This is a genomic window from Sphingomonas sp. A2-49, assembly GCF_025548555.1.
Lineage (GTDB): Bacteria > Pseudomonadota > Alphaproteobacteria > Sphingomonadales > Sphingomonadaceae > Sphingomonas.
On the sequence record NZ_JAJLPA010000026.1, the window covers coordinates 1 to 51,148 of the forward strand.

The window sequence follows — 51,148 nt, forward strand, 5'->3', positions numbered from 1 at the left end:
GCAGCGCCGATCGTGTCGCCGACGCGGCCGGTCAGCGCCGCGGCGGCGCTGGTGCCCGAGGCGGTGAGGCCCAGCCCCGCAAGGACGAGCGCGGAGACGAGCGCGCCTCCGGCAGCGAGGCGGCGGCGCGAGCGCGGCGAGGTGGACAGCATCCGGATTCTCCCTTTCAGATCGTCGATGGTGTGCAGGTGACAGGCGGCCGATACGGCGCCACCATGCGCCGCCTTGACGATGGCGCAGGCATAGGCGTGGCGGTCGATCGTCGAACGGCCGGCGAGGACGCGGGCGTCGTTGGCCAGTTCCTGGTCGGCGCGGAAGCCGCGGAAGGCGCGCCACGCGACCGGATTGAACCAGTGCAGCGCGAGCACCGCGAGCGCGACCCAATTGGCGATCAGGTCGCCGCGCTGGTGGTGGCCGATCTCGTGCTCGAGCGCGAGTTCGCGTTCGTCGGCGTCGTAGCGGTCGGCGAAATCGAGGGGAAAGGCGACGTAGCGACGCAGCACGCCGAACGCGAGCGGCCCGGTCGCGACGTGGCTGGCGATGACGCGCACCCCCCGCACCTCCTCGACCGCGGCGGCCGAGCCCAGCAGGCGACGACAGAAGCGGGTATGGCTCGCGAGATGCCAGCCGAGGAAGCCGAGCGCGCCGAGCGCCCACAGGCCGCCGACGATCGCCGCGATCGCCGGCCCCGCCCCCGTCGGCGCGGCGCTGGCGGCGTGCGCCGCGGTGCCGCCGTCGACGACCAGGATCGTGATCGTCTCGCTGGCGCGCGAGATCGGCGTCACCGCCGCCTGTCGCCACGCATCGGGAAGCGGCGGCAGCACCAGCCGCAGCACCGGCAGCGCCCACAAGGCATAGCCGAGCTGCGGACCGAAGGTGTTGCGCACCGGCGCGCGGACCAGCAGCACGAGCAGCATCAGGACGGTGGAGGCGATCAGCGCATCGATCAGCCAGCCGGCGAAGGTCGCGTGCGACAGCCCGCCGATCATTGTTTGAGGTCCCTGAGCAGCGCCTCGATCTCGGCGATGTCCTGCGCGGTGAGTTCGTCGCGCTCGGCGAGGTGCGCGACCAGCGGGGTCAGCCGGCCGCCGAACAACCGGTCGATCAGCCGCTTCGATTCGCCCGAGACGTAATCGCCGCGCGCGACCAGCGGCCGGTAGAGATAGCGACGGCCGTCCTCCTGATGCGCGATCGCGGCCTTGGCGAGCAGCCGGCCGAGCAGCGTCTTGACGGTGTTGGCGCTCCAGCCGCGGGCGGGATCGACGCGCTCGGCAACGTCCTGTGCGGTGAGCGGGGCTTCGTCCCACAACACCTCCATCACCGCATGTTCGGCATCGCTGATTCGTTCGGCCATGCGTATGTTCCCTCTTCAACTACACCCGTAATCGCTCCGATTACGGGTGTAGTCAAGAGGGCGCGCCGATGTCCGGGCGCGCCGACGCAACGCGCGGCGAAATCGTCGGAAAACTTTACGATGCCGGGGGGCGTCCGCCCGCCCCTTAACCACCGCGAACCGCAGACATCCGCGATCCTGCCGGCCTGGCACGGCGCCTGCTACCGTCAGGGCAGCCGAGCGTTTCGACGCTTCAGCAGGGTGGGCCCGCCGCTATTCCAGTCTCGCGCAGGCCCACCCGCACCCGGTTACGAACGGATGCAGGCCGCCCCGCGTGCAGCGTTCAACCGGCCGCCGTCTCGCCGCCGAGCAGCGTCGCCAGCTCGCCGCTTTCGTACATTTCCATCATGATGTCCGACCCGCCGACGAATTCGCCGTCGACGTAGAGCTGCGGGATCGTCGGCCAGTCCGAATAGGCCTTGATGCCCTGGCGGATGCCCTGGTCCTGCAACACGTCGACGCTTTCGTACTGGACGTTCAGATGGTCGAGGATCGCGATCGCGCGGCTCGAAAAGCCGCATTGCGGGAACAGCGGGCTGCCCTTCATGAACAATACGACGCGGTTCGTCTTCACGACGCTGTCGATGCGGGCGTTGGTGTCGTCGGTCATGGTCATCGTCCTCAAGCGGCTGCTGTCTTCAACTGCAGCGCGTGCAATTCGCCGCCCATGCGATGCCCGAGCGCCGCATAGACAGCCTGGTGTTGCTTGCGGAGCGGCAGCCCCGCGAAACTGGCCGACACGACGCGTGCGGCATAATGGTCGCCGTCGCCGGCGAGGTCGGTGATCTCCACCTCCGCATCGGGGATGGCGGCGCGGATCAGCGCGGCGATGTCGTCGGCGGCCATCGGCATGCGATCACTCCGCCTGCATCAGCTGGCGCCGCGCCTCGATCGCCTTTTCGGCGAGCGTGCGACGGACCAGGGCGTCATCGGTGTCGACGCCGGCGGCGGCCATGTCGCCGCACAGCTTGCGCACGACATCCTCGTCGCCCGCTTCCTCGAAATCGGCCTGGACGACCGACTTGGCATAGGCGTCGGTTTCCTCCGGGGTCAGGCCCATCCGCTCCGCCGCCCATTGGCCGACCAGCCGGTTGCGCCGCGCCGTGATCCGGAACACCATTTCCTCGGCCCGCGCGAATGCCGCCTCGTGCGCGTGTTCGCGTCCGTCGAACGTCGTCATAGCCGGCTCACCCCATCGCTGCTCGCGATCCACATAGGAGGCGGCCGCCCGGGGTGCAACGTGCAGGCGGCGGTCGCCGGCCCGCCGGTCAGGCGATCTCGACCACCAGCTTGCCGATCGCCGCCCGCGCGGCCATCCGCGCGATGGCGTCGCCGCCCCGCTCCAGCGCGAAGGTCTCGGTCACGCGCGGCGCGATCCGGCCGTCCCGCCACAGGTCGAACAGCGTCGCGACATGCGCCGCATTCGCCTGCGGATTGCGGGCCGCGAACGCCCCCCAGAACACGCCGCAGACGTCGCAGCTCTTGAGCAGCGTCAGGTTGAGCGGCAGTTTGGGGATACCCGCGGGGAAGCCGACGACGAGATACCGCCCCTCCCATGCGATCGACCGCAGCGCGGGTTCGGCATAGTCGCCGCCGACCGGGTCGTAGATCACGTCGAAGCCGCCGCGGCCGCCCGCCGCCTTGAATCGCTCGGCGAGCGCCTTCGACTGGTCCCGGTCGAACGGCGCACGGCCGTAGACCAGCGTCTCGTCGGCGCCCGCGGCGCTGGCCGCCGCGGCCTTCTCCTCGGACGACACTGCGGCGACGACACGTGCGCCGAACGCCTTGCCGAGTTCGATCGCGGCGAGGCCGACGCCGCCCGCCGCACCCAGCACCAGCAGCGCATGGCCCGCCTTCAGGTGGCCGCGATCGAGCAACGCGTGGATCGTGGTGCCATAGGTCAGGATCAGCGCCGCGCCCTCGGCGAAACTGCGCTCTTCGGGCAGGCGGTACAGGCGCTGTGGTTCGGTGACGATCCGGGTCGCGAGCCCGCCATGGCCGATGACGCCCATCACGCGGTCGCCGACCTGCCAGTCGGTCACGCCTTCGCCCACCGCGTCGATGACGCCGGCGATCTCGCCGCCCGGCGCGAACGGGCGCGGCGGCTTGAACTGGTAGCGATCCTCGATGATGAGCACGTCGGGGTAGTTGATCGCGCATGCCTTCACCGCGATGCCCACCTGTCCGGCGGCGGGCGCGGGATCGGGCAGGTCCGTCAGCTCTAGAGTTTCAGGTCCGCCCGACGCCATCGACAGCAATGCCCGCATATCCGCTCCTGTTCGCGATCCAGGGGCGGTGTTCGTCCACCGCGCCTTCGAATTTCGAAATCGCGGTATCCTTTGCCATCGTCAGGCCGATCTCGTCCAGCCCTTCCATCAGGCATTGGCGCCGGAACGGGTCGAGATCGAAGGCGAAGCGGTCCTGATAGGGCGTCGTCACCGTCATCGATTCGAGGTCGACGGTGATCGGCTGGTCCTGCGCGACCTCGACCAGCCGGTCGACCGCCTCCTGCGGCAGGACGACGGGCACGATGCCGTTCTTGAAGGCGTTGCCCGAGAAGATGTCGGAGAAGCTCGGCGCGATCACCGCGGTGACCCCCATGTCGGCGAGCGCCCAGGCGGCGTGTTCGCGGCTCGACCCGCAGCCGAAATTGTCGCCGGCGATCAGGATCGGCGCGCCCGCGTAGCGCGGGTCGTCGAAGACGTTGCCCGGCTGGGCGCGCACCGTCTCGAACGCGCCACGCGCGAGCCCGGTTCGCGTGATCGTCTTCAGCCAGTGCGCCGGGATGATGATGTCGGTGTCGATGTTCTTCGCACCCCAGGGATAGGCGGTGCCGCTGACCGTGGTGACCGGCTGCATCAGCGCTGGGTCTTCGGCGGATGGGCGAGCACGCGGGCGCCCGCGACATAGGCTGCGACGCCGCTCATCATCGCGCCTGCGACGAGCAGGACCAGGACCTTCTTCATGCGGATTCTCCCATCAGGTCGCGCACGTCGGCCAACCGCCCGGTCACCGCCGCCGCCGCCGCCATCGCCGGCGACAGCAGGTGTGTGCGCGCGCCAGGCCCTTGTCGACCCACGAAATTCCGGTTCGACGTGGACGCGCACCGTTCCCCCGCAGGCACCTTGTCGGGGTTCATCGCGAGGCACATCGAACAGCCGGGCTCGCGCCATTCGAACCCCGCCGCCACGAACACACGGTCGAGCCCCTCCGCCTCCGCCTGGCGCTTGACGAGGCCGGAACCCGGCACGACCATCGCGCGGACGCCCTGCGCGACGGTGCGCCCGTTCGCGACCGCGGCCGCGGCGCGCAGATCCTCGATCCGGCTGTTGGTGCAGCTGCCGATGAAGACGTGCTGGACCGCGACGTCCTGCATCGCGGTGCCCGGCGTCAGGCCCATGTAATCGAGGCTGCGGCGCGCCGCCGCGCGCTTGGCGGGATCGGCGAAGCTGTCGGGTTCGGGAACGACGCCGGTGATCGGCACGACGTCCTCGGGGCTGGTCCCCCATGTCAGCGCCGGCGCGATGTCGGTGGCGTCGAGGCGGACCGTCCGGTCGAACCGCGCGCCGGGATCGGTCGCGAGGCTGCGCCACCACGCCGCCGCGATATCCCACGCCGCGCCCTGCGGCACCATCGGGCGGCCCTTCAGATAGGCGAAGGTAGTGTCGTCGGGCGCGACGAGGCCGGCGCGGGCCCCGCCCTCGATCGACATGTTGGCGACCGTCATCCGTCCCTCGATCGACATCGCGCGGATCACCTCGCCGGTATACTCGATGACATGGCCGGTCCCGCCCGCCGCGCCGATCCGGCCCATGATCGCGAGGATCACGTCCTTCGGGCTGACGCCGAACCCCAAGGTGCCGTCCACGCGCACTTCCATCGTCTTCGACTGGCTGAGCAGCAGCGTCTGCGTCGCGAGGACATGCTCGACCTCGCTGGTGCCGATCCCGAAGGCGAGCGCGCCGAGCGCACCGTGCGTCGAGGTGTGGCTGTCGCCGCAGACGAGCGTCGTGCCGGGCAGCGTGAAGCCCAGCTCCGGCCCGACGACATGGACGATCCCCTGCTCCGCTGCGGTCGCGTCGATATAGTCGATGCCGAATTCGGCGGTATTGCGACGCAACGCGTCGAGCTGCTGCGCGCTTTCCGGATCGGCGATCGGCAGCATGCGCCCGGCGGCGTCGACCCGCGGCGTCGTCGGCAGATTGTGGTCCGGCACCGCCAGCGTCAGCTCGGGCCGACGGACGCGGCGGCCGGCGACGCGCAAACCTTCGAACGCCTGCGGGCTGGTCACTTCATGGACGAGATGCCGGTCGATATAGACGAGGCAGGTGCCGTCGCCGCGCCGTTCGACGACGTGCGCGTCCCAGATCTTTTCGTACAGCGTTTGCGGTCGGGTAGCCATGATGGCTGCGCGTTAACCGAAAGATGCGTGCGGGTCGAGGCTGGCTGGCGGATAATTGCTTTGGTGCCGGTTTCCGGGGATCGCGCCGGCCCGCTTTTTGAATGGCCGTACCGGCCGATGGCCAAGGCGAAGCGGCGTTCGAGAGAAAATGCTTTGTTCGCGCGGAGGCGCGGAGGACGCAGAGATGTCGGGTCCGCGGCGCCCTTTGTCTGCATTCGGAGGCCGTCGATGAGGTAGGGCGGCACAACGCCGCATGCGCCTCCGCGCCCTCCGCGGCTCCGCGCGAGCCTTGTTCTGTCTTCGACGCGTCGCGGTGGTGCGAAGGCCTGACCGTCCACTGCCGGACCTGCTTTCAGGGACCGGACCGATCCCCGCTTCCTGCTGTTATCCCGGACGCGATCGGGGATCATCCGTGCGACCAGCGGCCCGCTGGAGGTTGGTGCCGCACCCTTGGGGCGTCGTGGCCCCCGGAACACGTCCGGGGTGACGGCATAGATGCGACCACCGAGCCGATGCCCTTCGAGGTTTGGCACGCGGCTTTCCTGCCGAAGGCTTTGCTGGCGCAGAGGTGGCGTCGGCGCGGCGCCCTTTCTCTCCCGTCGGTAAGAGATAACGCAACGACGCCGCTCACGCCTCCGCGTCCTCCGCGCCTCCGCGCGAACCTCATTCCTTCCTTCGATGCGTCGCGGTGCGAAACCTAGCGATCCAGCCCCGCCCGACACGCGGGGGCGGGAACGGTTTCCGCTTGCTACCGTCGTTTCAGGACGTGGCCCGGGATCCGCCGTCAAACGAGGGCCGGTGTAGCCCCCCGCCGTAGCCGTACGAAACGACCGAGCCTGCCCCGGCCTAGCTTTCGTACGCCGCCGTCGTCTTCGCGGCGACCTCGTCGGCGGTCACGCCGGGGGCAAGTTCGATCAGGCGGAAGGGCGCGTCATGGTCGGGCCGGCGGAAGACGGCGAGGTCGGTGACGATCATGTCGACCACGTTCCTGCCGGTCAGCGGCAACGTGCAGGCGGGGATGAACTTCGGACTGCCGTCCTTGGCGTTATGGTCCATCACCACGATGATCTGCTTGACCCCGGCGACGAGGTCCATCGCACCGCCCATGCCCTTTATCATCTTGCCCGGGATCATCCAGTTGGCGATGTCCCCGCCCTCGCTCACCTCCATCGCGCCGAGCACGGTCAGGTCGATGTGCCCGCCGCGGATCATCGCGAAGCTTTGTTCGCTGCCGAAATAGGCGCTTTGCGGCAGCTCGCTGATCGTCTGCTTGCCCGCATTGATGAGGTCGGCGTCCTCCTCGCCCGCATAGGGGAAGGGGCCGATGCCGAGCATGCCGTTTTCCGACTGGAGCGTCACGGTCATGCCGGCGGGGATGTTGTTGGCGACCAGCGTCGGAATGCCAATGCCGAGGTTGACGTAATAGCCGTCGCGCAATTCCTGCGCGGCGCGGGCCGCCATCTGGTTGCGGTCCCAACCCTTCGCTGCGGTAGCCATCAGTTCAGTCCTCCGGGATGGTTGGCGATCCGGGCGGCGGCAGCCGGATCGATATCGGGGCGCGCGCCATCGAGGCCGCGCCAGATCAGCGCGGCCGCTTCGGCCTCGCCGATGCCCAGTGCGGCGGCATGCGCCCTGGCCGCATGCGCGATCGTGTCGGCGATCAGCACGCCGAACATTTCGGCATCGGCAAGGACGCCCGCGTCGATCACGACGGTCGATCCGGCGCGATCCGTGATCCAGATCTGCGCGACCTCGGCGGACCGATCGTCGAGATGCGGGATCGCGGACAGGGGAATGGCACGCGGCTTGGTCGCCTTCACCGGGCGCCCCCGTCGACCCAGCGCCGGTCGGCGGGAAACACGTCGTCGAAGCCGCCCTTCACGCCGCTGCCGTAGACCGGGTTGGGCAGGACGAACCAGCCGTTGCCCCACAGTGCGGCGATCGCACCGCCGTCGGCGGCACGGCGGCGCTCCGCGGTCGAGGGGATCGCGGCGAACAGGTCGCTAAAGTCGCCGAGCTGGTCGCCCGCCATCGCGACGACGCAATAGCGCGTCGCGATCGCGGTGCGACGATCGTCCTTGCCGCTCGGTCCGTTGCGCAGGAAGAGGTCGACGCCGGGCGTGAAGTCGCCAAGCCCCGCCGCCTTCAACGCGGCGATCGTGCCGGCGAATTCCGCCGCCGAGCGGTTGCTGTTGACGATGACCGCGATATTGGCGGCGCGCAGCGCGGCGAAGGCCTCGACCGCGCCGGGAACGGGAGCGACCGCCTTCGCGCCGGTCCGTTCCCATCGTGCCCATTGCGCCGCATCGAACGGCGCGGCCGGATCGCGCGCCGCCAGTGCCTCGACGCCGAGGTTCAGGATCACCGTTTCGTCCGCGTCGAACACCGCGGCGCGCTGCTTGCCCTCGCACGGCTGCCATTGCGGCGCGGCGAGCGTCGCGCCGGGCGCGAGGACGACGCCGTCCCCCGCCGCCCGGCGATAGGTCGCATAGGCGACGAGCGCGCGGAACGCTTGGCGACTGAGCGCCGCCGCCTCCGCCGAGCCGTAGAGGAACTGGAACTGCGGCGGCACCGCCTGCCCCGCCGCCGTCGCCGTCGCCGTCGCGCGCACCGCCCCGTCGGGGGCCGGCAGCGCGGTGAGGCCGGTGACGCGGACCAGCCGGCCGTCCGCGGTATAGGTCTGTCCCGGCGCCGGCAGCGTCGCCACCCGCGGCGCGCGCGTCGGCCCGCATCCCGCGAGCAGCGCCACGGCCGCCAGCATCGGGACCGCGCGCCGCATCACGCCGCCACGCGCTCGCGCACGGTGCGGAACTCGATCTTCTTGTCATAGGGCGCGCCGACGATCATCCGCTTCACGTAGATGCCCGGCAGGTGGATGTGGTCGGGATCGAGGCTGCCGACCGGCACCACCTCTTCGACCTCGGCGACGCAGACCCGGCCCGCGGTCGCCATCGGCTGGTTGAAGTTGCGCGCCGTCTTGCGGAAGATCAGGTTGCCGCTCTCGTCCGCCTTCCAGCCCTTGATGATCGACAGGTCGGCCCGGATGCCGCGTTCGAGGATATAGTCCTGCCCGTCGAAGGTCTTGACCTCCTTGCCCTCGGCCACCAGCGTGCCGACGCCGGTCTTCGTGTAGAAGCCGGGGATGCCCGCGCCGCCCGCCCGGCACCGTTCGGCGAGCGTGCCCTGCGGACAGAATTCCACCTCCAGCTCGCCCGAAAGATACTGCCGCTCGAATTCCTTGTTCTCGCCGACATAGCTGGAGATCATCTTGCGCACCTGCCGGGTGCGCAGCAGCTTGCCGAGGCCCTCGCCGTCGATGCCCGCATTGTTGCTGGCGATGGTCAGGTCCCGCGTCCCCGCCGTCTGGATCGCATCGATCAGCCGTTCGGGAATGCCGCACAGGCCGAATCCGCCGGCGCAGATCGTCATGCCGTCGTGCAGCAGGCCGTCGAGCGCCGCCGCCGCATCGGGATAGAGCTTGTTCATCGCCCGTCACTCTCCTGTCGTTGCCGCGGCGATAGCGAGCGGATCGCCGCGGCGTCAAGCAACCTGAACCGTCATTCAACTTCACCGCCGGCGCGGGACGCGTCCGGCGACCGATCGCCTATCGCAGCGCCGCCTGCGCCGCCGCGAGGCGCGCGATCGGCACGCGGTACGGGCTCGCCGACACGTAATCGAGCCCCACCCGTTCGCAGAAGGCGATGCTCGCCGGATCGCCGCCGTGCTCGCCGCAGATGCCGAGCTTGATGTCGGGCCGCGTCGCCCGGCCGCGATCGGCCGCCATCTGCACCAGTTCGCCGACGCCTTCGATATCGAGGCTGACGAACGGGTCCTTGGCGTAGATCCCCTGTTCGACATAGGCGCCGAGGAACCGCGCCGCGTCGTCGCGGCTGACGCCCAGCGTCGTCTGGGTCAGGTCGTTGGTGCCGAACGAGAAGAACTCGCCCGTCTCGGCGATCTCGCCGGCCTTCAGGGCGGCGCGCGGCAGCTCGATCATCGTGCCGACCAGATAGTCGATCGTCTGGCCGCGTTCGGCGAACACCGCCTGCGCGGCCCTGTCGACGACCGCCTTCATCAGGTCGAGCTCGCGCTTGGTGGCGACCAGCGGGATCATCACCTCGGGGATCGGTGCGGCGCCCGATTTCCCGGCGACGTCCAGCGCCGCTTCGAAGATCGCGCGCGCCTGCGTCTCGTAGATCTCGGGATAGGTCACGCCGAGGCGACAGCCGCGGTGGCCGAGCATGGGATTGAATTCATGCAGCTCGGCGGCGCGGCGCTTGAGCACGTCGATGTCCACGTCGGCGGCCGCCGCGACCTCGGCGAATTCGTTCTCCTCGTGCGGCAGGAATTCGTGCAGCGGCGGGTCGAGCAGCCGCACCGTTACGGGCAGGCCGGCCATCACCTCGAAGATCGCGGTGAAGTCGCTGCGCTGCGCGGGCAGCAGCTTGGCGAGCGCGGCGCGGCGTCCGGCCTCGTCATGCGCCAGGATCATCTGGCGCACCGCGGTGATGCGGTCGGCGTCGAAGAACATATGTTCGGTGCGGCACAGGCCGACCCCCTCCGCGCCGAAATCGCGCGCGGTCTGGCAGTCGAGCGGGGTTTCCGCATTGGCGCGCACCTTCAGCCGCCGGACGCCGTCCGCCCATTCCATCAGCGTGCCGAAATCGCCCGCCAGTTCGGGCTGGACGGTCGCGACCGCGCCGAACATCACCTCGCCGCTAGCACCGTCGATGGTGATCGTGTCGCCTTCGCGGATCTCGCGACCGGCGACCTTCATCACCTTGTCCTTCGCCGAGATCGACAGCGATCCCGCGCCGGAAACGCAGGGGCGGCCCATGCCGCGCGCCACCACCGCAGCGTGGCTGGTCATGCCGCCGCGCGCGGTCAGGATGCCCTGCGCCGCATGCATGCCGTGGATATCCTCCGGGCTGGTCTCGGTGCGGACGAGGATGACCTTGTCGCCCGCCGCGTTGCGCTTTTCCGCGGTGTCGGCGTCGAACACGACCGTGCCCGATGCCGCGCCGGGGCTGGCCGGCAGGCCCTTGGCGATCACGTCGCGCGGCGCGTCGGGGTCGAGCGTCGGGTGGAGCAGCTGGTCGAGCGCCATCGGGTCGACGCGCAGGATCGCCTCGTCGCGGGTGATGAGCCCTTCGTTCGCCATGTCGACCGCGATCTTCAGCGCGGCCTTGGCGGTGCGCTTGCCCGAGCGGGTCTGGAGCATCCACAATTTGGTCTGTTCGACCGTGAATTCGATGTCCTGCATGTCGCGGTAATGCGTTTCGAGCCGGTCGAAGACTGCCGCCAGCTCGGCATAGACCTCGGGCATCGCCTCTTCCATCGAGGCGGGCCTGGCGCCCGCTTCCTCGCGCGCGGTCCTGGTCAGATATTGCGGGGTGCGGATGCCGGCGACGACGTCCTCCCCTTGTGCGTTGATGAGGAATTCGCCGTAATAGGCGCGGTCGCCCTTGGCGGGATCGCGGGTGAAGGCGACGCCGGTCGCCGACGTATCGCCCATGTTGCCGAACACCATCGCCTGCACGTTGACCGCGGTGCCCCAGTCGGCGGGAATGTCGTTCAGGCGGCGATAGACCTTGGCGCGCTCCGACTGCCACGATCCGAACACCGCGCCGACCGCGCCCCAGAGCTGGTCGTGCACGTCCTGCGGGAAGGGCTTGCCCCATTCCGCCTCGACCAGGCCCTTGTATTCGGCGACCAGCGCCTTGAGGTCCGCCGCGGTCAGTTCGGTATCGAGGGTGAAGCCGTTGTCTTCCTTCGCGATCTCCAGCGCTTCCTCGAACGCGCCATGGTCGAGTTCGAGGACCACGTCGGCGTACATCTGGATGAAGCGGCGATAGCTGTCCCAGGCGAAGCGTTCGTCGCCCGATTTCGCGCTGAGCCCCTCGACCGTGGCGTCGTTGAGGCCGAGGTTGAGGACGGTGTCCATCATCCCCGGCATCGACACGCGCGCGCCCGAGCGGACCGAGACCAGCAGCGGGTTCGCGGCATCGCCGAACGTCTTGCCGGTGATACCCTCGATATGCGCGATCCCCTGCGCCACCTCGTCGCGCAGGCTCTGCGGGAATTGCTCGCCCTCGTCGTAATAGGTCGTGCACATCGCGGTACTGATCGTGAAGCCCGGCGGCACCGGCAGACCGATCGACGCCATCTCGGCCAGGTTCGCGCCCTTGCCGCCGAGCAGGTTCTTGTCGCCCTTTCCGCCGTCCGAAACGCCGCCACCGAAACGGTACACGTATTGGGTCATCGCTGGTCCTTGAGCTTACGTTGAATGCCGGTCCCGGGGAGGATGAGGCGCATAACGAAGGGTCGGAAGGTCACATTGGTCGCATGCAGGAGGGTGTGTCGCTACCCCTCGATCTTCGAGAAATCGGCGACGCCATGCACCGCGGCGCGGACGCGGGCCAGCAACGCGAGGCGCGCGGCCCGCTTGTCGGGGTCGGCATCGTTGACGGTCACGCCGTCGAAGAACGCATCGATCGGCGCGCGCAGCGAGGCGAGCGCCGCCATCGCGCGCTCGAAATCCTCGGCCGCCACGGCGGCGGCGGCGGCGGGTTCGGCCGCATCGAGCGCGGCGATCAGATCGGCCTCCGCCGTGTCGGGCGTGTAGGACAGCGATGTCGCATTCCGCTCCGCGGCGGCGGTCCATGCTTCCTTCTTCAGGATGTTCGCGGCGCGCTTGTAGCCGGCGAGCAGGTTCCTGCCGTCGTCGGTGGTGACGAACGCCTGCAACGCGCGGACGCGGGCGAGCAGGCGGACGAGATCGTCCTCGCCGCCCAGCGCGAACACCGCGTCGATCAAATCGTGGCGGACGCCCGCCTCGCGCTGCTGCACCTTCAGCCGGTCGGCGAAGAAGGCGAGCAGTTGCACGGGCGTGTCGACGATCCGCTCGCGCCCCTGCTGGAGGAAGTGGAAGACCTTTTCGGTTTCGGGCTTGAGCACGATTTCGAAATCGCCGAGCGCTTCCGCGACCAGCGCCATGCGCCGGTCGAACTCGTCGCGCGGCAGCGCCCGGTCGGGTGCGATCTGCGTGACCTTTTCAAGGTAAAGCGCGAAATTGGGGTCCGCCTCCGCCGTCCGGCCGAGCACGCCCTGCACGACGTTGGTGACGGCGACGCCGAAGGGCGCCAGCATGCCGAACCGCAGCTGCGACCGCTCGATCAGCAGGATCACGCCGAGCGCGGCGCGACGCAGCGCGAACGGGTCCTTGGATCCGGTCGGCAGTTCGCCGATCGCGAAGAAGGCGGCGAGCGTGTCGAGCTTGTCGGCGAGGCTGACCGCCACCGTCACCGGCGCCGTCGGCACCGCATCGCCCTGTCCGACCGGCTTGTAGTGATCGCGGATCGCATCGGCGAGCGCGCGCGGTTCGTCCTGTGCGGCGGCGTAATAGCCGCCCATCAGGCCCTGCAATTCGGGGAATTCGCCGACCATGCCGGTGACGAGGTCCGCCTTGGCGAGCCGCGCCGCGCGTTCGGCCATGTCGGCGAGCGACGGTCCCTCTCCCTCAGTCGCGGAGGGAGATGTCACGATCCCCTGCTCGACCAGCCAGCGGGCGAGCCTCGCGACGCGGTCGACCTTGTCCGCGACGGTGCCGAGCTGCTCGTGGAAGACGATCTGTTCGAGCTTCGGCCGCAGGTCCTCGAGCCGGGTCTTCAGGTCCGTCTCGTAGAAGAAGCGCGCGTCGGCGAGGCGCGCGGCGAGCACCTTGCGGTTGCCCTCGACGATCTTGGCGCCGCCGTCGGTCGCCTCGATATTGGCGGTGCAGACGAAGGCATTGGCGAGCGCGCCAGCGGCGTCGCGGCAGACGAAATACTTCTGGTTCACGCGCGCGGTGAGCTGGATCACCTCCGGCGGGACGGTGAGGAAGCCGGCGTCGAACCGGCCGAGCAGCGGCACCGGCCATTCGGTGAGGCCGGCGTTCTCCGCGACGAGCCCCTCGTCCTCGACGAGGGTGAGGCCGGCTTCGGCGGCGAGCGCGGCGGCGCGGTCGCGGATGATCGCGCGGCGTTCGTCCTGATCGACCATGACGTGGCACGCGCGCAGCTTCTCGACGTAATCCGCCGCCGAGCCGATCGTGATCGGACCGGCATGGTGGAAGCGGTGGCCGAGGGTGGCGACGCCCGAGCGGATGCCGGCGACCTCGATCTCGACCGGATCGTCGCCGAACAGCGCGACGATGCCGTGCAGCGGCCGGACCCAGCGCAGCGATTCGGTCGAGGCGGAGGCGCCGCCCCAGCGCATCGACTTGGGCCAGGGGAAGCCGCGCACGATCGCTGGAACCGCCTCCGCCAGCACGGCGGTGGTGGCGCGGCCGGGGCGTTCGGTGACCGCGTACAGCACGCCGTCACGCTCGGTCAGCTGCTCGCGGACGAGGCCGGTCTTGCGGAGGAAGCCCTCGAGCGCCTGCGGCGGCGCGGCGACCTTGGGGCCCTTCACCTCCTCGCGTACCGCCTGCGTCTCGGCGGGCAGCCCGCGCGCGATCAGCGTCAGGCGGCGCGGCGTCGCATAGGTCACCAGCGCCGTGGCGGTCAGCCCGGCCTTTGCCAGTTCACCCGCGAACAGGCGGGCGAGATCGTCGCGCGCCTTGTCCTGCATGCGTGCAGGGATTTCCTCGGAGCGCAGTTCGAGCAGGAAGTCGGTCATCGTGTTGCGCCGGCGAGGAAGAACAATGTGTTTTCACGCGGAGGCGCGGAGACGCGGAGCAGAAGAGAAGTCGTGCAGGACCGCGCAGGGGGCGAGCCGGACGCGCGACGCCGAAGGCGCTTCGTATATTCGGCTGTAAGGACGGGAGGGCGCTCGCCCGCACCCCATGTCTTCTCCGCGTCTCCGCGCCTCCGCGCGAAAACACCTTCTGCGAATCCGCACAGCGCCATCACGCCGCGTTCCAGTTCGGGAAACGGGCTTTCCAGCCCTCGGCGTTCTTGTCCATCCAGGCGCCGCATGCGCCCTTGGCGAGGTCGCGGACGCGGCCGATATAGGCCTGGCGTTCCGCGACCGAGATCACGCCGCGCGCCTGGAGCAGGTTGAAGGTGTGGCTGGCCTTGATCGCCTGTTCGTAGGCGGGGATCGGCAGGCCCGCGGCGAGGCTGTTCTCGCATTCCGCGGCGGCCTTGCGGAAGGCGTCGAACAGCGTCGCGGTGTCGGCGACCTCGAAATTCCACTTCGACATCTGGCGCTCGTTCTCGAGGAACACGTCGCCATAGGTGACGCCGCCGTCGTTGAACTTCAGGTCGTAGACGTTGTCGACGTCCTGGATATACATCGCCAGCCGTTCGAGTCCGTAGGTCAGCTCGCCCGCGACGGGCTTCATGTCGAAGCCGCCCATCTGCTGGAAATAGGTGAATTGCGTCACCTCCATGCCGTCGCACCAGACTTCCCAGCCCAGCCCCCAGGCGCCCAGCGTCGGCGATTCCCAGTCGTCCTCGACGAAGCGGATGTCGTGGCGCGTCATGTCGACGCCGATCGCGGCGAGGCTGCCGAGGTACAGGTCCTGCAGGTCGGCCGGCGAGGGCTTCAGGATCACCTGATACTGGTAATAATGCTGGAGCCGGTTGGGATTTTCGCCGTACCGGCCGTCGGTCGGCCGGCGGCACGGCTGGACGAAGGCGGCGTTCCACGTCTCCGGCCCGAGCGCGCGGAGCGTCGTCGCCGGATGGAAGGTGCCCGCGCCCATCTCCATGTCGTACGGCTGGAGGATCACGCAGCCCCGGTCGCTCCAGTAATCGTGGAGCGTCAGGATCATCTTCTGGAAGGAGAGCGGTGTGGCGGCCATTGCGCCAGCGGCTTTGGCGGATGAGACGGCGTCTAGCAAGTGGTGCGGCGCGGCATTAGGTACGGCGGGAGCGCAACAGCCGGACACGTCCCGACATGATACGAACCCTCGGTGCCGCCCTGTCGGCGGTCGCCCTCTGCCTCGCCCTTCCCGCCTGCGCGCAGCAGCCGGCGAAGCCCGCCGCGACGGCCTCGCTCGACGCCGATCCGGCGCTGTGGGTGGTGAGGGACAAGGACACGACGATCTACCTGTTCGGCACGATCCATGTGCTCAAGCCCGGCCTTACCTGGTTCGACGAGGCGGTGAAGGCGGCGTTCGACCGGTCGGCGGAGGTCAAGCTGGAGATCGTGATGCCCGACCCGGCGACGATGCAGGGACTGGTGCAGGCGAGCGGCGTCGCCGCGCCGGGCACGCCGCCGCTGACCCAGCGATTGCCGGTGGCCAAGCGCGCCGCCTTCACCAAGGCGGTGACCGACCTGGGCCTGCCCGCGAACGCGCTCGACCGCTACAAGCCGTGGCTGGCGGCGACGCAGCTGTCGGTCGCGCCGCTGTCGAAGCTCGGCTACGACAGCACCAACGGGCCGGAAGAGGTCATCACCGCGGCCGCGAAGCAGGCGAACAAGCCGCTGACCGGGCTGGAAACGCCCGAGCAGCAGCTCGGCTTCTTCGGCAGCCTGTCCGACACGGCGCAGCTCCAGTTCCTGGAAAGCACGATCGACGAGCTGCCCAAGCTGAACCAGCAGATGGCGGCGATGGTCGACGAATGGGCACGCGGCGACCCCGATGCGCTGGCGCGCGAGATGAACGACGAGCTGAAGAGCTCTCCGGAGGTCGCCAAGGTGCTGCTGACCGATCGCAACGCGCGCTGGGCGCAGTGGATCAGGCAGCGGCTGGCGACGCCGGGGACGGTGTTCATCGCGGTCGGTGCCGGGCACCTCGCGGGACCGGAATCGGTGCAGGCGCAGCTGGCGAAGCTGGGGGTGAAGGCGCAGCGGGTACGGTATTGAGTTCGTCGCGCTTGCCCTCACCCTTCGCCGGCTTCGCCGTCTTATCCCCTCTCCCGGCGGGAGAGGGAAGAGGCGCGCAGCGCCGATGGGGTGAGGACGGGGCGAGCCGACCGGTTGCGTTTTCCGCCCCTTTCCGCTAAGCGCGCCGGCTTCCGGCCATGGTCATCCCTGGAGGCGTGGCGCGGAAAGACACTAAAGCACGTTTCGGAAGGTTATCTGCATGAGCGACACCATTACGCTCGCAGCCGAGACGCGCGACCGGGTTGGCAAGGGAGCCTCCCGGGCGCTGCGTCGTGACGGCCGCGTCCCCGCCGTGATCTACGGCCAGAACAAGGAACCGACCTCGATCCATCTCGAGGAAAAGGCGCTGATGAAGGCGCTGATGACCGGTCACTTCATGAATTCCGTCATCATGGTCTCCGGCGAGCGCACGCTGCCGAAGGACGTGACCTTCCACCCCGTCACCGATCGTCCGGTGCACGTCGACTTCCTGCGCATCGGTGAGCACACCGAAGTGACCGTGGCCGTCCCCGTCGTGTTCGCCGACGAGGACGATTGCCCCGGCATCAAGCGCGGCAACGGCGTGCTCAACATCACGCGCCACGAGATCGAGCTGGTCGTCGACGCCGCCGACATCCCTTCGGAGATCACGATCTCGCTGAAGGGCAAGGAAATCGGCGATTCGATCCACATCAGCGACGTGGAGCTGCCCAAGGGTGCGAAGCCCGCGATCGAGGACCGCGATTTCGCGATCGCCACGATCGTGCCGCCGACCGTCCCGACCGCGCAGGACGAGGCACTCGAGGCCGAAGTCGCCGAGACGCAGGCCGCCGAGGCCGCTGCCGAGGCCGAGGCGACCGACGCCGAGGACGACACCAAGGAGGGCTGATCCCCTTCGTCGGACCGTTCGTGAAGGGGCAGGGTGGCGCAAGCTCCCCTGCCCCTTTCGGTTTGGGCGATCCCGCAGCGGTCGTCATCCCCGCGCTCACCGACACCCAATGACGTCAGCCAACATGGATCCCCGCCTCCGGGGGATGACAGATGTGGCTCGAAAGCGGTCGATGGGAATAAAACGAAGGACCACGCCATGCAGATCTGGGCCGGGCTCGGCAATCCGGGGCCGCAATATGCGATGCACCGGCACAACGTCGGCTTCATGGCGCTCGACCTGATCGCCGACATGCACGGCTTCGGCCCGGTCCGGAAGCAGTTCCTGGGCTGGACGCAGGAAGGGCGGATCGGCACGGACAAGGTGCTGCTGCTCAAGCCCGCGACGTTCATGAACGAAAGCGGCCGCGCGATCGGCGAGGCGTTGCGCTTCTACAAACTGGGTCCCGACGCGCTGACGGTGTTCCACGACGAGCTCGACCTGGCGCCGTTCAAGGTCAAGGTGAAGCGCGGCGGCGGCACCGCGGGGCATAACGGATTGCGCTCGACCGACCAGCATCTCGGCCCCGATTTCCGCCGGGTGCGGATCGGCATCGGCCATCCAGGGCACAAGGATCGCGTCACCGGATACGTGCTCGGCAACTACGCCAAGGCCGAGATGGACGACCTTTCCGACATGCTCGGCGCGATCGGGGCGGAGGCGCCGTGGCTCGCCGCGGGCGACGACGTGCGCTTCATGAACGACGTCGCGCTGCGATTGGGCTAGGACGGGCGCATGACGATCCGCACCCTCTTCGCGACGCGCTTCTACGAGGAAGACCTGGGCGACGACGCGCTGCTCGCCGAGCTGGAAGAGGCGTGCCTCGACCTCGCGCGGCAGGATCGCGCCGGCGTCGCTTGGTCGAAGGCGCATGGCTATCGCGGCTATACCTCCTATGCCTCGCTCGACGACCTGCCGGCGCGCGATCCGCGCTTCGGCGATCTGGTCCGGCTGCTCAACCGGCACGTCGCGCGCTTCGCGGAGGCGTGCGCCTTCGACCTCGGCGGGCGGCGGCTGAAGCTCGACAGCCTGTGGGTCAACGTCCTCAAGCCCGGCGGCGCGCATTCGGGGCATATCCATCCGCACAGCGCGGTCAGCGGCACGATCTATGTCGCCACCCCGCCGGGCGCCGGCGCGCTCAAGCTGGAAGATCCGCGACTGCCGATGATGATGGCGGCCCCGACCCGCCGCGCCGACGCCGGCGAGGATCACGCGACGTTCGTCTATGCCGAACCCCGGGCCGGCAGCGTCTTCCTGTGGGAAAGCTGGCTGCGGCACGAGGTCGTGCCCAATGCGGCCAAAGGCGAACGGATCAGCATCAGCTTCAACTATCGCTGATCCCGGGCCGCCGCGGATCCGCCTTCGCGCCGCCGCAATCGGACCCCAGCATGCGCCGATCGGAGGCGAGGCGATGCAAGCACGAATGGCCATGGCACTGGCGTTGCAGGCCGCGCCGGTCGCGGGACCACCGGTCCCCGCCGAACTGCGTCCCGCTCGGGCGCCCGCCCCCGCCGTCCCCTGCGGCAGCCGGGACGATGGTGGCGACATCGTGGTGTGCGCGCGCGCCAGGGACGCCGACCGGCTGCGCCCGGTCGCCGAGGGCACCTATGCGCGACGGCCGTTGCGCGCCGAGACCGGCGTGGCCGGCAAGCTGCGCGTGGCGGCGGAAGCGGAACAGGGCGTGCTGCCCAACGGCCAGAGCGCGCCGCGCGCGATGATGCGGCTCAAGCTGCCGTTCTGACCCGATGTGGGACATAACCGGCCCGCGCGGGGCCGGATCGTTTCCTGAACGGAACGTTGTTCGCCGTTCATGCAACCGCACTATGTTGAGCGACGTTAGCGCATCACAGGTTTTCAGAACGGAGTGAAATGACATGCGTAAGTTGATGCTCGCCATCGGGTGTGCCGCGATGGTCCTGCCGGCGACGATGGTCGTGCCGGTGTCGCAGGCCGGCGCGCAGCGGTATAAGTATCGCGAATGGCGTGACAATCGCGGCCGCGTCCGCTGCCGCAAGCCCGACGGCACCACCGGTGCGGTGGTCGGCGCGATCGGCGGCGCTCTGCTCGGCCGTACGGTCGATACGCGCGGCGACCGCACGGTCGGCACGCTGGGCGGCGCGGTCGCCGGCGGCCTGCTCGGTCGCGAGATCGATCGCGGCGGCAAGCGTCGCTGCCGCTGAGGCGGCACCGGCCATCGCCTTTTAGGTCAGGAGGGGCGTCGCGAGGAAACTCGCGGCGCCCCTTCTGCGTATGCCCCCGACATCAACACAGGAGACGATCGACATGGTGACCCGCAGCGCTTCGGCGAGCTACGCCGGCCTCGGCAAGGACGGCAAGGGCAAGATCTCGACCCAGTCGGGCGTGCTGACCGACGCCAATTACGGTTTCGGCACGCGGTTCGAGGACGGTCCCGGTACCAATCCGGAAGAGCTGATCGCCGCCGCGCATGCCGGCTGCTTCACGATGGCGCTGAGCTTCGCGCTGGCGGGCGCTGGCCATTCGCAGGGCGACCTCAGGACCAGCGCCAAGGTCACGCTCGACAAGGACGGCGACGGCTTCACGATCACCCGGTCGGCGCTGACCCTGAGCGGCCATGTCGAGGGGATCGACCAGGCAGAGTTCGAACGCATCGCCAACGAGGCGAAGGCCGGCTGCCCGGTATCGAAGGTGCTCAACTGCGACATCACGCTGGACACGACGTTCGGCTGATCGGCCGCGTGGCGGGCGGCCGCCTGTCGGGGTGGTGAACGCGACGTAGTTTGCCGTTCACGCAACTCCGCGGGCGGTCCGCTGGTTTGTCTGTTCACTTGGATCAAGGAGCAGATCATGCGTATCGCCTTCCTCACCGCCGCGCTGGCGGCCACGACCCTGACGGCGATCCCCGCCGGCGCGCAGGACACGCGCCGCGAGGCGGACCGCGAATATCGCGACCAGGTGCGCGATGCGCGCCAGGACTATCGCCGCGACGTCCGCGATGCCGATTCGCGTCGCGACGTGCGCGACGCCCGCCGCGAATATCGCGACGAGGTGCGGGATGCGCGCCAGGACCGCCGCGGCGACCTGCGCGATATCCGGCAGGACCGGCGCGACGACTGGCGCCAGTATCGCAACTACGACTACAATCGCCTGCCGCGCGGCCAGCGCGCCTATTTCGCGGACAATTACTATCGTGACGGCCGCTATTACCAGCCGCGCCAGCTCGGTCGCAACGACCGCATCTATCGCGGCAACAACGGCCGTTATTATTGCCGACGCAACGACGGCACGACCGGCCTGATCGTCGGCGGGCTGGCGGGCGGTGCGCTCGGCAACGTCATCGCGGGCGGTGGTTCGCGGCTGCTGGGCACGCTGATCGGCGCGGGCGGCGGCGCGCTGCTCGGCCAGTCGGTCGACCGCGGCAACGTCGTCTGCCGCTGATCCTGCGATAGCGACGTGCGGGAGGCCCGGCAGCGATGCCGGGCCTCTTCGCACGTCGGGATCAGATGATGCCGCCACCCAGGCTGAGCCGGATCGCGAAGATCACAATCAGCACGAGGTTGAGGTTGCGGCCGGAATTGCTGGACGACATCGCGCCGACGGCGGCCCCGACGATCCCGATCGGGATGACCAGCCAGTTCATCCAACCGAGCAACGGAACGAAGGCGACGAGTCCCAGCACCAAGGTGACGAGGCCGATCGCGACGGAAATGATGTTGAGCATGCCGGATACATGGTCGCTGCCCCGGCGCCCGACAAGCGACGCGACTGTGACGTTACGTTAACCACGTCGGCGGATGCCGCCTTAACCCGCCGCGGCGCATCATCTGCCGGTGACCGTTTCCCGCCTTCGCCTTTCGCCGCTGCTGCCCGTCCTGATGCTCGTCGCGGGCTGTGGCTCGCCGGCGCCGTCGCAGCAGGATCTCGACGGCCTTGACCGCGAACTGGCCGATGCGACCGGCGGCAACCGCCGCGACCCCGCATTGACCGCCGCCCTGGCCGACCAGATCATGGTCGATCCCGCACTGGCGCAGAGTGCGAACGCGACCGTCGTGCGCCCGCCGAGCCGCCCCGATCCGCTGGCCATGCCGCCCGAACCGGTGGCGCCGCGGCCCGACCGCGTCACCGCCGCCGACCTGACGCCCACCCCTGCCGCGCGCGGCGCGTGCCGGGCATGCCGCAACGCCGATGGCGCGCTGACGCTCGGCGAACTCGCCGCCCGCGAGGCCGCCGCCACCGCCGGCTGCGCGCGCGATGTCTCCTATTCCGCGGGCTGGGCGAATCGACTGCCCGCGGCGCTGCCGCTCTATCCCGATGCGCGCGTGCGCGAGGCGGCGGGCAACGACGCCTGCGGCTTGCGCGTCGTCAGCTTCGCGAGCGCGGCGCCGGTCGGCCGTATCCTCGACTGGTATACGGCGCGCGCGCGCCGTGCCGGCTATTCCGTCGAGCATCAGGCGTCGGGCGGACAGCACGTATTGGGCGGGACGCGCGGCGAATCGGCCTATGTCGCCTATGTCACCGCCGCACCCTCTGGCGGCAGCGCGATCGATCTCGTGGTGCGCTGAGCACCGCCGCCACGCACCATGACCGGCACCGCAGGGCACGGGATCGCTTGCCTTCCCGCGGCCGCGCCCCATATTGTGCAGCGCAACATCGAGACGTCCACCGGCGATCCTGATCCTTAGTGGAGTGCACGCATGCGACGTTTGTCTGACACGATCGGCCGGCTGGCCGCGCCGCGCGGCGGCCCAGATCCGATGGCGGCGGCCGGCCCCGATCGTCTCGCCGACCTGCCCGCGTTCGGACGCAACCCCGGCAATCTGCGCGCGCGCACCTACGTCCCCGCCTCGATCGCCGCGCGTCCGGCGCTGGTGGTGGTGCTGCACGGCTGTACGCAGACCGCCGCCGGCTACGACAGCGGATCGGGCTGGTCGCGGCTCGCCGACGAGCGCGGCTTCGTGCTGCTGTTCGCCGAGCAGAAGAGCGCGAACAACCCCAACCGCTGTTTCAACTGGTTCGCGCCCGAAGACGTCAGCCGCGATCATGGCGAGGCGCAGTCGATCCGCGAAATGATCGCGGCAGTCGTCGCGCTGCACGACGTCGATCCCGCCCGGATCTTCTGCACCGGGCTGTCGGCGGGCGGCGCGATGACCGCGGTGATGCTTGCGACCTATCCCGAGCTGTTCGCCGGTGGCGCGGTCATCGGCGGCCTGCCGTTCGGCACCGCCAGCGGCGTCGTCCAGGCACTCGACCGGATGCGCGGCCACAACATGCCGGGCGATGCCACGCTGGCGACGCTGGTCCGCGACGCGTCGGCGCATGCGGGCGCCTGGCCGACGCTGTCGGTCTGGCACGGCGATGCCGACGCGACCGTCGACGATGCCAATGCCGATGCGATCCTGACCCAGTGGCGCGCGCTGCATGGCGTGTCGGGCGCCCCCGACACGCACGACGGCGGCGGCGACCGCCACCGCATCTGGCGCGATCGCGGCGGGCGTGCGGTGGTCGAGGATCATCGCATCGCCGGGATGGGCCACGGCACGCCGATCGCGACGCGCGGGCCCGAGGCGTGCGGCACGGCCGGCGCGTTCATGCTCGACGTCGGCGTGTCCTCGACGCGTCGCATCGCCGCCTTCTGGGGAATCGCCCCGGCCGTCGCCGACGCGCCCGCCGTCCCGGAACCGACGCCGAGGCCGGCGCGGCTGCGCCCCGAGCCACAGCGGCTGGAGCCGGCCGGCGTCGGGGCGGTCATCAACGACGCGCTGCGCGCCGCCGGGCTGCTGCGGTAAGGCGCCGCACCGCATTCCCCTCCGCCCGTTTGTGCTCTAGGGCGAAATCCATGCCTCTTCTTTTCGTCATGATCGGCGGTGCCCTCGGCTCCGGCGCGCGGTTCCTGACCGGCCGCGCCACGCTGGCGCTGTTCGGTCCGCTCTTTCCCTACGGCACGCTGGCCGTGAACCTGATCGGCGGGCTGCTGATGGGCGTGCTGACCGGCCTGCTCGCACGCGCCGGCGTGGCGGGGGAGCCGTGGCGGCTGTTCCTGGGCATCGGCGTGCTCGGCGGGTTCACCACCTTTTCCTCGTTCAGCCTCGACGTCGTCGGCATGATCGAACGCGGCGCGGCCGGTGCCGCGCTATGCTATGTGCTGGTGTCGGTGATCGGATCGGTGCTGGCGCTGTTCGCCGGGCTGATGCTGACGCGCGGCGGAGGAACGCTGGCATGAGCGATACGAAGGACCAGGGCATCCGCCAGTTCAACGTCGGCTATGACGACGACGGCATCCGCCTCGACCGCTGGTTCAAGCGGCATCTGCCCGACACCAGCTTCACCACCGTCGCCAAATGGGCACGCACCGGCCAGCTGCGCGTCGACGGATCGCGCGCCACGCCGGGCGACCGGATCAAGGCCGGCCAGACGCTGCGCGTTCCCCCGCCCGAGCCGGAGATCAAGGACGAGGCCGGCGTCCCCGTTCCCCGCCCGCAGCGCGAGCGCGTCGCGCTGAGCGAGGACCAGATCGCGTTCGCGCGCGAGATGGTGATCCACAAGGATTTGCAGGCGCTGGTGCTCAACAAGCCGCCGGGCCTCGCGACCCAGGGCGGCACCAAGACGACCGAGCATGTCGACGGCCTGCTCGACGCGCTGCAATATGACGCGGAAGGACGGCCCAAGCTCGTCCATCGCCTCGACAAGGACACCTCGGGTGCGCTGCTCGTCGCGCGGACCAGCCGCGCCGCCGCATTCTTCGCCAAGGCGTTTTCGGGGCGGACCGCGCGCAAGGTCTATTGGGCGCTGATCGTCGACGTGCCGTCGATCGAGGACGGCGTCATCGACCTGCCGATCGCCAAGCAGCCGGGCACCGGCGGCGAGAAGATGCACGTCGACGAGGAAAACGGCCAGGCGGCGCGCACCCGCTATCGCGTGATCGAGCGCGCCGGCAATCGTTGTGCCTGGGTCGAGCTGCAACCCTTCACTGGGCGGACCCACCAGCTGCGCGTGCATATGGCCGCGATTGGCCATCCGATCGTCGGCGACGGCAAATACGGCGGTGCCGCCGCGTTCCTGACCGGCGGGATCAGCCGCAAGATGCACCTGCACAGTCGCCGCCTGCGTGTCGACCATCCCGACGGCGGCAGCATCGACGAGACGGCGGGCCTGCCGACGCACTTCGCCGAAAGCCTCGCCACGCTGGGCTTCGACGAGGCGAAGGGCGACGCGATGCCGTTCGAGGAGCCCAAGAAGGGGCCGCCGCCCAAGGCGGTGCTGAAGCAGCGCGCCAAGGCGCATGCCAAGTCGATGCGCAAGGAGCATCGCGGCGAGCGGCGCCGGCGCGGCAGCAAGGACTGACGCATCGGACGGTGGTGGTTCCGGACGCCGGCAACGATGCCCGCCTTTGCAGCCGCTCGGGCGGGGCCGGATTGCGGGAATCCCTGCCGGCCGGGCGATGCCCCCGCCGGACCGGGCGCTGTCGGGCGCCGCACCCGGATGCCGGTCAGTCGATCCGCTTGCACAGGAAGAATCGCGCCTCGCCCGGCGGATAGTCGTCGATGCGGCCGACGCAGCGATAGCCGAGCCGTTCGTAGAAGCCGCGCGCCTGGAAGCTAAACGTGTCGAGCCACAGGCCGACGCAGCCCAGCCGCCGCCCCTCCGCTTCGGCCGCGTGCATCAGCTCGCGGCCCCGCCCCAGCCCGCGCATCGATTCGGGGACGACCAGATATTGCACGAACAGCCAGCGATAGCCGGCCGTGCCCCACAGGCCGCCGACGATCGCGCCGGCGGCATCGCGGATCACGATCGCGACCGTATGCCGCTCGGTCGCGCCGACCGCGGCGTCGTTGAACGCGACCAGCGGCGCGAGGATCGCCTGACGCTCCGCCTCGCCGGGCGTGGCGACGACCTCCACCGGGGTCACTTCTTGCGCTTGAAATCCACGCTGACGACGTTCGACCCGTCCGCCGCGGGGGTGACCGCGGGACCGTCGTTCTCCGCCTCGTCGTGCGGTTCGGGGCCGTCGCTCGGATCCTCGGTCGCCTGGAAGCGCAGTTCGAAATTGACCGCGGGATCGTGGAACCCGGTGATCGCCGAATAGGGGATGACCAGCTTCGAGGGCACCTGGTTGAAGCTGAGGCCGACGGAGAACTTCCGCTCGTCGACCAGCAGGTCCCAATAGCGGTTCTGGAGGACGATCGTCATTTCGTCCGGAAAGCGTTCGATCAGCCGCTGCGGGATGTCGACGCCGGGCGCCTGCGTCTTGAACGTGATGTAGAAATGATGCTCGCCGGGCAGGCCGCCCGATTCGGCGACGGAGCCGAGCACGCGGCCGACGACGGCACGCAGCGCCTCCTGGACGATCTCGTCATACGGGATCAGGCTATCGGGCAGTCCGTCGGTCATTCCCCTTGGGTAGCGCACTCACCGGGCCGGTCAAGATTGTGCGTGACGCCGCACGCTTCTATGGGGCGAACCGACATGCGCACCGCCACCATCAACCGCTCCACCGCCGAAACGCGGATCGACGTCACCGTCAACCTGGACGGGACCGGCGCCTATCGCATCCGCACCGGCATCGGCTTCCTCGACCATATGGTCGAGCAGCTCTCGCGCCACGGGCTGATCGACATCGACCTGACGGTCGAGGGCGACCTTCATATCGACGGCCACCACACGGTCGAGGATTCGGCGCTGGCGCTGGGCCAGGCGGTGGCGAAGGCGCTGGGCGACAAGCGCGGCATCCGCCGCTACGGCGACGCGCTGAGCCCAATGGACGAGACGCTGACCCGCGTCGCGCTGGACATTTCGGGCCGGCCCTGGCTGGTGTGGAAGACCGCCTTCACCGTGTCGCGGCTGGGGGAACTCGACACCGAGCTGATCGAGCACTGGTTCCACAGCTTCGCGCAGACCGCCGGCATCACGCTGCACGTCGAGACGCTGTACGGCAGCAACAACCACCATATCGTCGAGGCCGCGTTCAAGGGGCTGGCGCGGGCGCTGCGCGCGGCGGTCGAGATCGATCCGCGCAAGGCGGACGCGATCCCGTCGACCAAGGGCGTGCTGTGAGCGAACCCTTCGCCCGCCCCGGCACCGCGATGTGCGTGGTGTCGCTGACCTATGGCGCCGATCTCGACGCGATCGACGCGGCAATGGGCGCGCACGTCGCCTGGCTGGGCGCCGCCTATGCCGAGGGGCGGCTGGTCGCGTCGGGGCGCAAGCGCCCGCGCACCGGCGGCATCGTCATCGCGATCGGCAGCCGCGACGAGGTGGAGGCGCTGGTCGCCACCGATCCGTTCGTGGCGGGCGGCCTCGCCACTGCCGAGGTGGTGGCGTTCACCGCGAGCATGGCGGCGCTGCCGCTCGCCGACCTGCTGTCGTCGTGAGCCCACGGCCATGACCATCGCGCTGATCGACTATGGCGCGGGCAACCTGCATTCGGTGGAGAACGCGCTGCGCGCCGCCGGGGCGACCGGCCTGTCCGTCACCGCCGACCCGGACGTCGTCGCGCGGGCCGACCGGATCGTCCTGCCCGGCGTCGGCGCGTTCGGCGCCTGTGCCGCCGCGCTGCGCGGCGTGCCGGGGATGGTGGAGGCGATGGAGCGCCGCGTCCGTGCCGAGGGCGCGCCGTTCCTCGGCGTGTGCGTCGGCATGCAGCTGATGGCCGAGGCGGGCGAGGAGATGGGCGAGCATCGCGGGCTCGGCTGGGTGCGCGGCCGCGTCCGCCGGCTCGCGCCCGGCACCCCCGACGCGCGCGTGCCGCACATGGGCTGGAACGACGTCGTGCCCCGCGGCGACCATCCACTGGTGCCCGCGGGCGAGGCCTATTTCCTGCACAGCTACGCCTATGACGGCGCGGACGTCATCGCCACCACCGATCACGCCGGCCCGGTCACCGCGGCGATCGCGCGCGACACGATGCTGGGCGTGCAGTTCCACCCCGAAAAGAGCCAGCGCTACGGCCTGGCGATGCTCGAAAGGTTTCTCGCATGGCGGCCCTGAGCCCGATCGTATCTTCCCGGCGCGGGGGGATGTCGTGAGCCTGATCGTCTTCCCCGCCATCGACCTGAAGGGCGGGCAGGTCGTCCGCCTGGCGGAGGGCGATATGGACCGCGCGACCGTCTATGGCGACGACCCCGCGCATCAGGCGACGCTGTTCGCCGACGCGGGCGCGCGGCATCTGCACGTCGTCGACCTCGATGGCGCCTTCGCGGGCGAATCGGTCAACGGCGACGCGGTACGCGCGATCGTCGAGCGGTTTCCCGGCCACGTCCAGCTGGGCGGCGGCATCCGCAACCGCGACAGCGTCGAACGCTGGTTCGACCTCGGCGTGTCGCGCGTCGTCATCGGCACCGCGGCGCTGGAGGATCCCGAATTCGTCCGCGGCGCGGCGCGCGACTTTCCGGGCGGCGTCGTCGTCGCGGTCGATGCGCGCGACGGCATGGTCGCGACCAAGGGCTGGGCCGAGGTATCGACCACCAGCGTCGTCGACCTTGCCCGCCGGTTCGAGGATGCGGGCGTCGCCGCGCTGCTGTTCACCGACGTCGGCCGCGACGGCCTGCTGAAGGGCTGCAACGTCGAGGCGACGGTCGACCTGGCGCGGGCGGTGTCGATCCCGGTGATCGCCAGCGGCGGGGTAAAGGGCATCGCCGAGATCCACGTGCTGGCGCTCCACGTCCGCGACGGGGTGGAGGGCGTCATCACCGGCCGGGCGCTGTACGACGGCCGCCTCGACCTCGCCGCGGCGCTGGAAGTAGCGCGGGCGGCGGCATGAGGTTCGCGCGATGGCGCGACGGCGCGACGAGCGGGTTTTGGCGCGCAGAGGCGCGGAGGACGCAGAGGGTATCCGACCAGCGCGCAGCGCCGTCATCATGGCCGGATCGCGGATCGGCACGTGACCAGTGGCGCGGCCGGTTTTCGCCGGAAACCTCTGCGCCCTCCGCGCCTCTGCGCGCAACTATCCGACGGCGCCCTCGACGCTCGTCTCGCCCTTGCAACGGTGTTCCATGCGGCGCCCGCGAAGGCATGATGTTCGCGCAAAGGTGCGAAGGCGCGAAGAGCGGGTTTTGGCGCGCAGAGGCGCGGAGGACGCAGAGGGAGCGCACTCTGCGCGCAGCGCCGTCATCCTCCCCTGATCGCGGATCGGCGAGTGACCGCCAGCGCGGCCGGTTTCGACCGGGGGCCCCTGCGTCCTCCGCGCCTCTGCGCGCCGAAATCCTTCTTCCCCGCGTCTCCGCGCCTCCGTGTGCGACCCCCGTCTCCGGGCCGAAAACATGACAGTCCGGGCCCGCGTGATCCCCTGCCTCGACGTCGCCAACGGCCGCGTCGTGAAGGGCGTCAACTTCGTCGAACTGCGCGATGCCGGCGATCCGGTCGAGCAGGCGCGCGCCTATGACGCGGCGGGAGCGGACGAGCTCTGCTTCCTCGACATCACCGCATCGCACGAGGACCGCGGCACGATCCTCGACGTCGTGCGGCGGACCGCGGCGGTGTGCTTCATGCCGCTGACCGTCGGCGGCGGGGTGCGCAGCGCCGACGACGCGCGCGCGCTGCTGCTCGCGGGCGCGGACAAGGTCGCCGTCAATTCGGCCGCCGTCACCCGGCCGGAGGTGGTCGGCGACATCGCCGCACGTTTCGGCAGCCAGTGCTGCGTCGCATCGGTCGACGCGCGGCGCAGCGGCGATGGGTGGGAGGTGTTCACCCACGGCGGCCGCCGCCCGACCGGGATCGACGCGGTCGCGCACGCGGTCCGCCTCGCCGAGCTGGGCGCGGGCGAATTGCTCGTCACCTCGATGGACCGCGACGGCACGCGCAGCGGCTACGACCTCGACCTGATCCGCGCGATCGCGGAGCGGGTGCCCGTGCCGGTGGTCGCGAGCGGGGGCGTCGGCGGGCTCGACGACCTCGTCGCCGGCATCCGCGACGGGCATGCGAGCGCGGTCCTCGCCGCCTCGATCTTCCACTTCGGCGAGGCGAGCGTCGCCGATGCGCATGCCGCGCTGGCGGCGGCGGGGATACCGGTCCGGCGACCGGTCGCGGCTTAGCGCTTCGGCAACCCCCGCCGGGCTAGACCGCGGGCGCCATGTACGCGATCGAATTCGACCACGCCCTCAACCTCGTCGACATCCGCTGGACCGGGCTGTTCGACGAACCGACCGTCGCCGCCTATGCCGACGAACTGCTCCGCCGCTTCCGCACCGAGGGGTTCCGGCCCGGCTATCGCCTGTCGATGGACATGAGCGGCTGTACGGTGCAGCCGGCGATCGCCGCCGCCGCGATCCACGCCCGGCTCGGCACCTTCCCGCGGGCGAGCCGCATCGCCATCGTCACCGCCAGCGCGATCACGCGGATGCAGGTGCGCCGGTTCATGACCCAGCCGTACCTGCGCCTCTTCGATTCGGCCGTCGACGCCCGCCGCTGGCTGGTATGCGACGATATCGGGGAACGCGACGAGGAACGGGCGGCATGATCGTCGTGCACGCCGGCAGCGTCGCGGGCGGGCACAGCGGCGTCGTGCATCGCCGCACCGGGCCGGAGGCCTCGGACTTCGCGCTGTTCATCGTCGCTGGGGTAGCCCTCTGGATCGTCCGCCGCGCGCTGCGCCGGCGCTTCGCGCGGACCGGTGAAATGTCCGCGGAGGATTGACCCCTCCCCCGCTCCCGCGCCAAGCGGGGGCCATGGACCCGCTCGACCGCCTGGAAGCCACGATCCGCGCCCGCCGCGCCGCCGCCGATGCCGGCGATTCCTACGTCGCCAGCCTGTTCGCGAAGGGACGCCCCAAGATCGCGCAGAAGGTCGGCGAGGAAGCGACCGAGACGGTGATCGCCGCACTCGCCGCGCCCGACACGCTGGCGTCGGAGGCCGCCGACCTCGTCTTCCACCTGCTGGTGCTGCTCGCCGATGCCGGGCTGGGGCTGGACGACGTCCGCGCCGAGCTCGCCCGGCGCGAGGGCGTGTCGGGCCACGCCGAAAAAGCCTCCCGCTGAAAGGACGTCCGATGCCGATCGATGCGACGCTGCCCTACGACGACCAGAACGTCTTCGCGAAGATCCTGCGCGGCGAAATCCCGTCGCGGCGCGTCTACGAGGACGAGCACGCGGTCGCCTTCCACGACATCGCGCCGGTCGCGCCGGTGCATATCCTGGTCGTGCCGCGCGGCGCCTACGTCTCCTGGGACGATTTCGGCGAACGCGCGTCGGAGGCGGAGATCGCCGGGTTCGTGCGCGCGGTCGGCCGGGTCGCGCGCGACCACGGACTGGTCGCGCCGGGATATCGCCTGCTCGCCAACATCGGCGGCGACGGCGGGCAGGAAGTGCCGCACCTGCACGTCCATCTGTTCGGCGGGCGGCCGCTGGGGCCGATGCTGGCGACGGCGTGACGCCCCGCCGCCGCGGCCCGAACCACGATAGGGGATTGCGCCTGCCCCAATAGCGGTTAGCATCGCGCGCTTCACCATGCGGCGGCGCGTTCAAGGACCGTCCGTATCTGGGGGGATACGCTACATGATATTCGGGCGCGTCAAGTCACTCGACGCCATTCTCGCCACGGCCGAAAAACGCGGCCTGCACCGTTCGCTCGGTGCGTTCCAATTGACCATGCTCGGAATCGGCGCCGTCATCGGCACCGGCATCTTCGTCCTCACCTCCGAAGCCGCGCAGAAGGCGGGGCCGGGCATGATGATATCGTTCATCATCGCCGGTTTCGTCTGCGCGGTCGCGGCGCTCTGCTATTCCGAACTCGCCTCGATGGTGCCGGTCGCCGGCTCCGCCTACACCTATACCTATGCCGTGATGGGCGAACTGCTCGCCTGGATGGTCGGCTGGGCGCTGATCCTCGAATATGCCGTCGGCGCCTCCGCGGTCGCGGTCGGCTGGTCGGGCTATATGGTCGGGCAGCTGCGCAACCTGCTCGGGGTCGAGGTGCCGATGGAATGGGTCAACGGCCCGTCGGCCGGCGGCTACATCAACCTGCCGGCGGTCATCATCTCCGGCCTCGTCACCTGGCTGCTGGTGATCGGCACGACCGAAAGCGCGCGGGTCAACGCGATCCTCGTCTGCATCAAGGTCGCCGCGCTGACGCTGTTCATCGCGCTGTCGCTGCCGGTCATGAACATGGACCATTTCGAACCACTGATGCCGACCGGCTTTTCGGGCGTCGCCGGCGCCGCGGCGTCGATCTTCTTCGCCTATGTCGGCTTCGATGCGGTGTCCACCGCCGCGGAGGAGACCAAGAACCCGCAGCGCAACGTGCCGATCGGCCTGATCGCGAGCCTGGGCTTCTGCACGATCTTCTACCTGCTCGTCTCGGCGGGTGCGATCGGCTCGCCGCTCGGCGCGCAGCCGGTCCGCGATGCCGCGGGCACGCTGCTGTCGCCGGGTACGTCGGAACTCGCCGACCGCTGCCGTGCGATCGTCGCCGGTGGCGCGCTCGAGCCGCTGTCGTGCTCGCGCGAGGCGCTGGCGCACGTGCTGCGCACGATCGGCTGGGTGCAGATCGGCAATCTGATCGGCCTCGCCGCGACGCTGGCGTTGCCGTCGGTCGTGCTGATGATGATGTTCGGCCAGACGCGCGTGTTCTTCACCATGGCCCGCGACGGCCTGCTGCCGACCAAGCTCGCCTCGATCCACCCGAAGTATCGCACGCCGCATGTCGTGACGATCGTCACCGGCATCGCCACCACGCTCGCCGCGGCGTTCCTGCCGGTCGGCAAGCTCGCCGATTATTCCAATTCGGGAACGCTGTTCGCCTTCCTGATGGTGGCGATTTCGGTGCTGGTGCTGCGCAAGGTCGATCCGGACCGCAAGCGGCCGTTCCGCACGCCGTTCATCTGGTTCGTCGCACCCGCGGCGATCCTGGGGTGCCTGTACCTCTATTTCTCGCTGCCGCTGCTGGCGATCCTGGTCCTGCCGGGCTGGGGCCTGATCGGCCTGCTGATCTACTTCGGCTATAGCCGCAGCCGGTCATACGTCGGTCGCGGCATCAGCGACGTGGTCGACGACCCCGCCATGCAGCCGGAAGTGTCGAAGCCGCTGAATTGAGGTTCGGTTGGCGAATGTGAAGGGGCCGGTGGAGCGATCCCCCGGCCCTTTTTCGATTCACGCGAAGACGTTCGGTTCACGCGAAGACGCGAAGACGCGAAGGGGGGGGCACCCGGGCCGCAGGCCCCGCCTCCATTAGCGATGAAAGGGCGTCAGCTTCTCGCCGGGCGCGCGCTCTTCGCGTCTTCGCGCCTTCGCGCGAACTATCCCGCCGCCCTCTCCAGCATGACGGATGCGCCGTCCTCTCCCTCTCCCGCCGGGAGAGGGAGGCATGGGTCACAGCTTGGTGGCGACCAGCGCCTTGAGGTCGACGTTGGGGCGGGCGCCGAAGTGGCTGATGATCTCCGCCGCGCAGATCGCGCCGAGCTTCAGCGACTGTTCCAGCGTCTTGCCCTGCGCCTGGCCGTGCAGGAACCCCGCCGCGAACAGGTCGCCCGCGCCGGTGGTGTCGACCACCTGCGCGATCGGTTCGGCCGCCACCTCGGCGCGGGACCCGTGCTGGATCGCGCACGCGCCCGCCGGGCCGCGCGTCACCACCAGCGTCGGCACCAGCGCCGCCAGCTTCGCGACCGCCGCGTCGAAATCCTCGGTTTCGGCGAGCGCGGTCAGCTCGTTCTCGTTGGCGAACAGGATGTCGATCAGGCCGTCGGCGATCAGGTTCCGGAAGTCGCCGCCGTGGCGACCGATGCAGAATACGTCGGACAGGGTGAAGGCGACCCGGCGCCCGGCCTTGCGCGCCGCCTCGATCGCCGCACGCATCGCAGCCCGCGGCTCCTCGGGATCCCACAGATAGCCTTCGAGATACAGGATCGCCGCATCCTCGATCACCGACAGGTCCAGCGCCGCCGCCGGCAGGAACTGCGACGCGCCGAGATAGGTGTTCATCGTCCGCTGCCCGTCGGGCGTGACGAAGATCAGGCAGCGCGCGGTGGTCGGCTGGCCGGGACGCGCCGCGGTGGCGAAATCGACGCCGGCGGCGCGGATGTCGTGCGCGAACACGTCGCCGAGCTGGTCGTCGGCGACCTGGCCGATGAAGGCGGTGCGGCCGCCGAGTGCGGCGATGCCGGCGACGGTGTTGGCGGCGGACCCGCCCGACACCTCGCGCCCCGGGCCCATCTTGGCATAGAGCGCGTCGGCATCCTCGGGCGAGAACATCAGCTGCATCGACCCCTTGGCGACGCCGATCGAATCGATGAAGGCGTCGTCGGCCTGCGAGAGCACGTCGACGATCGCGTTGCCGATCGCGACCACGTCAAATTTGGGCTGGGACAAGGGCGGAAGCTCCAAGAAAACAAACGCCGTCCCTAGAGGCGCGGCGACGGCGGCGCAACGTGCCGGCGGTTGACGGCGGCCGCCGCCGGGGCCACCGCGGCACGATGCTGCGCGCCTTCGTCCTGACCATCGGCCAGCTCGGCGACCGGACGGTGCTGGGCGTGCTGGTCAAGTCGTTGCTGGCGACGCTCGCGGTGTTCGGCGCGCTGGGGTTCGGCCTCTATCTCGGCCTGCGGTCGATGGCGGATACCTGGATCGGGCCGGACCATGCCGGCGGGCTCGCCGGCGCCGCGGCGGTCGTGCTGCTGGCGCTGGGCGCATGGCTGCTGTTCCGCGTCGTCGCCATCGCGGTCGTCGGCCTGTTCGCGGACGAGATCGTCGCCGCGGTCGAGGCACGCCATTATCCCGCCGCGCATGCCGTCGCGCGCCCGGTCGGGCCGTTGCGCTCGGCGCGGATGGGGCTCGCCTCCGCGGGCCGCGCCTTGCTGGTCAACCTGCTGATGCTCCCCGTCTATCTGGCGCTGCTGGTCACCGGCATCGGGCCGGCGGTCGCCTTTTTTCTCGTCAACGCCTGGCTGCTCGGCCGCGACCTCGGCGAGATGGTCGCCAGCCGCCACATGGACGATGCGACGATGCGGGGCTGGCGCAAGGCGACGCGGGGGCGGCGCATGGCGCTGGGGCTTGTCGGCACCGGGCTGTTCGTGGTTCCGCTCGTCAACCTGCTGGCGCCGATCGTCGGGGCGGGCATGGCGACGCACCTGTTCCACGCGTCGACGGGGGGAAAGCGCGCGTGAAGGCACTGGCAGCGATCGGACTGGCCCTGGCGATCGGCGGCTGCGCCGCGCCCGGCAGCGTCGCGCCGCCGGTCGGCCGCACCGTGATTCCCTACACGAGCGCCGGGCTGGAGCGCGTGCTCGGCCAGGACGCCGCCGCGCTGACGCAATTGTTCGGCCAGCCCGACGCCGACGTCCGCGAAGGCACCGCGCGAAAGCTCCAGTTCGCCGGCCCGATCTGTGTCCTCGACGCCTATCTCTACCCCAAGGACGGCGCCACGCCGCGCGTCACCTATCTCGACGCGCGCGAACCCGACGGCAGCACGATCGACCGCGCCAGCTGCGTCGCGGCGCTGACCCGGCGCGACGGGGGAAGATAGGCGCTTGCGGGGATGGTCCGCACTTGCCGGGAGCGCCTGTGCCTGACAGCCTATTCCGGTAAGTCAGCCGACCCCACGTCCTCGATGGAAACGATCCGGTCGGCTAGAATCTGGCCGTGCCAGTAACCCATATGGCCGTATCCGCCGCCGATGTCCGGTTTCGGTACGATAGGGGACCGCCAGCCGTCGAGCGTCACGCGATACGCGCGGTCGTAAAAGCGGCGAAAATCGCGCGGCACCTCGGTGCGATCGTCGATCTCGAACCACGGCGCGTCGCGGCGATTGCGGGTGTCCTCGATCCGCTGCGCGCCTTCGATGAAGACCGACCCCTCGAAATAATTGATCCAGATCCCGGAGATGCGCCGCGCCGGCGTCTTCTCGACGCAGGCGCGTCCGCAGCGAACGGGAATCGGATCAGGTGGCGGGAGGACCGTTCCGTGCAGAGGCAGCGCCTGAAGCAGCATCCATGTCCACGGCATCGCATCGCCCCCCTGTACCCGCCAGACGCGCAAGCGCCCATCGCGCCGCATCCTGCACCACCGCATCGTCGTCGTGCAACAGCGGCGCCAGTGCCGCGACCAGCGCCGGGTCGCCGCTGTTGCCCGCGGCGATGGCGGCGTTGCGGACCATGCGGTTGCGGCCGATGCGCTTGATCGGCGATCCGGCGAAGACCTGGCGGAACCCCGCATCGTCGAGCGCGAGCAGGTCGGCGAGCGCCGGCGCGGTCAGCTCGGCGCGGGGCTGGAACGCGATGTTCGCCGCCGCCGATGCGGCGAACTTGTTCCACGGGCACACCGCGAGGCAATCGTCGCAGCCGTAGATGCGGTTGCCGATCGCAGCGCGGAATTCGTCCGGGATCGGTCCGGCATGCTCGATCGTCAGGTAGGAGATGCAGCGGCGCGCATCGAGCCGGTAGGGCGCCGGAAAGGCATCGGTCGGGCAGGCGCGCTGGCAGGCGTCGCACGATCCGCAGCTGTCGCGTCCGGGCACATCGGGCGCGAGGTCGAGCGTGGTGTAGATCGCGCCGAGGAACAGCCAGCTGCCGTGGTCGCGGCTGACCAGGTTGGTGTGCTTGCCCTGCCAGCCCAGCCCCGCCGCCTCGCTCAGCGGTTTTTCCATCACCGGCGCGGTGTCGACGAACACCTTGAGGTCGCAGCCCGCCTCCTGCGCCAGCCAGCGGCCGAGCGCCTTCAGCGCGCGCTTGACGACGTCATGGTAATCGCCGCCCTGCGCATAGACGGAGATGCGGCCGACATCGCCCTGCCCCGCCAGCCGCAGCGGATCGGCGGCGGGGGCGTAGCTCATGCCCAATGCGATCACGCTGCGCACCTCGGGCCACAGGCCGGCGGGCGCGCCGCGGTGATGGCTGCGCTCCTCCATCCAGATCATGTCGCCGTGCAGCCCGCCGTCGAGCCATTCGCGCAGCCGCGCGGCACTCCGCGGCGCCGCATCGGCGCGGGCGATGCCGGCGGCGACGAAGCCGAGTTCGGCCGCCTTCGCCTTGATCCGCGCCTCGATGCCGGGTTGCTGCTTGTCTTCGGCCACGTCGCCCCGCTACCACAACCGGCGAACGGGGATAAATGGTGACATCGAACGAGGCGGCGGTGTTCGCCGAACATCTGGTCAAGCGCTTCGGCGAGCGGCGCGTGGTGGACGGCGTCGACCTGTCGGTGCCGCGCGGCGCGATCTATGGTGTGCTCGGCCCCAATGGCGCGGGCAAGACGACGACGCTGCGCACCGTGCTGGGCATCATCGAACCCGACGAGGGGCGCCGGTCGGTGCTGGGCCATTTCTCGCCGCGCGAGGCGAGCGACCGCGTCGGCTACCTGCCCGAGGAGCGCGGCCTGTATCCGTCGATGAAGGCGCGCGACGCGATCGCCTTCATGGGGGCGCTGCGCGGCCTCGATCGCCGCACCGGCCGCGCCCGCGCCGCCGAGATGATGGAGGCCGCCGGGCTGGGCCATGCCGTCGACGCCAAGATCAAGACCCTGTCGAAGGGGATGGCGCAGCTCGTCCAGCTGCTGGGATCGATCGTCCACCGCCCCGACCTGCTGGTGCTCGACGAACCGTTCAGCGGCCTCGATCCGGTCAACCAGGAAAAGCTGGAGGCGCTGATCCTCGCCGAGCGCGACCGCGGCGCGACGGTGCTGTTCTCGACGCACATCATGGCGCATGCCGAGCGGGTATGCGACAGGCTGGCGATCATCGCGGGCGGCAAGCGCCGGTTCGAAGGCACGGTGGACGCCGCGCGCGGCACGCTGCCCAGCCGGGTGCGCTACCTGCCGACGCGGCCCGATCCGGCGATCGCCGCGATCCTGCCGCACGACGCCCGGCCCGACGGCAGCGCCGGCGACGGCTGGCGGTTCCAGCTGCCCGACGAGGGGATCGAGGGGCTGCTGGTGACGCTGATCGACCGCGGATACGGCATCGCGGGTCTGTCGATCGAACGCCCCAGCCTCCACGACGCGTTCGTGCGCATCGTCGGGCGCGACGCCGCCGGGGAGCAGGACGCATGAACAACGCCACCCGCACGCTGCGCCAGGCGCTCACCATCGCGCGGCGCGACTTCATCGCGACGGTGTTCACGCCCATCTTCCTGCTGTTCCTGTTCGCGCCGGTCATCATGGGATCGTTCGGGGCGGTCGGCGGGATGGGCGCGGCGAGCGTCGCCGACGGCCGCGCCGACAAGGCCCGGATCGTCGCCATCGTCCCGGACGCCGCGGCGCGCACGATCGCGGAGGCGGACACGCGGTTGCGCGCCGTCTTCCGCCGCGACGAGGAGGCGCCCCCGGCGCTCGTCACGCTCCGCCCCGCCGGCGATCCGGCGGCACAGGCGCGCGCCGCCTTCTCGGCGAAGGACTATGACGCGAGCGCGGTGCTGTACGGCCCGCTCGAGCGGCCGCAGGTCCTGTACGGCCCGCGCGGCCGGCGCGCCGCCGATTATCTGGGGCTGCTCGCCGCCGACACGCTCGCCGCCGGGCGGCTCGACGGGGCGCTGCCGCGCGTCACCGCGGTACAGACCGCGATGGCCGGGTCCGCCGCCGCGGGCGACAACCGCCGCCAGTCCGCCTCGTTCGCGGTGTTCGGCGTCTTCCTGCTCAACCTGTTCCTCGCCAGCCAGGTGGTCGGCACGATGGCGGAGGAGCGCAACAACAAGGTGATCGAGGTGCTCGCCGCCGCGGTGCCGCTGGAAAGCGTGTTTCTGGGCAAGCTGCTCGGCATGTTCGGCGTCGCGATCCTGTTCGTCTGTTTCTGGGGCACGATCATCGCGCAGCTCGGCATGCTGTTGCCGCCGCAAGTGGCGTCGGCGCTGGCGATCCAGGCGGCAGTGGGGATGCCGGCGTTCGTCGCGCTGTTCGTGACCTATTTCACCATGGCCTATCTGTTGCTGGGGTCGGCGTTCCTCGTCGTCGGCGCGCAGGCATCGACTCCGCGCGAGATCCAGATGCTCGCGCTGCCCATCTCGATCCTGCAGATGGGGATGCTGGCGCTGGCGCTCGCCGGCACCGCGCGGCCGGACAGCTGGCTGGCCGTCCTTGCCCAGATGTTCCCACTGTCGTCGCCGTTCGCGATGGCCGGACGCGCCGCGACGTCTCCGACGCTGTGGCCGCATGTCGCGGCGATCGCATGGCAATTGCTGTGGGTGACGATCTTCATCACGCTCGGCGCGCGCCTGTTCCGCCGCGGCGTCCTGCAATCGGGCAGCGCACGGCCGTTCTGGAAGCGCGGACGGCGCGCCGACATCCCCAATTGACATAGGTGTCAGTTCGGTATCTCCTGCCCGAAAAGAGCAGGAGAGAGATGATGGCGACCCTGATGCGCGCGGCGGACGCCGGCGTCGATCCGTTCGACGTGAGCCGGGCCGAACTGTACCGCGACGACGTGTGGCAGGCACCATTTGCGCGGTTGCGCGCGGAGGCGCCCGTCTATCGCTGCGAGCACAGCGACTATGGCCCCTATTGGTCGGTCAGCAGCTACAGGCCGATCGTCGAGGTCGAATCGCTGCCCGAGCTCTATTCGTCGGAAGTCGGCGGCATCACGCTCGCCGATTTCATCCCGGAAAGCGACGTGCGCATGCCGATGTTCATCGCGCGCGACCGCCCCGTCCACACCGGCCAGCGCCGCACCGTTGCCCCCGCCTTCACCCCGTCGGAGATGACGCGGATGAGCGGCGACATCCGCCATCGCACCGCCGACCTGCTCGATGCGTTGCCGTGGAACGCGGAATTCGACTGGGTCGACACGGTGTCGATCGAACTGACGACCCAGATGCTGGCGATCCTGTTCGATTTCCCGTGGGAGGACCGCCGCAAGCTGACCTTCTGGTCGGACTGGGCGGGCGACATCGAACTGGTCAAGACCGAGGCATCGCGCAAGCAGCGGCTCGCGCACATGTACGAATGCGGCGCCTATTTCCAGACTCTGTGGAACGCCAAGCTGAACCAGCCGCAGACGCCCGACCTCATCAGCATGATGATCCATTCGGATGCGATGAGCCACATGGATCCGATGGAATTCATCGGCAACCTGATCCTGCTGATCGTGGGCGGCAACGACACCACGCGCAATTCCATGTCGGCGCTGGCCTATGGCCTGGACCGGTTTCCCGACGCCCGCGCGAAGCTGGAGGCGGAGCCGGCCCTGATCCCCAATGCGACGCAGGAGATCATCCGCTGGCAGACGCCGCTCGCGCACATGCGCCGCACCGCGACGCGCGACACCGAACTGATGGGACAGCGCATCCGCGAGGGCGACAAGCTCGCACTCTGGTACCTGTCCGCCAACCGCGACGAGAGCGTGTTCGGGCCCGACGCGGACGCGATCGTCGTCGATCGTCCCAATGCGCGCCGCCACCTCGCCTTCGGGCACGGCATCCACCGCTGCGTCGGCGCACGGCTGGCCGAGATGCAGATCGCGATCCTGCTGGAAGAGATGGCGAAGCGCCGGATGCGTGTGAACGTGCTGGCCGAACCGACCCGCGTCGCGGCCTGTTTCGTCCACGGCTATCGCCGGTTGCCGGTGGAGATCACGCGCTACTGACCCGGCGCATGACGGCGATGTCATCGCCGCTACGATGCCGCGTCATCTCGGATACCGTACGGATCGGACCTACCTGTTGGAGGGGGAGTCCGGTCGGTGCGAATCTCTGCAATCGTCGTCGCGGCGGCCGCGCTGCTGGTCATGGGATCGACCGAGCCGCGGCCCGTCCGCGCGGGCGAACCGGCGAGCGTCCATGCGGCCCCCGCCGCCGGCCCGGTGCGACTGCTGTCGTACAATGTCGAGGGGCTGCCATGGCCGCTGACGCACGGCCGCACCGAAGCCGCCGCGGCGATCGCCGCGCAGCTGCGCGCGCTCCACGACCGGGGCGCGGGGCCGCAGGTGGTCGCCGTGCAGGAGGCCTTCGGCGACGCGCAGAAGGCGATCGGGCGCGACGCCGGCTATCGTTACGCCGCGTTCGGCCCCGCGGCGGACATGCCCGCCGAAGCGGCGACGGCGCCCGGCGACATCGCCTATCTGTCGCGCGCGAGCGTCTGGCGCGGCGAAACCGAGGCCCCGCGCGAGGACAGCGGACTGGCGGTGTTTTCCGACTATCCGATCCTGTGGGTCAGGCGCGTGCCCTTCCCGCGCTACGCCTGCGCGGGCTACGACTGCCTCGCCAACAAGGGCATGCTGGCGGTGGCGCTGCGCGTGCCGGGGCGCGCCGCGCCGCTGATCGTGGTCGACACCCACCTCAATTCCCGGACGGCATCGGGCGTCGACGATATGCGGAGCTTCCATGCCTACCGGCGTCAGGTCGATGCGCTGCGCGGCTTCATCGCGAGCCTCGCGTCGCCGACGACGCCGCTCCTGCTCGCGGGCGACTTCAACGTCGGCAACGACGACGATCGCCAGGCCTACCTGTCGGTCGCGCTGATGCATGGCGACATGATGCGGATCGCGGCGTCGGAGAGCGCCTGCGGCAGCGGATGCCGGCAGATCGCTCCGGTCCCCGGCGTCGTCCGGGCCAAGACGATCGTCGCCAGTCACGGGGCGATCGCGGCGGACGGTCCGGCCAGCGTCTTCGGCACGCGGGACGACGGCACCCGCCTGTCCGATCACATCGGGGTGATGCGCGCCTTCGCCATCGCCGCCTGACCGCTCAGTTGGGCTTGCCCGCCTCCGTCGTAGCGCAGGCACCATCGACCGCGGCGGCGGCAGCACCGACGGCGGCAGGCTTCTGCCGCCCCATCGTCCAGTTCGCCTGAAGCCGGACACGCGGGTTGGGCGCGCACCAGATTTCTCCGGTGTCGTTGATCGCAGTGACCCAGATCAGATTGTGCTCCTGCCCATAGTCGATCACGGCAAAGGCATAGCCGGGGCCCTTGTCGAGCACATGGACGGGCAGCGGCGGGTCAAGTTGTTGGAACGACATGGACAGGGAACCTCGTTTGCTGCGAAGCGCGCCAATCACGCCATTGTTCCGTCGATGTTGGTGGGGATGCGCGGCGTGCCGGGCGATCCTATATCCAAATCATGACGTACGATCCGACCCGCCGCTCGCTCCTGTCGCTCGCCGCCGCCGGCGTGGCCGGCGCCGCCTTGTGGGGCTGTCGCAGCGCCCCCGCCGCTGCCGCAGAACGCTTTCCGGTGCAGATGAGCGACGCGGCGTGGCGCAGGAAACTGGGCGATCCCGCCTGGAACGTGCTGCGTCACGAGGGGACCGAGCGCCCCTATTCCAGCCCGCTCAACGACGAGCACCGCGCCGGCACCTTCCTGTGCAAGGGGTGTGCGACGCCGGTGTTCGCATCGCGCACCAAGTTCGAAAGCGGCACCGGCTGGCCCAGCTTCTGGGCACCGCTGCCGCGCGCGGTTGCGACACGTACCGACGGATCGCTGATGATCGAACGGGTGGAGGTGCATTGCCGGCAATGCGGCGGGCATCTGGGCCACGTCTTCGATGACGGGCCGAAACCGACGGGCAAGCGCTATTGCATGAACGGTGTGGCGATGACGTTCAGGCCGGGCGCCACCAAGGCCGGCTGACCGCGCTTATTCGCCGGCGACCGGGATGACGGGCACCGCGGCGGAGGTCGCGATGACGCTGGTATCGGCGACCGGTGCGGCGTCTACGGCAGGCGCATGGCCCGAATAGATGAAGCCGCTGGTCGGATAGCTGGACGTGCCCAGCCCGCCGAGCGGACCGTACCAGACCTTCACCTCGCTCCAGTCGCCGGCGGCGGAGACGTCGACCGCGCGGACGTCGCGCTCGATGCTGCCGGGGCGCGACCAATTGGCGTGGGTCAGCAGCACCTCGCGGTCGCTGACCACGCGCGAGACCATTGCGACATGACCGACGCGCATCCGCTGCGTCGCCTGGAACGCGAGCACCGCGCCGACCTTTGGCGCGTGACCGCGCTCGTACTTGCCCGCCGCCTGGCCCCACCAGGTGTTGGCGTTGCCGTGGATGTCGATCCCCGAAATCTCGCGGGCATAGGGCGCGCACTGCCAGAACTGCGCGAACGCAGGGGTCGCCGTCATCAGGCCGCACGAAACCACCAGCGCAAAACGCGCTGCCAACGCCTTCAAAGTCATTGCTGACCCCCCGGTCAAATCCGTTCGTCGATGATGTCGCTAGCCGGAGGATCCTGATTATCCAATGACCGCAGGAACCATATGGGACGAACGGTGTTTGCGCGCCGACGAGGCGACGCCGTGTCGATCGGGCACGTCCGGAGCACTGACCCTTTCTTGCAGCTGAACGCCATCGGCGGGCAAGAATCGGTCAGCACCACTGCCGTGGGTGGCCTGCGTTCCCGCGACAAGCCGGCATGGCGCCGGCATGGCCGTCCGCCCGTGTATGTGCCCTCGCGCTATGCCGCGCTGGCATGCGGTATGGACAGCTCGTCAGGATCCCGACGCGTTTTTGAATTTCGGGTTTGCAGGCGGTCGCGCTTCGCTTTACCCATTCAGGCCAATGACCGGCCCTGCCGCGGGGCTTCGGAGAGGATGCCATGGCTCTCGATCCCGACACATTCGACGCGCTGATCGACACCGTTCGCCGCTTCGTCGCCGAACGGCTGCGCCCGCTCGAGGCGGACGTCGAGGCGGCCGATGCCATCCCCGACGCGGTCGTCGCCGAGATGAAGGCGATGGGTCTGTTCGGCCTGTCGATCGCCGAGGACTTCGGCGGGCTCGGCCTAGACATGGTCGAGGAATGCCGCGTCGCGATCGAGATGGGCCGGACGACCCCCGCCTTCCGCTCCACGTTCGGGACCAATGTCGGGATCGGCAGCCAGGGGCTGGTGATGGCGGGCACGCCCGAACAGAAGGCCGAATGGTTGCCCAGGATCGCCAGCGGCGAAATCGTCACCAGTTTCGCGCTGACCGAGCCCGACGTGGGCAGCGATTCGGGCGCGGTGAAGACGCGCGCGGTCCGCGACGGCGACGTCTATCGCCTGTCCGGCACCAAGCGCTACATCACCAATGCCGACAAAGCGCAGCTGTTCACCGTGATGGCGCGCACCGGCGAGGAGAAAGGCGCGCGCGGCGTCTCCGCCTTCCTGGTGCCGCGCGACCTGCCCGGCATCACGATCGGCGAGCCCGAGAAGAAGATGGGGCAGAAGGGCGCCAAGGTCGCCGACGTGCATTTCGACGACGTCCCGGTGCCCGCCGCGAACCGGCTCGGCGCGGAGGGCGAAGGCTTCAAGATCGCGATGCGCGTGCTCGACCGCGGCCGGCTGCACATCAGCGCGGTCTGCGTCGGCGTCGCCGAGCGGCTGATCGCCGACAGCGTCGCCTATGCCGGTGGCCGCAGCCAGTTCGGCCAGCCGATCGCGTCGCACCAGCTAATCCAGGGCATGATCGCCGACATGAAGACCGAAGCGCTGGTCGCGCGCGCGATGGTGCTGGACACCGCGGCGAAGAAGGATCGCGGCGAGGACGTCGTGCTCGAATCCGCCGCCGCCAAGTATTTCGCATCCGAGATGGTCGGTCGCGTCGCCGACAAGGCGGTGCAGATCTATGGCGGTGCGGGCTATATCGCCGATTACGGCATCGAACGCCTGTACCGCGACGTCCGGCTGTTCCGCATCTACGAAGGCACCAGCCAGATCCAGCAGGTCATCATCGCGCGCGAGACGATGAAACGGGGCGGATGACCCCCCTCCCCCATACCGCAATCCGTCATTGCGCGCGTAGCGAAGCAATCAGCCCGGCCAAGATGTCCCGGCCTGCCGCGCTCCGCTCGCGATGACGACCGAACCGTGAAGGATAACCCATGGACACCACCTCTCTCTTCCGGCTCGACGGCAAGGTCGCGCTGGTCACCGGCGGCAGCCGCGGCATCGGCAAGATGATCGCCGCCGGCTTCATCGCGCAGGGCGCCAGGGTCTATATCTCGTCGCGCAAGGCCGCCGCCTGCGACGAGGCCGCGGCGGAGCTCGGCCCGAACTGCATCGCGCTGCCGCAGGACGTCGCCACCGTCGCCGGCTGCAAGGCGCTCGCCGCGCAGCTGGCGGAGCATGAGGACCGGCTCGACATCCTCGTCAACAACGCCGGCGCGGCATGGGGCGTGCCGTTCGAGGAGTTTCCGGAAGCGGGCTGGGACAAGGTCATGGACCTCAACGTCAAGTCACCCTTCTTCCTGACGCAGGCGCTGCACGGCCTGCTGAAGGCGGCGGGATCGCCGCAGCGCCCGGCCAAGGTCATCAACATCACCTCGATCGACGGCCAGCGGCTCAATCCGTGGGAAACCTACAGCTATCACGCGTCGAAATCGGCGCTGATCTACCTCACCAAGCGGATGGCGGCACGACTGGTCCGCGACGCGATCAACGTCACCTCGATCGCGCCGGGCGCCTTCCCGAGCGAGATGAACAAGGCGGCGCGCGACCACGGCGACGCGATCGCGCGCGGCATCCCGTCGGGACGGATCGGCACCGACGAGGACATGGCGGGCGCCGCCATCTACCTCGCCAGCCGCGCCGGCGACTATGTCGTGGGCGAGACGATCACCGTCGATGGCGGCCTCGTCCACGCCGCGCTGGGGACCAGCATCGACGCGTGAGGGGGCGCCCGGGGGGCGGATGCGCGGCGCTCGCCTGCCACGCCTGGCCGACGGGGCATGCGTTTCCCCTGCGCGGCGGACGAAGTCACCCGCACTGCCGTCATCCCCGCGGAGGCGGGAATCCATAGACGTAGACGGTGCGCACCGAGCCGAAACGCCGGCGTGTATGGATCCCCGCCTCCGCGGGGATGACATTCAAGGAGGGAGTGGCGGCAATCGGCTCTCCCGCACGCGTGCGCTATCGCGGCAGAACGTGCGCCCTCCGGAGTATGGCATACCGTCCGCAATGCTGCATCCCTGCGGCGGGGGCAAACACTCCTCCAGTGCCGTCATCCCCAGGTAGGCGAGCGCATCCGCCCATCAATGCCGTCATCCCCGGGCAGGCGGGGATCCATGGACGCTGACGGTGCGCGCCGAGCCGAAACGCCGGCGTGTATGGATCCCCGCCTCCGTGGGGATGACATTCAAGGAGGGAGTGGCGGCAATCGGTTCTCCCGCACGCGTGCGCTATCGCGGCAGAACGTGCGCCCTCCGGAGTATCGTATGCCGTCCGGAATGCTGCATTTCTGCGGCGGGGGCAAACACTCCGCCAGTGCCGTCATCCCCAGGTAGGCGAGCGCATCCGCCCATCAATACCGTCATCCCCGCGCAGGGGGGGATCCATGGACGCTGACGGTGCGGATCCGGCCGAGACGCCGGCTTGTATGGGGCGCCGCCTCCGCGGGGATGACATTTGAGAAGGGAAAGGGGCATCGAACCGAAGGCGCCCCCTTCCCTGCCCTTGCCGGGGCTCGGGAGGGCGGGCTTTCGCCGCCGCTCCCCCGCCTCCTAGAAGTGGATCGCGCGATTGTAGGACGACAGCACGCTTTCGTGCATCATTTCCGACAGCGTCGGGTGCGCGAACACCGTTTCCATCAGCTCGTGCTCGGTCGTTTCCAGCTGGCGCGCGATGACATAGCCCTGGATCAGCTCGGTCACTTCGGCGCCGACCATGTGCGCCCCCAGCAGCTCGCCGGTCTTGGCATCGAACACCGTCTTGACGAAGCCCTCCGCCTCGCCGAGCGCGATCGCCTTGCCGTTGCCGATGAAGGGGAACTTGCCCGCCTTCACCTCATAGCCGGCTTCCTTCGCCTTGGCCTCGGTGAAGCCGACGCTGGCGACCTGCGGGCGGGAATAGGTGCAGCCGGGGATGTTCCAAGTCTCGAACGGGTGCGGGTCCCCGCCCGCGATCTTCTCGACGCAGACGATACCCTCGTGGCTCGCCTTGTGCGCCAGCCACGGCGCGCCGGTGACGTCGCCGATCGCATAGATCCCCTCGACGTTGGTGCGGCCATAGCCGTCGACCTTGATGTGGCCGCGCTCGGTCTCGACGCCCAGTGCTTCCAGCCCGATGTTTTCGGTATTGGGCACGATGCCGATCGCGACGATCGCGTGGCTGAACTCGGTGCTGGTGACCGTGCCGTCGGCGCCCTTGATCGCCGCGGTGACGCCGCCCGCGCCGGGCTCCAGCTTTTCGAGGCCCGATTTGGTGAGGATCTTGATCCCCTGCTTGGTCAGCGCCTTGGTCATGAACTCGCTGACCTCGGCATCCTCGACCGGCAGGATCCGGTCGAGCATCTCGACGATCGTCACGTCCGCGCCCATGTCGTTGTAGAAGCTGGCGAACTCGACGCCGATCGCGCCCGATCCGATGACCAGCAGCTTGGTCGGCATCACCTCCGGCACCATCGCGTGGCGATAGGTCCAGATCGTCTTGCAGTCGGCCTTGGCGAACGGCAGGTCGCGGGCGCGCGCGCCGGTGGCGATCATGATGTGCTTCGCGTCGAGGTCGATCGTCCTGTCGCCCTGCCTGACCGACAGCTTGCCCTTGCCGGTGACCGTGCCGACGCCTTCGAACACCTGGACCTTGTTCTTCTTCATCAGGCCCTTGACGCCCGCGTTGAGCTGCCCCGCCACCTTGCGGCTGCGATCGACGATCTTGCCGAGGTCGAACGAGACATTGTCCGCCTTCAGGCCATAGGCATCGGCGTGGGTCATGTAGTGATAGACCTCCGACGTGCGCAGCAGCGCCTTGGTCGGGATGCAACCCCAGTTGAGGCAGATGCCGCCGAGGCGCTCGCGCTCGACGATGCCGACCTTCAGGCCGAGCTGGCTCGCCCGGATCGCCGCGACATAGCCGCCGGGGCCCGAGCCGAGGATGAGGAGGTCGAAGGTATCAGCCACGTTAGGAAGTCCTTACCGGGGAGGAAGAGTCAGGCCAGCGGCGCGATGCGGCGCGGCTGGCGGTGTTCGTCGGTGGCAACGAAGACGAAGCGCGCCTGCGTCACCTTGCACGCCTCGTCGACGTGGCGGGCGCGGCGCCATGCCTCCACCTCGATCGTCATCGACGTGTTGCCGACCGCGACGAGGCGGGCGTAGACCGACACCTCGTCGCCGACCAGCACGGGGGCGTGGAACTTCATCGCGTCGCAGGCGATCGTCACGGCGCGGCCGCGCGCATGCCGCGACGCGACCGATCCCGCCGCGAGGTCCATCTGGCCCATCAGCCAGCCACCGAAGATATCGCCATACGGATTGGCGTCCGCGGGCATCGCGGTGACGCGGATCGTCGGCGCGTCCGGGGGCAATCCGGTCATCGCCGCCTCCGATCGATCGCACGGGCGCGGCGCAGCGGTCCGACCCCCATCAGCACGGTCGCCAGCATCGCCGCCGCCCCGCACCACCAGATCGTCTCGCGCCCCAGCGGATAGGCCCAGGCCGCGGCCCAGGTCATCGCCACCGCCGCCACCAGTCCGGCAGCGACGTGGAGCAGCTCGATCGCCATCCGGGGCATTGGCGTCCGCGCCACCCCGGCCTCAGGCGAGCATGCCGAGCGGCCGCTCGACCAGCTCCTTGAACGCCTTCATCAGCTGCGCCCCGTCGGCGCCGTCGATCGCGCGGTGATCGAAGCTGCCGGTCGCGGTCATCACCGTCGCGACGCCAAGTTCGCCGTCGACGATATACGGCCGCGCCTCGCCTGCGCCGATCGCCATAATCATGCCCTGCGGCGGGTTGATGACCGCCTCGAACTGCTTGATCCCGAACATGCCCATGTTGCTGATCGACGCGGTGCCGCCCTGGAATTCCTCGGGCTTGAGCTTGTTGTCCTTGGCCCGCGCGGCCAGGTCCTTCACTTCGGTCGAGATCGCCGACAGGCTCTTGGCGTCCGCGCCGACGACGATCGGGGTGATGAGACCCGACGGCGTCGACACCGCGACCGAGATGTCGGCGCGCTTGAAGCTGATGAGCTGGTCGGGCGTGAACATCACGTTGCACTTGGGCACCGCGATCAGCGCCGCCGCCAGCGCCTTCACCAGCATGTCGTTGACCGACAGCTTGACGCCGCGGCTCTCGAGCGAGGCGTTGAGCTCGCCGCGCAGCTTGAGCAGCGCGTCGAGGCGCACGTCCACCGTCAGGTATATGTGCGGCACCGTCTGCTTCGATTCGGTCAGGCGGCGCGCGATCGTCTTGCGCATGTTGCTGAGCTTGGTCGCCTCGTGCGGGATGTCCGGCACGGCGGCGGGCTTCGCCGCAGGGGCGGGCGCGGCCGGCGCGGGTGCGGCGGCGGTGGCGGCGGCGGGCGTCGCTGCCCCGGCCTTCGCGCCCTCGACATCCGCCTTGACGATGCGGCCGTTGGGGCCCGATCCGGTGACGCCGGACAGGTCGACGCCCGTGTCGGCGGCGATGCGGCGGGCGAGCGGGCTCGCCTTCACCCGGCCGCCGGCGGCGGCGGCGGGCGGCGTCGACGGGGCGGCGGCGGCGGCGGGCTTGCCGTGATCCTCGGTCTCGGTCGCGGTGCGTTCGGCGGGCTTCGCCTCGCTGCCGGTCTTGTTGGGGTCGGTCGGCTCGGGACGCCCCTTGAACTGGTCGTCGGCGGGCTGCGGCGTCTCGCTCTTCGACGGCGCGGACACGGCGGCCGCATCCTCGCCCTCCTCGGCCAGGATCGCGATCACCGCGCCGACCTTCACATTGTCGGTACCCTCGGCGATCAGGATCTTGGCGATGACGCCTTCGTCCACCGCCTCGAATTCCATCGTCGCCTTGTCGGTCTCGATCTCGGCCATGATGTCACCGCTCTTGACGGTGTCGCCTTCCTTGACGAGCCACTTGGCGAGCGTGCCCTCTTCCATCGTCGGCGACAGCGCGGGCATCTTGATCTCGATCGACATGCAGGTCCTCTTGCCTGGGGAGCAGGTGGCTCCCTTCGCGCGCGCACGGCGAAGGGTCAACCCTTGCGCGTCGCGGAGCCACGGGCCACGTAGCGGAAAAAGGGGTCGGGCATGCGCATTTATCTGGTCGTGATCGACGACAGTCCGGAGGCGGAGATCGCGTTGCGCTTCGCCGCGCGGCGCGCGGTGAAGACCGGCGGCGGCGTCGAGATCCTGACGCTGATCCCGCCGCAGGAGTTCATCGCCTTCGGCGGCGTGCAGGCGACGATCGAGGAAGAGGCGCTGCTGCATGCCGAGGGGCTGGTCGCCGCCGCCGCGGGGACGCTGGTCGCGGAATCGGGACTGAAGCCCGCGATCACCGTCCGCCAGGGCGAAGGGCCCAGGATCATCCGCGAGATCATCGCCGCCAATCCGGACATCGCCGCGCTGGTGCTCGGCGCCGCGCCGGCGGGCGCGCCCGGCACGCTCGTCAGCCATTTCGCCGGATCGGACGCGGGCACGCTGCCCGTCCCCGTCATGATTATCCCCGGTTCGCTGAGCCGCGAGGCGATCGACCGGTTGAGCTGAGCGTTCCGCGACCCCCGGCGAATCAGGGGGTTGAGCGCGGGCACCGGCCGGGCCACACCGATGCCATGGTCATCCTTCCGCTCCTCGCCGCCGCTGCGGCAACCGCCGCCCCCGCTCCCGATCCCGCCCGGCTGAAGGCGAGCGTCACCGCCCTCGTCGGGTTCGGCACCCGCCACACGCTGTCGTCGGCGACCGATCCGAAGCGCGGCATCGGCGCGGCGCGCACCTGGGCCGCGCGACAGTTCGAATCGATCGGGCGCGACTGCGGCGGCTGCATAAAAGTCGAACGGATCAGCCGCAGCTTCACCGGCCCGCGCGCACCGGGCGGCGTCGTGGTCGAGGACGTGCTGGGCATCCAGCCGGGCCGCGATCCCAACCGCGTCATCATCATCGGCGGCCATATCGACAGCCGCGTCACCGACGTGATGAACGCGACCGCCGACGCGCCGGGCGCCAACGACGATGCCTCGGGCGTCGCTCTGGTGCTCGAAACCGCGCGGCTGCTGTCGAAGCGCCGGTTCGACGCGACGATCGTCTACGTCGCCTTCTCCGCCGAGGAACAGGGACTGTGGGGCGCCGAACTGCTCGCCGATACCGCCGCGACGCGGGGATGGCAGGTGACGGCGATGCTCAACAACGACATCGTCGGCAATTCGATCGGCCAGGGCGGCATGCGCGACGCCAATCGCGTGCGCGTCTTTTCCGAAGGCATCCGCGCGTCTGAAGACCTGCCGCAGCAGCAGCGCCGCCGCGGCGAGGGCGGCGAGGACGACGGCCCCAGCCGCGCGCTCGCCAAGACCATCGACGGCATCGCCGACACGATCCCCGGCGGGTTCGACGTCGTTGTCGATCGCCGGCCCGACCGGTTCGGCCGGGGCGGCGACCACGAACCGTTCCTGAAGCGCGGCTATCCGGCGGTGCGCTTCTCGGTCGGGGCGGAAAACTGGGACCGCCAGCACCAGGACCTGCGCACCGAGGGCGGCACCGTCTATGGCGACACGATCGAGGGGATGGACTTCGCCTATCTGGCGAAGGTCACCGCGATCAACGCCGCCACCATCGCACGCCTCGCCGCCGCACCCGCCGCGCCGGCGAGCGTCGGGCTGGTCGGCGACCTGTCGCGCGATACACAGGTCAGCTGGACGCCGGTCGCCGGGGCGGCGGGCTACCGCATCCGCTGGCGCGCCAACGACACCGCCGTCTGGAGCAAGTCGCAGGACGTGCAGGGCAATGCCGCGACGCTGCGCCATGTGCCGGTCGACGACACGTTCTTCGCGGTGTCGGCGCTGGCGGCGGACGGCAGCGAGAGCCTGCCGACGTTCGGGGGTCGGGCACCGCGGCGCTGACCGCCCTGCCCGGCGACGCCGTCACCGCTTGCTGCCGAGCC

The 51,148-nt window shown here is 69.7% G+C and carries 60 protein-coding genes; 33 read left to right on the forward strand and 27 right to left on the reverse strand.

Going from position 1 to position 51,148, the window contains the following annotated elements; genetic code table 11:
* The 15 genes from LPN01_RS16175 to LPN01_RS16245 form a co-directional block, all read right to left on the reverse strand.
* On the reverse strand, positions 1 to 989 hold a 989-nt coding region (locus tag LPN01_RS16175; protein ID WP_316748697.1), incomplete at its 3' end, for a M56 family metallopeptidase.
* Positions 986 to 1,354: a BlaI/MecI/CopY family transcriptional regulator gene (locus LPN01_RS16180; RefSeq protein ID WP_262829452.1), complete on the reverse strand. Its 369-nt coding sequence runs from the start codon at positions 1,352 to 1,354 to the stop codon at positions 986 to 988. The genes LPN01_RS16175 and LPN01_RS16180, both read right to left, overlap by 4 nt.
* Positions 1,355 to 1,676: 322 nt before the next feature.
* The gene (gene grxD, locus LPN01_RS16185) at positions 1,677 to 2,003 is read right to left on the reverse strand and encodes a Grx4 family monothiol glutaredoxin (RefSeq protein WP_262829453.1); all 327 of its coding nucleotides are present in this window, start codon (positions 2,001 to 2,003) and stop codon (positions 1,677 to 1,679) included.
* An 11-nt stretch (positions 2,004 to 2,014) separates the two neighbouring features.
* Complete coding sequence (locus LPN01_RS16190; RefSeq protein ID WP_262829454.1) at positions 2,015 to 2,245, reverse strand: BolA family protein; 231 nt, start codon at positions 2,243 to 2,245, stop codon at positions 2,015 to 2,017.
* Positions 2,246 to 2,249: 4 nt separating this feature from the next.
* Positions 2,250 to 2,573 (reverse strand): DUF1476 domain-containing protein, encoded by a 324-nt coding sequence (locus LPN01_RS16195; protein WP_262829455.1) that lies wholly within the window; start codon positions 2,571 to 2,573, stop codon positions 2,250 to 2,252.
* 88 nt (positions 2,574 to 2,661) lie between these two features.
* Positions 2,662 to 3,660 (reverse strand): NADPH:quinone oxidoreductase family protein, encoded by a 999-nt coding sequence (locus tag LPN01_RS16200; protein WP_262829456.1) that lies wholly within the window; start codon positions 3,658 to 3,660, stop codon positions 2,662 to 2,664.
* Positions 3,623 to 4,252 carry a 3-isopropylmalate dehydratase small subunit gene (gene leuD / locus LPN01_RS16205; RefSeq protein ID WP_262829457.1) on the reverse strand — a complete coding sequence of 210 codons (630 nt, stop codon included), beginning with the start codon at positions 4,250 to 4,252 and terminating at the stop codon, positions 3,623 to 3,625. The genes LPN01_RS16200 and leuD overlap by 38 nt, the downstream gene beginning before the upstream one ends.
* A gap of 103 nt (positions 4,253 to 4,355) precedes the next feature.
* Complete coding sequence (gene leuC / locus LPN01_RS16210; protein ID WP_262829458.1) at positions 4,356 to 5,795, reverse strand: 3-isopropylmalate dehydratase large subunit; 1,440 nt, start codon at positions 5,793 to 5,795, stop codon at positions 4,356 to 4,358.
* A gap of 846 nt (positions 5,796 to 6,641) precedes the next feature.
* Positions 6,642 to 7,292: a 3-oxoacid CoA-transferase subunit B gene (locus tag LPN01_RS16215; protein ID WP_262829459.1), complete on the reverse strand. Its 651-nt coding sequence runs from the start codon at positions 7,290 to 7,292 to the stop codon at positions 6,642 to 6,644.
* Entirely contained in the window at positions 7,292 to 7,615 is a 324-nt protein-coding gene (locus tag LPN01_RS16220; RefSeq protein ID WP_262829460.1) for a DUF5076 domain-containing protein, read from the reverse strand. The genes LPN01_RS16215 and LPN01_RS16220 overlap by 1 nt, the downstream gene beginning before the upstream one ends.
* Positions 7,612 to 8,577: an HAD family acid phosphatase gene (locus tag LPN01_RS16225; RefSeq protein ID WP_410482846.1), complete on the reverse strand. Its 966-nt coding sequence runs from the start codon at positions 8,575 to 8,577 to the stop codon at positions 7,612 to 7,614. Before LPN01_RS16225 ends, LPN01_RS16220 begins: the two co-directional genes overlap by 4 nt.
* On the reverse strand, positions 8,574 to 9,281 hold the full coding sequence (locus LPN01_RS16230; protein ID WP_262829462.1) for a CoA transferase subunit A: 708 nt from the start codon (positions 9,279 to 9,281) through the stop codon (positions 8,574 to 8,576). Before LPN01_RS16230 ends, LPN01_RS16225 begins: the two co-directional genes overlap by 4 nt.
* Before the next feature lie 118 nt (positions 9,282 to 9,399).
* Positions 9,400 to 12,057, reverse strand: coding sequence for a pyruvate, phosphate dikinase (gene ppdK / locus LPN01_RS16235; protein ID WP_262829463.1), 2,658 nt, complete (start codon positions 12,055 to 12,057; stop codon positions 9,400 to 9,402).
* 101 nt (positions 12,058 to 12,158) lie between these two features.
* Entirely contained in the window at positions 12,159 to 14,453 is a 2,295-nt protein-coding gene (glyS, locus tag LPN01_RS16240; RefSeq protein WP_262829464.1) for a glycine--tRNA ligase subunit beta, read from the reverse strand.
* Positions 14,454 to 14,682: 229 nt separating this feature from the next.
* Positions 14,683 to 15,582, reverse strand: coding sequence for a glycine--tRNA ligase subunit alpha (locus LPN01_RS16245; protein WP_262829465.1), 900 nt, complete (start codon positions 15,580 to 15,582; stop codon positions 14,683 to 14,685).
* Between the two features lie 95 nt (positions 15,583 to 15,677).
* Here LPN01_RS16245 and LPN01_RS16250 point away from each other — a divergent pair, with 95 nt between their 5' ends.
* The 8 genes from LPN01_RS16250 (at position 15,678) to LPN01_RS16285 (ending at position 20,934) form a co-directional block, all read left to right on the forward strand.
* On the forward strand, positions 15,678 to 16,589 hold the full coding sequence (locus tag LPN01_RS16250; protein WP_262829466.1) for a TraB/GumN family protein: 912 nt from the start codon (positions 15,678 to 15,680) through the stop codon (positions 16,587 to 16,589).
* A gap of 220 nt (positions 16,590 to 16,809) precedes the next feature.
* Positions 16,810 to 17,478 (forward strand): 50S ribosomal protein L25/general stress protein Ctc, encoded by a 669-nt coding sequence (locus tag LPN01_RS16255; RefSeq protein ID WP_262829467.1) that lies wholly within the window; start codon positions 16,810 to 16,812, stop codon positions 17,476 to 17,478.
* A gap of 198 nt (positions 17,479 to 17,676) precedes the next feature.
* The gene (pth, locus tag LPN01_RS16260; protein ID WP_262829468.1) at positions 17,677 to 18,243 is read left to right on the forward strand and encodes an aminoacyl-tRNA hydrolase; all 567 of its coding nucleotides are present in this window, start codon (positions 17,677 to 17,679) and stop codon (positions 18,241 to 18,243) included.
* A 9-nt stretch (positions 18,244 to 18,252) separates the two neighbouring features.
* Positions 18,253 to 18,855, forward strand: a complete 603-nt coding sequence (locus LPN01_RS16265) for a TIGR02466 family protein (RefSeq protein WP_262829469.1) — start codon at positions 18,253 to 18,255, stop codon at positions 18,853 to 18,855.
* A gap of 73 nt (positions 18,856 to 18,928) precedes the next feature.
* A complete protein-coding gene (locus LPN01_RS16270; protein ID WP_262829470.1) occupies positions 18,929 to 19,258 on the forward strand; it encodes a 5'-nucleotidase in 330 nt (109 codons plus the stop codon).
* A 133-nt stretch (positions 19,259 to 19,391) separates the two neighbouring features.
* Positions 19,392 to 19,697, forward strand: a complete 306-nt coding sequence (locus LPN01_RS16275) for a glycine zipper 2TM domain-containing protein (protein ID WP_262829471.1) — start codon at positions 19,392 to 19,394, stop codon at positions 19,695 to 19,697.
* Positions 19,698 to 19,800: 103 nt separating this feature from the next.
* The gene (locus tag LPN01_RS16280; RefSeq protein ID WP_262829472.1) at positions 19,801 to 20,226 is read left to right on the forward strand and encodes an OsmC family protein; all 426 of its coding nucleotides are present in this window, start codon (positions 19,801 to 19,803) and stop codon (positions 20,224 to 20,226) included.
* 117 nt (positions 20,227 to 20,343) lie between these two features.
* Positions 20,344 to 20,934 (forward strand): glycine zipper 2TM domain-containing protein, encoded by a 591-nt coding sequence (locus tag LPN01_RS16285; RefSeq protein WP_262829473.1) that lies wholly within the window; start codon positions 20,344 to 20,346, stop codon positions 20,932 to 20,934.
* Positions 20,935 to 20,995: 61 nt separating this feature from the next.
* On the opposite strand, the gene LPN01_RS16290 is transcribed toward LPN01_RS16285, so the two are convergent.
* Positions 20,996 to 21,217, reverse strand: coding sequence for a hypothetical protein (locus tag LPN01_RS16290; RefSeq protein ID WP_262829474.1), 222 nt, complete (start codon positions 21,215 to 21,217; stop codon positions 20,996 to 20,998).
* A gap of 109 nt (positions 21,218 to 21,326) precedes the next feature.
* Between LPN01_RS16290 and LPN01_RS16295 the strand changes: the two genes are divergently transcribed.
* The 4 genes from LPN01_RS16295 to LPN01_RS16310 all read left to right on the forward strand — a co-directional run bounded on the left by LPN01_RS16295 (position 21,327) and on the right by LPN01_RS16310 (position 24,837).
* The gene (locus LPN01_RS16295) at positions 21,327 to 22,058 is read left to right on the forward strand and encodes a hypothetical protein (protein ID WP_262829475.1); all 732 of its coding nucleotides are present in this window, start codon (positions 21,327 to 21,329) and stop codon (positions 22,056 to 22,058) included.
* A gap of 132 nt (positions 22,059 to 22,190) precedes the next feature.
* Complete coding sequence (locus LPN01_RS16300) at positions 22,191 to 23,282, forward strand: alpha/beta hydrolase family esterase (RefSeq protein WP_262829476.1); 1,092 nt, start codon at positions 22,191 to 22,193, stop codon at positions 23,280 to 23,282.
* Positions 23,283 to 23,332: 50 nt separating this feature from the next.
* Positions 23,333 to 23,716: a fluoride efflux transporter CrcB gene (crcB, locus tag LPN01_RS16305; RefSeq protein ID WP_262829477.1), complete on the forward strand. Its 384-nt coding sequence runs from the start codon at positions 23,333 to 23,335 to the stop codon at positions 23,714 to 23,716.
* Entirely contained in the window at positions 23,713 to 24,837 is a 1,125-nt protein-coding gene (locus LPN01_RS16310) for an RluA family pseudouridine synthase (protein ID WP_262829478.1), read from the forward strand. The genes crcB and LPN01_RS16310 overlap by 4 nt, the downstream gene beginning before the upstream one ends.
* Positions 24,838 to 24,982: 145 nt before the next feature.
* Here the strand turns inward: LPN01_RS16310 and LPN01_RS16315 are convergent, their stop codons facing one another.
* Positions 24,983 to 25,402, reverse strand: coding sequence for a GNAT family N-acetyltransferase (locus tag LPN01_RS16315; protein WP_262829479.1), 420 nt, complete (start codon positions 25,400 to 25,402; stop codon positions 24,983 to 24,985).
* Positions 25,399 to 25,884, reverse strand: a complete 486-nt coding sequence (locus tag LPN01_RS16320) for an SspB family protein (RefSeq protein ID WP_262829480.1) — start codon at positions 25,882 to 25,884, stop codon at positions 25,399 to 25,401. Before LPN01_RS16320 ends, LPN01_RS16315 begins: the two co-directional genes overlap by 4 nt.
* A gap of 75 nt (positions 25,885 to 25,959) precedes the next feature.
* On the opposite strand from LPN01_RS16320, the gene hisB reads away from it, so the two are divergent.
* The 10 genes from hisB to LPN01_RS16370 all read left to right on the forward strand — a co-directional run bounded on the left by hisB (position 25,960) and on the right by LPN01_RS16370 (position 32,516).
* Positions 25,960 to 26,547, forward strand: a complete 588-nt coding sequence (gene hisB, locus LPN01_RS16325) for an imidazoleglycerol-phosphate dehydratase HisB (RefSeq protein ID WP_262829481.1) — start codon at positions 25,960 to 25,962, stop codon at positions 26,545 to 26,547.
* Positions 26,544 to 26,864, forward strand: coding sequence for a YciI family protein (locus LPN01_RS16330; RefSeq protein ID WP_262829482.1), 321 nt, complete (start codon positions 26,544 to 26,546; stop codon positions 26,862 to 26,864). The genes hisB and LPN01_RS16330 overlap by 4 nt, the downstream gene beginning before the upstream one ends.
* Positions 26,865 to 26,874: 10 nt before the next feature.
* Positions 26,875 to 27,480 (forward strand): imidazole glycerol phosphate synthase subunit HisH, encoded by a 606-nt coding sequence (gene hisH / locus LPN01_RS16335; RefSeq protein WP_262829483.1) that lies wholly within the window; start codon positions 26,875 to 26,877, stop codon positions 27,478 to 27,480.
* Between the two features lie 34 nt (positions 27,481 to 27,514).
* Positions 27,515 to 28,252, forward strand: coding sequence for a 1-(5-phosphoribosyl)-5-[(5-phosphoribosylamino)methylideneamino]imidazole-4-carboxamide isomerase (gene hisA, locus LPN01_RS16340; RefSeq protein ID WP_262829484.1), 738 nt, complete (start codon positions 27,515 to 27,517; stop codon positions 28,250 to 28,252).
* 499 nt (positions 28,253 to 28,751) lie between these two features.
* Entirely contained in the window at positions 28,752 to 29,522 is a 771-nt protein-coding gene (gene hisF, locus LPN01_RS16345) for an imidazole glycerol phosphate synthase subunit HisF (protein WP_262829485.1), read from the forward strand.
* 38 nt (positions 29,523 to 29,560) lie between these two features.
* Complete coding sequence (locus tag LPN01_RS16350; RefSeq protein WP_262829486.1) at positions 29,561 to 29,947, forward strand: STAS/SEC14 domain-containing protein; 387 nt, start codon at positions 29,561 to 29,563, stop codon at positions 29,945 to 29,947.
* A complete protein-coding gene (locus LPN01_RS16355) occupies positions 29,944 to 30,123 on the forward strand; it encodes a hypothetical protein (protein WP_262829487.1) in 180 nt (59 codons plus the stop codon). Before LPN01_RS16350 ends, LPN01_RS16355 begins: the two co-directional genes overlap by 4 nt.
* A gap of 32 nt (positions 30,124 to 30,155) precedes the next feature.
* Entirely contained in the window at positions 30,156 to 30,464 is a 309-nt protein-coding gene (locus LPN01_RS16360; RefSeq protein ID WP_262829488.1) for a phosphoribosyl-ATP diphosphatase, read from the forward strand.
* Positions 30,465 to 30,475: 11 nt separating this feature from the next.
* On the forward strand, positions 30,476 to 30,856 hold the full coding sequence (locus LPN01_RS16365) for a histidine triad nucleotide-binding protein (protein ID WP_262829489.1): 381 nt from the start codon (positions 30,476 to 30,478) through the stop codon (positions 30,854 to 30,856).
* A gap of 124 nt (positions 30,857 to 30,980) precedes the next feature.
* Positions 30,981 to 32,516 carry an amino acid permease gene (locus tag LPN01_RS16370; RefSeq protein ID WP_262829490.1) on the forward strand — a complete coding sequence of 512 codons (1,536 nt, stop codon included), beginning with the start codon at positions 30,981 to 30,983 and terminating at the stop codon, positions 32,514 to 32,516.
* A gap of 276 nt (positions 32,517 to 32,792) precedes the next feature.
* Here LPN01_RS16370 and LPN01_RS16375 read toward each other — a convergent pair whose 3' ends face one another.
* Complete coding sequence (locus tag LPN01_RS16375; RefSeq protein WP_262829491.1) at positions 32,793 to 33,788, reverse strand: adenosine kinase; 996 nt, start codon at positions 33,786 to 33,788, stop codon at positions 32,793 to 32,795.
* Between the two features lie 104 nt (positions 33,789 to 33,892).
* Between LPN01_RS16375 and LPN01_RS16380 the strand changes: the two genes are divergently transcribed.
* Complete coding sequence (locus LPN01_RS16380; RefSeq protein ID WP_262829509.1) at positions 33,893 to 34,582, forward strand: EI24 domain-containing protein; 690 nt, start codon at positions 33,893 to 33,895, stop codon at positions 34,580 to 34,582.
* A complete protein-coding gene (locus LPN01_RS16385) occupies positions 34,579 to 34,941 on the forward strand; it encodes a hypothetical protein (RefSeq protein ID WP_262829492.1) in 363 nt (120 codons plus the stop codon). Before LPN01_RS16380 ends, LPN01_RS16385 begins: the two co-directional genes overlap by 4 nt.
* Before the next feature lie 50 nt (positions 34,942 to 34,991).
* Here the strand turns inward: LPN01_RS16385 and LPN01_RS16390 are convergent, their stop codons facing one another.
* Together LPN01_RS16390 and queG are read right to left on the reverse strand one after the other, a co-directional pair.
* Entirely contained in the window at positions 34,992 to 35,405 is a 414-nt protein-coding gene (locus LPN01_RS16390; protein WP_262829493.1) for a hypothetical protein, read from the reverse strand.
* Positions 35,356 to 36,486, reverse strand: coding sequence for a tRNA epoxyqueuosine(34) reductase QueG (gene queG, locus LPN01_RS16395; protein ID WP_262829494.1), 1,131 nt, complete (start codon positions 36,484 to 36,486; stop codon positions 35,356 to 35,358). The genes LPN01_RS16390 and queG overlap by 50 nt, the downstream gene beginning before the upstream one ends.
* Before the next feature lie 35 nt (positions 36,487 to 36,521).
* Between queG and LPN01_RS16400 the strand changes: the two genes are divergently transcribed.
* The 4 genes from LPN01_RS16400 to LPN01_RS16415 all read left to right on the forward strand — a co-directional run bounded on the left by LPN01_RS16400 (position 36,522) and on the right by LPN01_RS16415 (position 41,076).
* Positions 36,522 to 37,457, forward strand: a complete 936-nt coding sequence (locus LPN01_RS16400) for an ABC transporter ATP-binding protein (protein WP_262829495.1) — start codon at positions 36,522 to 36,524, stop codon at positions 37,455 to 37,457.
* Positions 37,454 to 38,695 carry an ABC transporter permease gene (locus LPN01_RS16405; RefSeq protein WP_262829496.1) on the forward strand — a complete coding sequence of 414 codons (1,242 nt, stop codon included), beginning with the start codon at positions 37,454 to 37,456 and terminating at the stop codon, positions 38,693 to 38,695. The genes LPN01_RS16400 and LPN01_RS16405 overlap by 4 nt, the downstream gene beginning before the upstream one ends.
* A 50-nt stretch (positions 38,696 to 38,745) precedes the next feature.
* Entirely contained in the window at positions 38,746 to 39,981 is a 1,236-nt protein-coding gene (locus LPN01_RS16410; protein ID WP_262829510.1) for a cytochrome P450, read from the forward strand.
* A gap of 96 nt (positions 39,982 to 40,077) precedes the next feature.
* A complete protein-coding gene (locus tag LPN01_RS16415) occupies positions 40,078 to 41,076 on the forward strand; it encodes an endonuclease/exonuclease/phosphatase family protein (RefSeq protein ID WP_262829497.1) in 999 nt (332 codons plus the stop codon).
* Positions 41,077 to 41,080: 4 nt separating this feature from the next.
* Here the strand turns inward: LPN01_RS16415 and LPN01_RS16420 are convergent, their stop codons facing one another.
* Entirely contained in the window at positions 41,081 to 41,353 is a 273-nt protein-coding gene (locus LPN01_RS16420) for a hypothetical protein (protein ID WP_262829498.1), read from the reverse strand.
* A gap of 101 nt (positions 41,354 to 41,454) precedes the next feature.
* On the opposite strand from LPN01_RS16420, the gene msrB reads away from it, so the two are divergent.
* Positions 41,455 to 41,964 (forward strand): peptide-methionine (R)-S-oxide reductase MsrB, encoded by a 510-nt coding sequence (gene msrB / locus LPN01_RS16425; RefSeq protein WP_262829499.1) that lies wholly within the window; start codon positions 41,455 to 41,457, stop codon positions 41,962 to 41,964.
* Between the two features lie 6 nt (positions 41,965 to 41,970).
* Here msrB and LPN01_RS16430 read toward each other — a convergent pair whose 3' ends face one another.
* The gene (locus tag LPN01_RS16430; protein ID WP_262829500.1) at positions 41,971 to 42,513 is read right to left on the reverse strand and encodes a CHAP domain-containing protein; all 543 of its coding nucleotides are present in this window, start codon (positions 42,511 to 42,513) and stop codon (positions 41,971 to 41,973) included.
* A gap of 419 nt (positions 42,514 to 42,932) precedes the next feature.
* Here LPN01_RS16430 and LPN01_RS16435 point away from each other — a divergent pair, with 419 nt between their 5' ends.
* Together LPN01_RS16435 and LPN01_RS16440 are read left to right on the forward strand one after the other, a co-directional pair.
* Positions 42,933 to 44,078 (forward strand): acyl-CoA dehydrogenase family protein, encoded by a 1,146-nt coding sequence (locus LPN01_RS16435; RefSeq protein WP_262829501.1) that lies wholly within the window; start codon positions 42,933 to 42,935, stop codon positions 44,076 to 44,078.
* Between the two features lie 119 nt (positions 44,079 to 44,197).
* A complete protein-coding gene (locus LPN01_RS16440) occupies positions 44,198 to 44,986 on the forward strand; it encodes an SDR family oxidoreductase (protein ID WP_262829502.1) in 789 nt (262 codons plus the stop codon).
* 828 nt (positions 44,987 to 45,814) lie between these two features.
* Here the strand turns inward: LPN01_RS16440 and lpdA are convergent.
* From lpdA to LPN01_RS16460, 4 genes are read right to left on the reverse strand one after another with little or no spacing between them, the layout of a single operon-like run.
* Positions 45,815 to 47,209 carry a dihydrolipoyl dehydrogenase gene (gene lpdA, locus LPN01_RS16445; protein ID WP_262829503.1) on the reverse strand — a complete coding sequence of 465 codons (1,395 nt, stop codon included), beginning with the start codon at positions 47,207 to 47,209 and terminating at the stop codon, positions 45,815 to 45,817.
* A gap of 29 nt (positions 47,210 to 47,238) precedes the next feature.
* A complete protein-coding gene (locus LPN01_RS16450) occupies positions 47,239 to 47,622 on the reverse strand; it encodes an acyl-CoA thioesterase (protein ID WP_262829504.1) in 384 nt (127 codons plus the stop codon).
* The gene (locus LPN01_RS16455; RefSeq protein ID WP_262829505.1) at positions 47,619 to 47,819 is read right to left on the reverse strand and encodes a hypothetical protein; all 201 of its coding nucleotides are present in this window, start codon (positions 47,817 to 47,819) and stop codon (positions 47,619 to 47,621) included. The genes LPN01_RS16450 and LPN01_RS16455 overlap by 4 nt, the downstream gene beginning before the upstream one ends.
* 22 nt (positions 47,820 to 47,841) lie before the next feature.
* On the reverse strand, positions 47,842 to 49,194 hold the full coding sequence (locus LPN01_RS16460) for a pyruvate dehydrogenase complex dihydrolipoamide acetyltransferase (RefSeq protein ID WP_262829506.1): 1,353 nt from the start codon (positions 49,192 to 49,194) through the stop codon (positions 47,842 to 47,844).
* Between the two features lie 111 nt (positions 49,195 to 49,305).
* On the opposite strand from LPN01_RS16460, the gene LPN01_RS16465 reads away from it, so the two are divergent.
* On the forward strand, positions 49,306 to 49,761 hold the full coding sequence (locus LPN01_RS16465; RefSeq protein ID WP_262829507.1) for a universal stress protein: 456 nt from the start codon (positions 49,306 to 49,308) through the stop codon (positions 49,759 to 49,761).
* Between the two features lie 65 nt (positions 49,762 to 49,826).
* Positions 49,827 to 51,107, forward strand: a complete 1,281-nt coding sequence (locus LPN01_RS16470) for a M20/M25/M40 family metallo-hydrolase (protein WP_262829508.1) — start codon at positions 49,827 to 49,829, stop codon at positions 51,105 to 51,107.
* The last annotated feature ends 41 nt before the right edge of the window (positions 51,108 to 51,148 follow it).

What these genes read in the sequence shown, in the direction of transcription:
- LPN01_RS16180 (WP_262829452.1), bottom strand. Translation starts at nt 1,354, where the DNA reads ATGGCCGAACGAATCAGCGATGCCGAACATGCGGTGATGGAGGTGTTG.
- grxD (WP_262829453.1), bottom strand. Translation starts at nt 2,003, where the DNA reads ATGACCGACGACACCAACGCCCGCATCGACAGCGTCGTGAAGACGAAC.
- LPN01_RS16190 (WP_262829454.1), bottom strand. Translation starts at nt 2,245, where the DNA reads ATGCCGATGGCCGCCGACGACATCGCCGCGCTGATCCGCGCCGCCATC.
- LPN01_RS16195 (WP_262829455.1), bottom strand. Translation starts at nt 2,573, where the DNA reads ATGACGACGTTCGACGGACGCGAACACGCGCACGAGGCGGCATTCGCG.
- LPN01_RS16200 (WP_262829456.1), bottom strand. Translation starts at nt 3,660, where the DNA reads ATGCGGGCATTGCTGTCGATGGCGTCGGGCGGACCTGAAACTCTAGAG.
- leuD (WP_262829457.1), bottom strand. Translation starts at nt 4,252, where the DNA reads ATGCAGCCGGTCACCACGGTCAGCGGCACCGCCTATCCCTGGGGTGCG.
- leuC (WP_262829458.1), bottom strand. Translation starts at nt 5,795, where the DNA reads ATGGCTACCCGACCGCAAACGCTGTACGAAAAGATCTGGGACGCGCAC.
- LPN01_RS16215 (WP_262829459.1), bottom strand. Translation starts at nt 7,292, where the DNA reads ATGGCTACCGCAGCGAAGGGTTGGGACCGCAACCAGATGGCGGCCCGC.
- LPN01_RS16230 (WP_262829462.1), bottom strand. Translation starts at nt 9,281, where the DNA reads ATGAACAAGCTCTATCCCGATGCGGCGGCGGCGCTCGACGGCCTGCTG.
- ppdK (WP_262829463.1), bottom strand. Translation starts at nt 12,057, where the DNA reads ATGACCCAATACGTGTACCGTTTCGGTGGCGGCGTTTCGGACGGCGGA.
- glyS (WP_262829464.1), bottom strand. Translation starts at nt 14,453, where the DNA reads ATGACCGACTTCCTGCTCGAACTGCGCTCCGAGGAAATCCCTGCACGC.
- LPN01_RS16245 (WP_262829465.1), bottom strand. Translation starts at nt 15,582, where the DNA reads ATGGCCGCCACACCGCTCTCCTTCCAGAAGATGATCCTGACGCTCCAC.
- LPN01_RS16250 (WP_262829466.1), top strand. Translation starts at nt 15,678, where the DNA reads ATGATACGAACCCTCGGTGCCGCCCTGTCGGCGGTCGCCCTCTGCCTC.
- LPN01_RS16255 (WP_262829467.1), top strand. Translation starts at nt 16,810, where the DNA reads ATGAGCGACACCATTACGCTCGCAGCCGAGACGCGCGACCGGGTTGGC.
- pth (WP_262829468.1), top strand. Translation starts at nt 17,677, where the DNA reads ATGCAGATCTGGGCCGGGCTCGGCAATCCGGGGCCGCAATATGCGATG.
- LPN01_RS16265 (WP_262829469.1), top strand. Translation starts at nt 18,253, where the DNA reads ATGACGATCCGCACCCTCTTCGCGACGCGCTTCTACGAGGAAGACCTG.
- LPN01_RS16270 (WP_262829470.1), top strand. Translation starts at nt 18,929, where the DNA reads ATGCAAGCACGAATGGCCATGGCACTGGCGTTGCAGGCCGCGCCGGTC.
- LPN01_RS16275 (WP_262829471.1), top strand. Translation starts at nt 19,392, where the DNA reads ATGCGTAAGTTGATGCTCGCCATCGGGTGTGCCGCGATGGTCCTGCCG.
- LPN01_RS16280 (WP_262829472.1), top strand. Translation starts at nt 19,801, where the DNA reads ATGGTGACCCGCAGCGCTTCGGCGAGCTACGCCGGCCTCGGCAAGGAC.
- LPN01_RS16285 (WP_262829473.1), top strand. Translation starts at nt 20,344, where the DNA reads ATGCGTATCGCCTTCCTCACCGCCGCGCTGGCGGCCACGACCCTGACG.
- LPN01_RS16290 (WP_262829474.1), bottom strand. Translation starts at nt 21,217, where the DNA reads ATGCTCAACATCATTTCCGTCGCGATCGGCCTCGTCACCTTGGTGCTG.
- LPN01_RS16300 (WP_262829476.1), top strand. Translation starts at nt 22,191, where the DNA reads ATGCGACGTTTGTCTGACACGATCGGCCGGCTGGCCGCGCCGCGCGGC.
- crcB (WP_262829477.1), top strand. Translation starts at nt 23,333, where the DNA reads ATGCCTCTTCTTTTCGTCATGATCGGCGGTGCCCTCGGCTCCGGCGCG.
- LPN01_RS16310 (WP_262829478.1), top strand. Translation starts at nt 23,713, where the DNA reads ATGAGCGATACGAAGGACCAGGGCATCCGCCAGTTCAACGTCGGCTAT.
- LPN01_RS16320 (WP_262829480.1), bottom strand. Translation starts at nt 25,884, where the DNA reads ATGACCGACGGACTGCCCGATAGCCTGATCCCGTATGACGAGATCGTC.
- hisB (WP_262829481.1), top strand. Translation starts at nt 25,960, where the DNA reads ATGCGCACCGCCACCATCAACCGCTCCACCGCCGAAACGCGGATCGAC.
- hisH (WP_262829483.1), top strand. Translation starts at nt 26,875, where the DNA reads ATGACCATCGCGCTGATCGACTATGGCGCGGGCAACCTGCATTCGGTG.
- hisF (WP_262829485.1), top strand. Translation starts at nt 28,752, where the DNA reads ATGACAGTCCGGGCCCGCGTGATCCCCTGCCTCGACGTCGCCAACGGC.
- LPN01_RS16350 (WP_262829486.1), top strand. Translation starts at nt 29,561, where the DNA reads ATGTACGCGATCGAATTCGACCACGCCCTCAACCTCGTCGACATCCGC.
- LPN01_RS16355 (WP_262829487.1), top strand. Translation starts at nt 29,944, where the DNA reads ATGATCGTCGTGCACGCCGGCAGCGTCGCGGGCGGGCACAGCGGCGTC.
- LPN01_RS16360 (WP_262829488.1), top strand. Translation starts at nt 30,156, where the DNA reads ATGGACCCGCTCGACCGCCTGGAAGCCACGATCCGCGCCCGCCGCGCC.
- LPN01_RS16365 (WP_262829489.1), top strand. Translation starts at nt 30,476, where the DNA reads ATGCCGATCGATGCGACGCTGCCCTACGACGACCAGAACGTCTTCGCG.
- LPN01_RS16370 (WP_262829490.1), top strand. Translation starts at nt 30,981, where the DNA reads ATGATATTCGGGCGCGTCAAGTCACTCGACGCCATTCTCGCCACGGCC.
- LPN01_RS16380 (WP_262829509.1), top strand. Translation starts at nt 33,893, where the DNA reads ATGCTGCGCGCCTTCGTCCTGACCATCGGCCAGCTCGGCGACCGGACG.
- LPN01_RS16390 (WP_262829493.1), bottom strand. Translation starts at nt 35,405, where the DNA reads ATGCTGCTTCAGGCGCTGCCTCTGCACGGAACGGTCCTCCCGCCACCT.
- LPN01_RS16400 (WP_262829495.1), top strand. Translation starts at nt 36,522, where the DNA reads ATGGTGACATCGAACGAGGCGGCGGTGTTCGCCGAACATCTGGTCAAG.
- LPN01_RS16405 (WP_262829496.1), top strand. Translation starts at nt 37,454, where the DNA reads ATGAACAACGCCACCCGCACGCTGCGCCAGGCGCTCACCATCGCGCGG.
- LPN01_RS16410 (WP_262829510.1), top strand. Translation starts at nt 38,746, where the DNA reads ATGGCGACCCTGATGCGCGCGGCGGACGCCGGCGTCGATCCGTTCGAC.
- LPN01_RS16420 (WP_262829498.1), bottom strand. Translation starts at nt 41,353, where the DNA reads ATGTCGTTCCAACAACTTGACCCGCCGCTGCCCGTCCATGTGCTCGAC.
- msrB (WP_262829499.1), top strand. Translation starts at nt 41,455, where the DNA reads ATGACGTACGATCCGACCCGCCGCTCGCTCCTGTCGCTCGCCGCCGCC.
- LPN01_RS16430 (WP_262829500.1), bottom strand. Translation starts at nt 42,513, where the DNA reads ATGACTTTGAAGGCGTTGGCAGCGCGTTTTGCGCTGGTGGTTTCGTGC.
- LPN01_RS16435 (WP_262829501.1), top strand. Translation starts at nt 42,933, where the DNA reads ATGGCTCTCGATCCCGACACATTCGACGCGCTGATCGACACCGTTCGC.
- LPN01_RS16440 (WP_262829502.1), top strand. Translation starts at nt 44,198, where the DNA reads ATGGACACCACCTCTCTCTTCCGGCTCGACGGCAAGGTCGCGCTGGTC.
- LPN01_RS16450 (WP_262829504.1), bottom strand. Translation starts at nt 47,622, where the DNA reads ATGACCGGATTGCCCCCGGACGCGCCGACGATCCGCGTCACCGCGATG.
- LPN01_RS16455 (WP_262829505.1), bottom strand. Translation starts at nt 47,819, where the DNA reads ATGCCCCGGATGGCGATCGAGCTGCTCCACGTCGCTGCCGGACTGGTG.
- LPN01_RS16460 (WP_262829506.1), bottom strand. Translation starts at nt 49,194, where the DNA reads ATGTCGATCGAGATCAAGATGCCCGCGCTGTCGCCGACGATGGAAGAG.
- LPN01_RS16465 (WP_262829507.1), top strand. Translation starts at nt 49,306, where the DNA reads ATGCGCATTTATCTGGTCGTGATCGACGACAGTCCGGAGGCGGAGATC.
- LPN01_RS16470 (WP_262829508.1), top strand. Translation starts at nt 49,827, where the DNA reads ATGGTCATCCTTCCGCTCCTCGCCGCCGCTGCGGCAACCGCCGCCCCC.